This window comes from Cupriavidus pampae, assembly GCF_914271485.1.
Taxonomy (GTDB): Bacteria; Pseudomonadota; Gammaproteobacteria; order Burkholderiales; family Burkholderiaceae; genus Cupriavidus; species Cupriavidus pampae.
Map to the genome: position 1 here is coordinate 1 of NZ_CAJZAG010000018.1, position 57,671 is coordinate 57,671.

50 protein-coding genes and 3 pseudogenes (1 of these 53 running past the window's edge) are annotated in these 57,671 nt (G+C 60.5%); 32 read left to right on the forward strand and 21 right to left on the reverse strand.

From position 1 onward, the window contains the following. Window positions 1–331: 331 nt before the first annotated feature. From LDO41_RS32065 to LDO41_RS32075, 3 genes are all read right to left on the reverse strand, one after another. A complete protein-coding gene (locus LDO41_RS32065) occupies window positions 332–721 on the reverse strand; it encodes a type II toxin-antitoxin system VapC family toxin (protein ID WP_223995572.1) in 390 nt (129 codons plus the stop codon). Then, on the reverse strand, window positions 718–963 hold the full coding sequence (locus tag LDO41_RS32070; protein WP_223995573.1) for a type II toxin-antitoxin system Phd/YefM family antitoxin: 246 nt from the start codon (window positions 961–963) through the stop codon (window positions 718–720). Before LDO41_RS32070 ends, LDO41_RS32065 begins: the two co-directional genes overlap by 4 nt. 168 nt (window positions 964–1,131) lie before the next feature. Beyond that, on the reverse strand, window positions 1,132–1,419 hold the full coding sequence (locus LDO41_RS32075; RefSeq protein WP_377745455.1) for a hypothetical protein: 288 nt from the start codon (window positions 1,417–1,419) through the stop codon (window positions 1,132–1,134). Window positions 1,420–1,701: 282 nt separating this feature from the next. Here LDO41_RS32075 and LDO41_RS32080 point away from each other — a divergent pair, with 282 nt between their 5' ends. From LDO41_RS32080 to LDO41_RS32100, 5 genes are all read left to right on the forward strand, one after another. Next, the gene (locus LDO41_RS32080; protein WP_223995574.1) at window positions 1,702–2,142 is read left to right on the forward strand and encodes an Hsp20/alpha crystallin family protein; all 441 of its coding nucleotides are present in this window, start codon (window positions 1,702–1,704) and stop codon (window positions 2,140–2,142) included. 16 nt (window positions 2,143–2,158) lie between these two features. Further along, on the forward strand, window positions 2,159–2,566 hold the full coding sequence (locus LDO41_RS32085; RefSeq protein ID WP_223995575.1) for an Hsp20/alpha crystallin family protein: 408 nt from the start codon (window positions 2,159–2,161) through the stop codon (window positions 2,564–2,566). 132 nt (window positions 2,567–2,698) lie between these two features. Further along, window positions 2,699–3,082 carry a hypothetical protein gene (locus LDO41_RS32090; protein ID WP_223995576.1) on the forward strand — a complete coding sequence of 128 codons (384 nt, stop codon included), beginning with the start codon at window positions 2,699–2,701 and terminating at the stop codon, window positions 3,080–3,082. 171 nt (window positions 3,083–3,253) lie between these two features. Continuing rightward, window positions 3,254–3,559, forward strand: a complete 306-nt coding sequence (locus LDO41_RS32095; protein ID WP_223995577.1) for an H-NS family nucleoid-associated regulatory protein — start codon at window positions 3,254–3,256, stop codon at window positions 3,557–3,559. A gap of 375 nt (window positions 3,560–3,934) precedes the next feature. Further along, on the forward strand, window positions 3,935–5,785 hold the full coding sequence (locus LDO41_RS32100; RefSeq protein WP_223995578.1) for a hybrid sensor histidine kinase/response regulator: 1,851 nt from the start codon (window positions 3,935–3,937) through the stop codon (window positions 5,783–5,785). A gap of 36 nt (window positions 5,786–5,821) precedes the next feature. Here the strand turns inward: LDO41_RS32100 and LDO41_RS32105 are convergent, their stop codons facing one another. The 3 genes from LDO41_RS32105 to LDO41_RS32115 form a co-directional block, all read right to left on the reverse strand. After that, window positions 5,822–6,682 (reverse strand): amidohydrolase family protein, encoded by an 861-nt coding sequence (locus LDO41_RS32105; RefSeq protein WP_223995579.1) that lies wholly within the window; start codon window positions 6,680–6,682, stop codon window positions 5,822–5,824. A gap of 28 nt (window positions 6,683–6,710) precedes the next feature. Continuing rightward, entirely contained in the window at window positions 6,711–7,670 is a 960-nt protein-coding gene (locus LDO41_RS32110) for a Bug family tripartite tricarboxylate transporter substrate binding protein (RefSeq protein WP_223995580.1), read from the reverse strand. 85 nt (window positions 7,671–7,755) lie between these two features. Next, window positions 7,756–8,397, reverse strand: a complete 642-nt coding sequence (locus LDO41_RS32115) for a 4-carboxy-4-hydroxy-2-oxoadipate aldolase/oxaloacetate decarboxylase (protein WP_223995581.1) — start codon at window positions 8,395–8,397, stop codon at window positions 7,756–7,758. 298 nt (window positions 8,398–8,695) lie between these two features. On the opposite strand from LDO41_RS32115, the gene LDO41_RS32120 reads away from it, so the two are divergent. The 6 genes from LDO41_RS32120 to LDO41_RS34425 all read left to right on the forward strand — a co-directional run bounded on the left by LDO41_RS32120 (window position 8,696) and on the right by LDO41_RS34425 (window position 14,167). After that, complete coding sequence (locus LDO41_RS32120; protein ID WP_223995582.1) at window positions 8,696–9,379, forward strand: GntR family transcriptional regulator; 684 nt, start codon at window positions 8,696–8,698, stop codon at window positions 9,377–9,379. A gap of 139 nt (window positions 9,380–9,518) precedes the next feature. Beyond that, entirely contained in the window at window positions 9,519–10,379 is an 861-nt protein-coding gene (locus tag LDO41_RS32125) for an NAD(P)-dependent oxidoreductase (protein ID WP_223995583.1), read from the forward strand. A 42-nt stretch (window positions 10,380–10,421) separates the two neighbouring features. Then, window positions 10,422–11,393 (forward strand): Bug family tripartite tricarboxylate transporter substrate binding protein, encoded by a 972-nt coding sequence (locus LDO41_RS32130; protein WP_223995584.1) that lies wholly within the window; start codon window positions 10,422–10,424, stop codon window positions 11,391–11,393. A 426-nt stretch (window positions 11,394–11,819) separates the two neighbouring features. Then, on the forward strand, window positions 11,820–12,461 hold the full coding sequence (locus tag LDO41_RS32135) for a hypothetical protein (RefSeq protein WP_223995585.1): 642 nt from the start codon (window positions 11,820–11,822) through the stop codon (window positions 12,459–12,461). A 2-nt stretch (window positions 12,462–12,463) separates the two neighbouring features. After that, complete coding sequence (locus tag LDO41_RS32140) at window positions 12,464–13,570, forward strand: lactonase family protein (protein WP_223995586.1); 1,107 nt, start codon at window positions 12,464–12,466, stop codon at window positions 13,568–13,570. Window positions 13,571–13,795: 225 nt separating this feature from the next. Further along, complete coding sequence (locus tag LDO41_RS34425) at window positions 13,796–14,167, forward strand: DUF4124 domain-containing protein (protein WP_223995587.1); 372 nt, start codon at window positions 13,796–13,798, stop codon at window positions 14,165–14,167. A gap of 143 nt (window positions 14,168–14,310) precedes the next feature. On the opposite strand, the gene LDO41_RS32150 is transcribed toward LDO41_RS34425, so the two are convergent. Continuing rightward, window positions 14,311–15,753, reverse strand: coding sequence for an MFS transporter (locus LDO41_RS32150; RefSeq protein WP_223995588.1), 1,443 nt, complete (start codon window positions 15,751–15,753; stop codon window positions 14,311–14,313). Between the two features lie 50 nt (window positions 15,754–15,803). Continuing rightward, a complete protein-coding gene (locus LDO41_RS32155; protein WP_223995589.1) occupies window positions 15,804–16,847 on the reverse strand; it encodes a succinylglutamate desuccinylase/aspartoacylase family protein in 1,044 nt (347 codons plus the stop codon). Window positions 16,848–17,209: 362 nt separating this feature from the next. On the opposite strand from LDO41_RS32155, the gene LDO41_RS32160 reads away from it, so the two are divergent. Both LDO41_RS32160 and LDO41_RS32165 read left to right on the forward strand, forming a co-directional pair. Continuing rightward, complete coding sequence (locus tag LDO41_RS32160; RefSeq protein ID WP_223995590.1) at window positions 17,210–18,055, forward strand: Bug family tripartite tricarboxylate transporter substrate binding protein; 846 nt, start codon at window positions 17,210–17,212, stop codon at window positions 18,053–18,055. 14 nt (window positions 18,056–18,069) lie between these two features. Continuing rightward, window positions 18,070–19,563 (forward strand): N-acyl-D-amino-acid deacylase family protein, encoded by a 1,494-nt coding sequence (locus tag LDO41_RS32165; protein WP_223995654.1) that lies wholly within the window; start codon window positions 18,070–18,072, stop codon window positions 19,561–19,563. Here LDO41_RS32165 and LDO41_RS32170 read toward each other — a convergent pair. Then, window positions 19,514–20,425, reverse strand: coding sequence for a LysR substrate-binding domain-containing protein (locus tag LDO41_RS32170; protein WP_223992132.1), 912 nt, complete (start codon window positions 20,423–20,425; stop codon window positions 19,514–19,516). The two genes, LDO41_RS32165 and LDO41_RS32170, sit on opposite strands and share 50 nt — an antisense overlap. Before the next feature lie 109 nt (window positions 20,426–20,534). Between LDO41_RS32170 and LDO41_RS32175 the strand changes: the two genes are divergently transcribed. Together LDO41_RS32175 and LDO41_RS32180 are read left to right on the forward strand one after the other, a co-directional pair. Further along, window positions 20,535–21,410 (forward strand): LysR family transcriptional regulator, encoded by an 876-nt coding sequence (locus LDO41_RS32175; protein WP_223995591.1) that lies wholly within the window; start codon window positions 20,535–20,537, stop codon window positions 21,408–21,410. A 110-nt stretch (window positions 21,411–21,520) separates the two neighbouring features. Further along, window positions 21,521–22,410 (forward strand): annotated as a pseudogene (locus LDO41_RS32180) (MBL fold metallo-hydrolase). On the opposite strand, the gene LDO41_RS32185 reads toward LDO41_RS32180, so the two are convergent. Then, window positions 22,386–22,616, reverse strand: a complete 231-nt coding sequence (locus tag LDO41_RS32185; RefSeq protein ID WP_223995592.1) for a tautomerase family protein — start codon at window positions 22,614–22,616, stop codon at window positions 22,386–22,388. The pseudogene LDO41_RS32180 and the gene LDO41_RS32185 overlap by 25 nt on opposite strands. Window positions 22,617–23,122: 506 nt before the next feature. On the opposite strand from LDO41_RS32185, the gene LDO41_RS32190 reads away from it, so the two are divergent. The 3 genes from LDO41_RS32190 (at window position 23,123) to LDO41_RS32200 (ending at window position 25,615) form a co-directional block, all read left to right on the forward strand. Continuing rightward, the gene (locus tag LDO41_RS32190; RefSeq protein WP_223995593.1) at window positions 23,123–23,572 is read left to right on the forward strand and encodes a carboxymuconolactone decarboxylase family protein; all 450 of its coding nucleotides are present in this window, start codon (window positions 23,123–23,125) and stop codon (window positions 23,570–23,572) included. Between the two features lie 134 nt (window positions 23,573–23,706). Next, window positions 23,707–24,027 carry a DMT family transporter gene (locus tag LDO41_RS32195; protein ID WP_223995594.1) on the forward strand — a complete coding sequence of 107 codons (321 nt, stop codon included), beginning with the start codon at window positions 23,707–23,709 and terminating at the stop codon, window positions 24,025–24,027. Window positions 24,028–24,604: 577 nt separating this feature from the next. Continuing rightward, the gene (locus tag LDO41_RS32200) at window positions 24,605–25,615 is read left to right on the forward strand and encodes a GDP-L-fucose synthase family protein (protein ID WP_377745360.1); all 1,011 of its coding nucleotides are present in this window, start codon (window positions 24,605–24,607) and stop codon (window positions 25,613–25,615) included. 348 nt (window positions 25,616–25,963) lie between these two features. Here LDO41_RS32200 and LDO41_RS32205 read toward each other — a convergent pair whose 3' ends face one another. Further along, window positions 25,964–26,854, reverse strand: coding sequence for a LysR substrate-binding domain-containing protein (locus LDO41_RS32205; RefSeq protein WP_223995595.1), 891 nt, complete (start codon window positions 26,852–26,854; stop codon window positions 25,964–25,966). A gap of 89 nt (window positions 26,855–26,943) precedes the next feature. On the opposite strand from LDO41_RS32205, the gene LDO41_RS32210 reads away from it, so the two are divergent. Then, a complete protein-coding gene (locus LDO41_RS32210) occupies window positions 26,944–28,344 on the forward strand; it encodes an MFS transporter (protein WP_223995596.1) in 1,401 nt (466 codons plus the stop codon). Between the two features lie 2,458 nt (window positions 28,345–30,802). Here the strand turns inward: LDO41_RS32210 and LDO41_RS32215 are convergent. Both LDO41_RS32215 and LDO41_RS32220 read right to left on the reverse strand, forming a co-directional pair. Further along, window positions 30,803–31,288 (reverse strand): DUF3597 domain-containing protein, encoded by a 486-nt coding sequence (locus LDO41_RS32215; protein WP_223995597.1) that lies wholly within the window; start codon window positions 31,286–31,288, stop codon window positions 30,803–30,805. A 427-nt stretch (window positions 31,289–31,715) separates the two neighbouring features. Further along, window positions 31,716–32,240, reverse strand: coding sequence for a DUF4142 domain-containing protein (locus tag LDO41_RS32220; RefSeq protein ID WP_223995598.1), 525 nt, complete (start codon window positions 32,238–32,240; stop codon window positions 31,716–31,718). 1,944 nt (window positions 32,241–34,184) lie between these two features. Here LDO41_RS32220 and LDO41_RS32225 point away from each other — a divergent pair. Continuing rightward, window positions 34,185–34,820 (forward strand): BON domain-containing protein, encoded by a 636-nt coding sequence (locus LDO41_RS32225; RefSeq protein ID WP_223995599.1) that lies wholly within the window; start codon window positions 34,185–34,187, stop codon window positions 34,818–34,820. Window positions 34,821–35,204: 384 nt separating this feature from the next. Further along, a complete protein-coding gene (locus LDO41_RS32230; protein WP_223995600.1) occupies window positions 35,205–35,459 on the forward strand; it encodes a hypothetical protein in 255 nt (84 codons plus the stop codon). Between the two features lie 691 nt (window positions 35,460–36,150). Here the strand turns inward: LDO41_RS32230 and floA are convergent. The 3 genes from floA to LDO41_RS32245 all read right to left on the reverse strand — a co-directional run bounded on the left by floA (window position 36,151) and on the right by LDO41_RS32245 (window position 39,813). Further along, window positions 36,151–37,131 (reverse strand): flotillin-like protein FloA, encoded by a 981-nt coding sequence (floA, locus tag LDO41_RS32235; protein ID WP_223995601.1) that lies wholly within the window; start codon window positions 37,129–37,131, stop codon window positions 36,151–36,153. A 2-nt stretch (window positions 37,132–37,133) separates the two neighbouring features. Next, complete coding sequence (locus LDO41_RS32240) at window positions 37,134–38,417, reverse strand: NfeD family protein (protein WP_223995602.1); 1,284 nt, start codon at window positions 38,415–38,417, stop codon at window positions 37,134–37,136. Between the two features lie 1,219 nt (window positions 38,418–39,636). Further along, entirely contained in the window at window positions 39,637–39,813 is a 177-nt protein-coding gene (locus LDO41_RS32245) for a hypothetical protein (protein WP_223995603.1), read from the reverse strand. 826 nt (window positions 39,814–40,639) lie between these two features. On the opposite strand from LDO41_RS32245, the gene LDO41_RS32250 reads away from it, so the two are divergent. Together LDO41_RS32250 and LDO41_RS32255 are read left to right on the forward strand one after the other, a co-directional pair. Next, entirely contained in the window at window positions 40,640–41,080 is a 441-nt protein-coding gene (locus tag LDO41_RS32250) for a helix-turn-helix transcriptional regulator (RefSeq protein WP_223995604.1), read from the forward strand. Then, a complete protein-coding gene (locus LDO41_RS32255; protein WP_223995605.1) occupies window positions 41,077–42,300 on the forward strand; it encodes a type II toxin-antitoxin system HipA family toxin in 1,224 nt (407 codons plus the stop codon). The genes LDO41_RS32250 and LDO41_RS32255 overlap by 4 nt, the downstream gene beginning before the upstream one ends. Window positions 42,301–42,774: 474 nt before the next feature. Here the strand turns inward: LDO41_RS32255 and LDO41_RS32260 are convergent, their stop codons facing one another. Beyond that, window positions 42,775–43,530 (reverse strand): IclR family transcriptional regulator, encoded by a 756-nt coding sequence (locus LDO41_RS32260; RefSeq protein ID WP_223995606.1) that lies wholly within the window; start codon window positions 43,528–43,530, stop codon window positions 42,775–42,777. Between the two features lie 94 nt (window positions 43,531–43,624). Here LDO41_RS32260 and LDO41_RS32265 point away from each other — a divergent pair, with 94 nt between their 5' ends. From LDO41_RS32265 to LDO41_RS32285, 5 genes are all read left to right on the forward strand, one after another. Continuing rightward, the gene (locus LDO41_RS32265) at window positions 43,625–44,599 is read left to right on the forward strand and encodes a Bug family tripartite tricarboxylate transporter substrate binding protein (protein ID WP_223995607.1); all 975 of its coding nucleotides are present in this window, start codon (window positions 43,625–43,627) and stop codon (window positions 44,597–44,599) included. 73 nt (window positions 44,600–44,672) lie between these two features. Further along, window positions 44,673–45,371 carry an RraA family protein gene (locus LDO41_RS32270; protein ID WP_223995608.1) on the forward strand — a complete coding sequence of 233 codons (699 nt, stop codon included), beginning with the start codon at window positions 44,673–44,675 and terminating at the stop codon, window positions 45,369–45,371. Beyond that, window positions 45,368–46,300: an NAD(P)-dependent oxidoreductase gene (locus LDO41_RS32275; RefSeq protein WP_223995609.1), complete on the forward strand. Its 933-nt coding sequence runs from the start codon at window positions 45,368–45,370 to the stop codon at window positions 46,298–46,300. The genes LDO41_RS32270 and LDO41_RS32275 overlap by 4 nt, the downstream gene beginning before the upstream one ends. Window positions 46,301–46,309: 9 nt before the next feature. After that, window positions 46,310–47,389 (forward strand): cyclase family protein, encoded by a 1,080-nt coding sequence (locus tag LDO41_RS32280; RefSeq protein WP_223995610.1) that lies wholly within the window; start codon window positions 46,310–46,312, stop codon window positions 47,387–47,389. Between the two features lie 31 nt (window positions 47,390–47,420). Continuing rightward, window positions 47,421–48,386, forward strand: coding sequence for a tripartite tricarboxylate transporter substrate binding protein (locus LDO41_RS32285; protein ID WP_223995611.1), 966 nt, complete (start codon window positions 47,421–47,423; stop codon window positions 48,384–48,386). 74 nt (window positions 48,387–48,460) lie between these two features. Here the strand turns inward: LDO41_RS32285 and LDO41_RS32290 are convergent, their stop codons facing one another. Beyond that, window positions 48,461–49,360, reverse strand: coding sequence for a LysR family transcriptional regulator (locus tag LDO41_RS32290; protein WP_223995612.1), 900 nt, complete (start codon window positions 49,358–49,360; stop codon window positions 48,461–48,463). A 124-nt stretch (window positions 49,361–49,484) separates the two neighbouring features. On the opposite strand from LDO41_RS32290, the pseudogene LDO41_RS32295 reads away from it, so the two are divergent. The 3 genes and pseudogenes from LDO41_RS32295 to LDO41_RS32305 all read left to right on the forward strand — a co-directional run bounded on the left by LDO41_RS32295 (window position 49,485) and on the right by LDO41_RS32305 (window position 52,409). Further along, window positions 49,485–50,449 (forward strand): annotated as a pseudogene (locus tag LDO41_RS32295) (tripartite tricarboxylate transporter substrate binding protein). 49 nt (window positions 50,450–50,498) lie between these two features. Further along, window positions 50,499–51,317 (forward strand): substrate-binding domain-containing protein, encoded by an 819-nt coding sequence (locus LDO41_RS32300; protein ID WP_223995613.1) that lies wholly within the window; start codon window positions 50,499–50,501, stop codon window positions 51,315–51,317. A 464-nt stretch (window positions 51,318–51,781) separates the two neighbouring features. Then, a pseudogene (locus LDO41_RS32305) lies at window positions 51,782–52,409 on the forward strand (tyrosine-type recombinase/integrase). 380 nt (window positions 52,410–52,789) lie between these two features. Here LDO41_RS32305 and LDO41_RS32310 read toward each other — a convergent pair. Together LDO41_RS32310 and LDO41_RS32315 are read right to left on the reverse strand one after the other, a co-directional pair. After that, a complete protein-coding gene (locus LDO41_RS32310; RefSeq protein ID WP_223995614.1) occupies window positions 52,790–53,914 on the reverse strand; it encodes a DUF4062 domain-containing protein in 1,125 nt (374 codons plus the stop codon). Between the two features lie 168 nt (window positions 53,915–54,082). Beyond that, complete coding sequence (locus tag LDO41_RS32315; RefSeq protein ID WP_223995615.1) at window positions 54,083–54,817, reverse strand: hypothetical protein; 735 nt, start codon at window positions 54,815–54,817, stop codon at window positions 54,083–54,085. A gap of 619 nt (window positions 54,818–55,436) precedes the next feature. On the opposite strand from LDO41_RS32315, the gene LDO41_RS32320 reads away from it, so the two are divergent. Then, window positions 55,437–56,000 (forward strand): hypothetical protein, encoded by a 564-nt coding sequence (locus LDO41_RS32320; protein ID WP_223995616.1) that lies wholly within the window; start codon window positions 55,437–55,439, stop codon window positions 55,998–56,000. A gap of 351 nt (window positions 56,001–56,351) precedes the next feature. On the opposite strand, the gene LDO41_RS32325 is transcribed toward LDO41_RS32320, so the two are convergent. Beyond that, window positions 56,352–57,671: the 3' portion of an amidase gene (locus tag LDO41_RS32325; RefSeq protein ID WP_223995617.1), read on the reverse strand. The gene runs 159 nt beyond the window's last position; only the last 1,320 of its 1,479 coding nucleotides appear in the window; its start codon lies beyond the right edge, outside the window — the gene reads right to left on this strand; the stop codon is at window positions 56,352–56,354.

A 57,671-nucleotide genomic window follows, 5' to 3' on the forward strand; every position in this document is an offset into this window, starting at 1 on the left:
CCAGCAAGGAGAAACGCACTAAGCAGACACCAATCAGTGAAGAGGCATGACCTTGGGGTGGGTCAATTTTCGATGCAACTGGTGGGTCAGTTTTAGGTGCAAATCAACACCAAGCGCATCTGGCGCCCGTATAGCAAGGCCGGACTGAGCGGGCGCCGGCGGAGGCAACGCATTGCTGCTGTCGAGCGAAGCCGCAGCCGGTTGCAACGGGCCCGACCCAAGCTGCCAGCTCATGCTCTCCTGCATCGACCAACCAACATGGCGAGACTACGGGTCCAGCACTGCCGCGGCACAGACCGCAACGCGGAGCGTGGCGCAAATAAATGATCAGTTAGGAGACTAACCGGATTGGACCCGGATACTGCCCCACGGTCGAGTCTTTGGTTAGAAGGATGATGCCTTCGACAGTCGCCTGTGCGATCAGCATCCGGTCGAACGGATCCTTGTGCAGCGGGGGGAGGCTCTCGACAGCGACGGCATGCTCGCTACCAATCGGCAGCTCGTTGTATTCGTTGTCGAGCAATCCGCGTCGCAAAACGCGCGGATCGACGCGAAAGTCGCTCCGACCGAGTCCCCGCTTGATCGCGATTTCCCAAATGCTCGCGGCGCTAAAAAACAGCTCGATTTCTCGCGATTGCATCAGTGCCATTGCCTCGGCCGGCAGCTTCTCTGGCGAACTCGCTGCCCAAATCAGCAGATGGGTATCCAGCAGAACCTTCACGCGTCACCTTCAAATAGGTTCTCGATCTCCTTCTTGCCCATCTCGTCAAAGTCATCGGGAACACTGAACTCGCCGGCGAGAAAACCGAGCCGTTTCACATCCCTGCCGGTAGGCGCGGAAAGAGGCACGACTTTGACCAACGGCTTACCCGCTTTGGCGATGACAAAGGGCTCGCCGTTTGCCGCCTGTTCTACCAGCCTCGACAGATGGGTCTTGGCCTCGTGGATGTTGATGGTTTGCATGGTTAACAAAGTAAACTAAGTCCAATTAGTCTAGTTTTAATAGCCCGTTGTCGCAAGTTGAAAAACGACCGAGAAGCCGACCAAGGCGGTTAATCCGGCCAAAAGTTATTTATTAGGCGCCTTGAAAAGCAGCGATGACAGCCGATGAGCTCGAGTTGCGTGATCGCCCTAGACAGATCGTTCCGAATCATCGCGTTCTCGACGCTGGTCGCGGCTGGCCTCGAGTTCGTGCCAGTGGACGATCGAGCTGCATCGCGTTGCCGAGGTCTTCCAGTCGGCATATTGATCAGGCATGTAAACGGCGCACAGGCGGAAGCTGGCAGCGATAGCAATCGCCTCGTCGAGAAAAAAGGCGCGGTGTTTGATATAGCCTCCGTGGGCAATAGCCCGCAGGCCCGGCAGTCCAGCCGGCCATAGATCCACCCGCCGGGGTGGGCCGCCGAGCATAGCCGGCACGAAGCTTTCGTAGTCTTGCCGTTCTGGACACTAACGTCCAGCTTCTCGGTTCGAACGTGGCTTTCTGCACTCGCCGGCCACACCTTAGGGCGTCCACCCCCGGCATGCAGAGGTGCTTAATTAGGGGCTTGAAATGGATGCTTTCCGTTGCTATTTTTATTTCCGCTCAGGCAGTCGCGACTCGCGCTGCGTGTTTCTGTTTGTTTGCCAGCGGTGAGGGCGGGTGAATGGGAGCGCGTGAAGCCCTTCACTCCTCGCTGCGCTCTACAGGAGGATACGACCATGACTGACGCATTTTTCGGAACCGACCTTCTCAATGACTTCGATCGTCTGCAAAGGCAGATGACAAGCGTATTCGGCGGATTTCCGTCCAGCATCCGCGCCGGGCGCGCCGGCGCATTTCCTGCCATCAACGTTGGGGCAACTGACGACTCGATTGAGATCGTGGCTTTTGCACCCGGACTCAAGCAGGAAGACATCGAAGTCACCATCGACCGTGGGCTGTTGACGATCAGCGGTGAACGACAACCGCCCTGGCAAGACTCCATGCCGGAGTCACGGCATTACGCTCAGGAGCGCTTTGTTGGAGCGTTCCGGAGGGTGATTGAACTGCCGGAGGGCGCAGATCCTGACAAAGTTCAGGCCCGATATGCCAACGGTTGCCTTTTGGTAAGCGTGGGTAGGCGAGAGGCGTCCAAGCCCCGAGCGATCACTGTCCAATAATGTCAAGGAGGCTGCCATGAACGACAACTCCCAACTTGCACAACGTAACGGTGGTGCTGTGGCCCAGCGCCCTGAGGAGAAGGGCGGGCGACGAGTCACCTTGGTCCCGGCTGTGGACATTGTGGAAGACACTAATGGCGTTACGTTGTGGGCTGACCTCCCAGGCGTGAGCCGCGAGAATCTTCAGGTCAGCTTCAACGACGGTGCATTGCACATCGAAGGGCAGGCGGTCGTGCCGACGCCCTCCGGTCTTCGCGTGCAGCATGCGGAAATTCGCCAACCTCACTTTGCGAGGTCGTTCTCGTTGCGACCGGACTTGGATGCCGGGCAAATCGGGGCGCTGCTGCAGGACGGCGTACTAAAACTAACTATCCCTCGACGTGAGGAAGCGAGACCGCGGCGCATTGCGATCAATTCGGCTTAGGCAATCGGCGTCTGCGAGGGGGCGCGTTCCGGGGCGTTCCAGGGCGGCCCCTCGGCGTCGGCCCCCTAGCAGACCGAGCGTATCGGTTTCGACCACGAAAACATGAATTGCTGATTGACTGCTGAGGTCGTCATGGAATTTGATACCGATTGGATGACATTAGGTACTCATCGGATACGGCTACGCTGCGTCCGTGGGTTTCCAACAGAGAAGATGCGCACTATTGCGGAGCTTGCTCGCATTGCAATCGAACACAATATGAGCGCAGCAGCCAGGCTACTGGAAGTGGTTGCGGATCGATCCAATGCATATTGGATAAAAATCGGCACGACATTTCCGAAGGATAAGGATATGGCGCCCGAACTCGAGCTGGCGCTGGCCACCATCCTCGGCCTGAAGGCGGATCAGATCAATTTGGAGGTCACAGTCGTCAGCCAAGCTGAAGTCGACCTGCACTTCGGCGCGTACGAACGTATGCTTGCTGAGAGGATTGGGATCATCCCTCCAATACAGTGATTCAGGGCAAGCCGCGGTGATGAAGCCGGCCCTATTCATGTAGAGAGCGGTTGACATTCAAACGCAATACCTGGCAGTTGCCTCTCAGCCTGGCCCTAGCGGCACGCCCGCGTGACCGGTGCCATGGCTCAACCAGCGCGCCAAGCGGCCCAGCCATGGCAAGATGCCGACATGCGCATTTCGTCCCAATCTAACGCAACGCCGCCATTCGCCGCAGCCAGTCCCGCCGAGCAACTCCGCCGGCGGGCCGAGGCTATTCTGTGGGTCCGAACCCAGATGGCGAAATTCTCCCTCACTCTCGAGGATTTGGTCGCCGCAGGGTGTTTCCCGATCGACGTCGCTTCGTCGGCATCCAAGGTGGTCGCGCGCTATCGCAGCGCCGACGGCCAAAGTTGGAACGGGGAGGGGGCCTTACCTGAATGGCTGCAGCGGGCAGTCAACGCCGGGCAGTCGATGGAACATTTTCGGGTCGGCTAGGTTGGGTTGCCACGAGGGTCGAGACGGGGCATCTTAGTCGTTCAAAACCCCATACGCGGGGTGCTGCTGACGAGCGCTCCGAAGAGGTTGCGCTCACTTATATGAAGAAACGTAGGACGGGCTCGGACTGCGCAACCTGGCGTCCTGTAGTAGCCTTTTTTGGGACTTCTACTTCCAACGCAGGCACTACCCAACGCGGTCATGGACGCACCATCAAAAGGCCTATCGCCAAGTGTTGTCAATCATGACACCACATTGCCGGGCGCTACGTGCCGAAACGAGTTGACCGAGCGCATTGCCAATCACGATTGGACCCGAAGTGTCCTCGGGACCCCGGAGAGCTGGCCTCGTACGTTGCGTACGATGGTGGCGTTGATGGAGAACTCGAAGGTGCCGATGTGGCTTGGTTGGGGGCCGTCTCTATGCATGATTTACAACGCGGCCTACATAGAGTTGCTTGGTAACAAGCATCCTGATGCAATGGGCCAGCCCATTCGCGAGGTCTGGTCAGAAATCTGGCCAGACATTAGCGAGCTCATCGCGACCACAATGTCAGGTGAGGGTATCTGCGCGGACGATATGCCGCTCTTGGTCAAGCGAAAGGACGTCGAGGAGCAAGCATACTTCTCATTCTCGTACTCCCCGGTTCGCGATGAGGGGGACCATATCCAGGGGATGGTTTGCACAGTCTGGGAGACTACGAAGAAGGTCAACTACCGTCGAGAACTGCAGGATAGTCAGGCGCGGTTTCTGGCGCTGACGAAGGCCAGCGCCAACGTCATCTATCGCGCAAGCGCCGATTGGTCAGAGCTAATCGTCGTGGAGGGGCAGGGATTACTGGCCAACGTCGGTGCCCCGAATCGATCGTGGCTTGACGGCTATGTCCCCCTTGAGGATCGGGCGCGGGTCTGGCAGGCAATTCAACGCGCGGTGGCTGACAAATCTACCTACGAGCAAGAACATCGGTTCGTTCGTGTTGATGGTTCGGTGGGCTGGACCATGTCTCGCGCGGTCCCCATGCTCGACGCGGCCGGAGAGGTCGTGGAGTGGTTTGGCACGGCGACCGATGTCACCTCGAGGCACGAAGCGGAGACTGCACTGGCAGAGGCGCAGAAAGGCAAGGATCGTTTCCTCGCCATGCTGGCGCACGAGTTGCGCAATCCTTTGGCTCCGATTCGGAATGGATTGCAGGTTTTGAACTCCCGCCTGGACTCAAGCCAGCCTGGCGGCGTGCTTGCCACGCTCAACAAACAGGTCGACCACCTGGTCCGGTTGGTCGATGACCTCATGGACGTTGCCAGAATCAATACCGGCGTGCTTCAGGTCAAGCCCAGCCGCATCGAACTGGGAAGTGCGATTCAAAGCGCGATCGCACTGAGCAGTCCTGCCATTGAGAGCGGAAAGCATGCTTTAGTTGTCCAATTGCCATCTGATCCGTTGTTCGTCAGGGGAGACGAGGTCCGATTGGCGCAGGCTTTCTCCAATCTTCTGAACAACGCGGCGAGATATACGCCCACCCCGGGGCGGATCGAGGTGTCAGTGCTCTCGGAGATTGGTCATGCAGTAGTGCATGTGGCTGACAACGGCATAGGTATCGAGCTTGAGGATCAAGCGAGATTGTTTGCGCTCTTCGACCGCTTGCACCCGAGGGTCGCATCAGGTCAGGGATTAGGGGTCGGACTTGCACTTACGAAGTTGGTTCTCGACGCGCACGGGGCCACTATTGCGGTCCGAAGCGGTGGCACGGGAAAGGGCAGTTGTTTTACCGTGTCGATTCCACTCTCCACCGAGGTCACCGTCGATGTCGCCGGCAGAACCGAGCCTGCGCCAATCCAAGGGCTCAGAGTGCTGGTCGTCGATGACAACCGCGATGCGGCGGATAGTCTCGGCCTGTTGGTCGATTTGATTGGCTGCAGGTCGACGGTCTTCAATTCCGGCTTCGCTGCTCTGGAGGCACTCGATGCTGTAGCCCCTCAAGTGGCACTGTTGGATGTTGGCATGCCGGAAATGGACGGGTGCGCTCTAGCGCGAGCTATCCGGTCCATCGATAGACACCGCGACGTGGTATTGATTGCGGTGACGGGCTGGGGCCAGCCGCAAGACAGGGCGAGGACGACTGCGGCCGGTTTTGACCACCACTTGGTCAAGCCAATCAGTATCGAGCAGCTCCAGCCAATATTGGCGGGCATAGACAAGCTAGGTGCCACAAAATCCCAACAAGAATAGCCTTAGAGAGATGTCGCCCCGGAGACCGTGGTGACCTCATTGAAGATCATTGAAGCGGTAAAGCAAGGCAGGGTTCGTTGAGAGGATGCTGTCCCGCACGGGCTGCGGGAACCAGCGAGCGAGCAGGTTCGCGAGTGCGGCGTCGTCTGGCTTGACCGACTCCGTGGCATGGGGCCAGTCGGTACCCCATACGAGCCGAGAAGCAAAGCGGTCGCCGAGGTTTGCGACGAAGTCATCAAGCCGATGCAGATCGGGGCTGCCGTGCGGCACCGCCATGTAGGCGCCGGACAGCTTTAGCCACCCGTGGCCGCTGCCGAGCAGCTTGTTGACCGCCCGGATCATTAGTGGGGCTAACGATGGTTCAGTGCAGGCTCGGGCGAAATGATCGACGACGATGTCGACACCGAGCCCCAGCAGGTGATCCACTTCCTGCAGGAAGTCATTGGGCAGCATGTGGACCTGCAGATGCCAGCCAACGTGGCGAAGCCTTGCTGCTAACGGCTTCGCCATCGTGATATCGGTCGCACCCTTTTGAACGAGGTTCAGGCGTGCGCCGACCACGCCGGCAGCCGCAAGCTGGTCCAGTTCCCGATCGGGGGTATGTGGCGTGACCACGGCCACGCCGCGCGCCGACGGACCGAAATACTGCAATGCCGCGAGCGTTACCCGATGGTCGGTGCCATACGACGACGGCTGGACGACCACGTTGCGGCGGGTGCCAAGACGCGTGCGAAGTTTCTCGTATTGCGCGGGCGTGGCGGCACCATGCGTCAGCAATGCGTTCTGCGCAAAGGGCAGCGCCGGGTCGAAGATATGCATGTGACAGTCACATGCGTTGTCAGGCATGACGAACGCCGGTGCGTCGGTACCTGCCGAGTGAGGAACGCTGTCCGTCATTGCGTGACGCTCCTGGGTCGTTGGCGTGTCAGCGTTTGGCTGCCGCCGAGGTGTTCCAGAACCGATAGGTGCGTTCCAGTTCGGATTTGGCCTCAGGAATTGAGGAGGAGTCCACCAGATCTAGCGACATGTCGCTGACCTGTTTCCGTACGTCCGGGTTGGCGAGCGTCTTGCGCAGCGCCGCGTTGAACTTGTCCGCGATCGTCGTGGGCAGGTTCTTCGGCGCGAAGAACGCATTGAAGCTGTTGAGGTTCAGGCCCGGCACACTGGCTTCGGCGAAGGTCGGGACCTCGGGCAGCAGTTGTGAACGCTTGTCGCCCGTGACCGCGAGCGGGCGCACTTTCTTCGCGCGCACCATGGTGACGGCTTCCGGAGAACCGGTCACTCCGGAGGCAAGTTGGCCGCCGATGAGTTGCGGCATCATCAGCGCGGACCCGTTGAAGGGGATGGCTTCGATCGCGACGCCTGACTTATTGCCGACGCTGCTGCCGATGAGATCCGGCATTCCGCCCATCAGCGGTACACCGTAATTGCGTTTGCTTGGGTCGTTCTTCGCAATCTCCATGAACTGCTGAAGGGTCGTAGCGGGGCTGGTGATCGGCACTGAGAGCACCCACTGGAAGCGGGCCACAGTACCGAGAGCCGTGAAGTCCCGCAGGGCGTCATACCCGGCCGTCGGTGTAATCAACGGCACGATCACAACGGAGTGGTCGAGAGCGAGCAGGTACACGGAGCCGTCGGCCGGCGCGTTCTTGACGTAAGCGGTGCCAATCTGGCCACTGGCGCCCGGGCGGTTTTCCACCACCACAGTGTGGCCCAGCTCCTTGGCGAGGCCGGGCGCGAGCAGGCGAGCGAGCGCGTCAGTGGCGCCGCCTGCTGCGAATGGTACGACGATGCGGATGGGGCCGTTGTATTCCGCGGCGTACGCGGCAGTCGATACGGTAGTGCTCAGGGCGAGCGCTACCAGCATGCGCATGAGGATGTGCATGAGTGTCTCCGGATATTTGGGAAAGGCGCTTCTGTGAGCGCTCCAGCGATGCAGGAAGACGCGCCCGTTGCGGGGCGCGTCAACATCAACGGAGGCCGAAGCGCTCCAGGGTTTCGCCGAGCTTAAGCAGTTGGACCATTGTCTGGCCTTCCTTCAGCGCGACGCGCATGGCTTCTTCCTTCGCCTCGCGCTCGATGCTCTTGTTGATGACGCTCTCCACCTCATCGGGCGAGACCACGACCAAACCGTCACGGTCACCGATGATGATGTCGCCCGCATGGATCTGGGCGCCGCCGAAGTGCACCGGCACGTTGACTCTGCCAGGCTGATTCTTGCCGGTGCCCTTGATAGATAGCCCACGGCAGAACACGGGGAAACCCATCTCGATGATGGCGTTGCCATCGCGTACCGAACCGTTCACGACTAGACCCGCGAGTCCCAGCTCAAGCGCGGCGAGGGTCAGGATGTCGCCCCAGGGTCCTGCTTCGAGAAAGCCCTTGGCGTCGACGACGAGTACGTCGCCGGGCTTCGTCTTGGTCAGGGCATAGTGGATCATCAGGTTATCGCCGGGGCGGATGTCCACGGTGACGGCCGGTCCGGCCATGCGTAGAGTCGGATCCAGGGGTTTGAGGCCCGAATCGAGCGCGCCTTTCTGGCCCTGGGCTTCATGGATGGTGGCAGTGCCCAATCCTTTGAGGCGGTTGATGTGTTGTGCGATGGCGGACATATCGTCTCCGTTTTGAGTGATTACTGTGTGTTGCTGGTGTGCGAATAGTACAAAATAAAAACAATAAAGCTCAAGAAGAAGTTAGGCGAATGCGGGTAAACGTGAGAAATTTGCCATTTGATATGAGAATGACACCCGCTTGCCGCAAGGTTTTGTACATAAAAAGTACAACACGGTGGTAAGTGCCCCTTGTTACACAGCGCAGTCGGCTGCATTTGGTAGCATTGCGACGCGGGCCGTTGCATGCGGCCCTGTGGGGAGTGACCCCGAGACTCGCGTCAGGAAAATCAGAAAAGTGATGAAAAAGGGCAGCGAACAGACCTACGAAGTGCTGAAGAAGCGAATCGTGGCGGGGCACTACACGGCTGGCACCCAGCTCAAGGAGGAGCACATCGCCGAGGACATCGGCGTGAGTCGCACGCCAGTGCGCGCCGCTCTCAAGAGACTGATCGACGACGGCCTTGCCGTGCAGGAAACCGGTCGCGGCGTGTTTGTCGCCGGTTTTACGCGCTGGGATATCGAGGACATGTTCCGTCTGCGCATTCGCCTCGAACCCTTTGCCGCGCGGCTGGCCGCGGAGCGGGCCGATGCGTCCACCATCGCGCGTCTGAAGCAGTGCAATCAGGAGATGGCTGGTGCTATCGAAGGTGCACGCGATTCCGAGAGTGGGATTGAGGCGGTGCAGGCAGCGAACAGTCGCTTCCACCGTTTGATGCTCGATGCCGCCGGGTCCCAGCGGCTGAAGACGATCCTCGAGACCATGATCGATATGCCGATCATCACACGCTCGTTCTTCCTCTACGAATATGCAGACCTGCTACGCAGCCTGCAACACCACCGCGATATCGCCATGGCGGTCGAGCTGCATGATGGCGACCTGGCCGAGCAGCTCATGTCAGTTCATCTGCTGGTCTCTAACCAGCGGTTCATGAGCCGGCGGCTGGACAGTTTCGAGTCGCGTACGGATGACGTACAAAAATAGAACAATTTAGCGTCTGCGACGCACTTCAGCCCTTCAGACTATGCAGAAATTTTCCACGTTTACCCTGAAAACCTAGATTTGTCGTTGTTCTGACTGTATTTTTTTTGTACTCTTTGGCTTCATTAGCAAGGAGGCAGTCTTGAACATCGCAATCATCGGCCTGGGCGAAGTCGGCCGCTGCTACGTCAGCGCGCTCGCCACTATTCCGGGCACCACCTTCCAGTTCTGCGACACCCATTTGTCGCAGGCAGGCCGTGAGCTCGTCGCGAGCTTTGACCTGAGTGTTCATGATCAGATCGGTCCCTGGCTTGCTGATGCCGACTGGGTGCTGTCCTGCGTGTTCGGTGCCGTGGCGCTCGACGTGGCAGGCCAATGCTTCGAGCAGATGAAGCTCGGCGCGCGCTATGCCGATCTGACGACGGCTAGCCCCGCGGACAAGCGTGTGGCGGCTGTGCGTGCGAAGGCCAAGGGCATCGGTTACGCGGATGTCGCAGTCATGGGCGCGATCTCGCTGGCGTTGTCGAAGACGCCGCTGCTGTGCGCGGGCGATGCCGCGGACGACTTTGCGGCACTGATCCAGCGTTCGGGCGGCAATGCGCGCGTCGTCGAAGGCGGTGCAGCAGGCGATGCCATCTCGTTGAAGGTTCTGCGCAGCGTGTTCACCAAGGGGATGGAGGCGCTCGCGGTGGAACTGCTGATGGCGGCGGAGAAGCAGGGCGTGCGCGCGAAGCTGTATGGCGTACTGAAGGACATCGATGACAGTCCGCTCGAGGACTTCATCAACATGCTAGTGCGCACGCACACGATTCATGCGCGGCGACGTACGCACGAAGTGGCGGAAGCACAGAAGGAATTGCAGGGGGCGGGACTGACATCACTCGTGCTACCCGGCGTGGAGGCCCGCTTCGCCAGCACCGCCGCCGCGATTGAGGCCGGCCCGGTAGGAGAGAACCCGTCGCTTGAGGACGCACTTCAGTGGCTCCTCCGCCAGGCTGCATAACGACACAAGCATCGCCACGATAAAAAATCTCGGAGACAGGACATGCGTACCCTCTATCTCGCAGCAGCGATTCTTGCAGCGACGTTTGCGCCCCCGGCAGTGTCTGCTGCAGACAAGTACCCCAATAAACCTGTGCGTATGCTGGTGGGCTTTCCGCCCGGTGGTTCAGCGGATATCAACGCCCGCATCGTCGCCCAGGGACTGGCCTCGCAGCTGTCCGGCTCGATCGTCCCGGACAACAAGCCCGGCGCCGGCGGCAATATCGCGGCCACGGAAGCCAAGCGCGCGGCGCCCGATGGTTACACGATCTTCTACAGTACCTCGGCTATCGTGCTTGCGCCGTCGCTGTACCAGAACGTCCAGTTCGATGCGTTCACGGATTTCGTGCCGATCAGCCTGACGGCCAATATTCCGCTGGTCCTCGTCACGACGCCGAACCTGCCCGTGAGCAACGTCAAGGAACTCGTTGCCAACGCGAAGGCCAATCCCGGCAAGCTGAATTACGCATCATCGGGCGCGGGGGCCCTGCTACACCTCGGTGGCGCGCTCTTCGCCAAGGAGATGGGCATCCAAGCTACGCACGTAGCGTACAAGGGCAGCGCGCCCGCCATCACGGACTTGATTGCAGGAGCGACGCAGTTCATGTTCCTTCCGCTCAACGAGGCCACGCCGCATATCAAGACCGGCAAGCTGAAGGCGCTTGCGCTTACCAGCAACAAACGAACGCCGATCCTTCCAGACGTTCCGACAATCAAGGAAGCGACTGGTCTGGACTCGCTGGTAATGGGCGCATGGCAGGGCATTTTGGTACCAAAGGGCACGCCCGATGCCATCGTGACACAGCTGCGCGATGCCACGGCACACGCGTTGCAGAACAAGGCGGTGCGCGCCAAGCTGCAGGACCAAGGCTCCGAAATTCTTGGCGGAACGCCGCAGCAGTACACGGACTACATGAAGAGCGAATCGGTGCGATGGACGCGCGTAATCAAGGAATCCGGCGCGAAGATCGAATAGCCGTACGAGCTAACGAAGCCTGCTTCGCATGCCACGTACCCGCGTACGTGGCCTTTTTACGGTATTTGTCAACGCGTTGCTCCCCGCCCGTCGCGCGTATGTAGTCGATGTCCCATCATGGCGAATCGTCAGCATTCGCAGCGCGTCGAGCACCGATCCCGGCCTAGATCATCTCTTCCTGCCGGCGCACGCGCGTTCGGCATTGCTTTGCTTGCGACTGCGGTACTTGCTGCCTGCGGTTCCGATGACAATGCCACTCCGGCCCAGTCAGCTACGCCGGGCGCCACCAAGGTTGTCGTAGACACAAGCAGGGCTGCGCCGGTAGTAGGCACCACGCAGACGCTGAAGGCGACGGTGTTTGCCGCCGATGGGAATGAGGTGAAAGGAGCAAGCTTTGCTTGGACGTCTTCCGACGAATCGGTTGCCGTGGTCACAGGGGCTTCGGACAAGTCGCCGGCAGGAATCTCGGCTTCGGTTCTGGTCAGCACCTATGCCACGGTGCAGACCCGCAATGCTGGCGTAGCCGATATCACGGCCACAGCGACGCTTGCCGATGGCGGCAGAGCCACCGCGGTTACGCATCTGGTAGTGCAGTCGGCGCCCGCAAAGTCGTACACGCTGACGCTGTCGCCCGCGACCCTGACAGTGACCGCCGGCGCGGCGGCTCAAACCGTGACCGCCGCCGTACGGCGTTCGGATGGCGTCGATGGTATCGCCGACCTGACCAACTGGTCGTGGAGCACCGGCGATATCAGTTTCCCCGTGACCGCCGCGGTGGACGGCCATTCAGCACAGATCAGCAGTCCATCATCTGCCACGCTGGGTGGCTCCGCCGTGCTCGCCGCCTGCGCGGATACACCCACAGGAGCCCGCCTGTGCGGCAACGCCGCGCTAGCCCGCCCGACGACCGTGCCGCTGCCGACTTACACGGTGGGCGGTACGGTGTCCGGTCTGGCCGCGGGGAAGAGCCTGATGCTGGCCGGGGCCAACGGCGATACGGCGGTCGTCAGCGCCGGCGGAGCGTTTTCATTCCCCACCGACTTGTCGCCGGGACGCTGTATGGCGTGACGGTGTCTGGCCAGCCTGCCGGCCAGACCTGCACTGTGCAGAACGGCAGCGGCACCATCGCCGGCACCAACGTTACCGATGTGACGATCAACTGCGTGCAGGCCCAGTTCGTGGTCGTGCCCAACAGCGTGGATTTTATGATTTCGGTCTATCGGATCGACCCGCGCAACGGAACGCTTGCCGCAGTGCCTGGCAGCCCGTTCGCCACAACGAGAAAGGTGACTGACATCGCCTTCCTGCCGTCGGGGCTGGTGGGCTACGCGATCATGCGCGACGACGACGCGGTGGAGGCATACCAGCTGGATCCAGCCACTGGCGCCCTGAGCGTTATCTCTGGCACGAGCGCGCCGACCTCCCCGATGCCGGAGATTATCTCCGTGCATCCCACGGGCAAGTGGTTAATTATTGGCGCAGGGCGCACTGTCCTCGCATTCAGCATCAACCCCATCACCAACACGGCGACGGCTACTGGACAAGGGTACTGGAGCGGTGACTTGAGCGGTCGTACATCAGGTGTCGCCGTGTCGCCGAATGGTCGGTTTATCTATTCGGTGAACACCACAACGGACGAGGTGTGGTCCATGGCCTTTGATCCGTTGCTCGGCACAGTCAATTTGCCAGACACGACGCCACCCACTGGCTCCTGCGCGCGTAGCGCTGTGGTGTCTGCCGATGGCCGGATGCTGTACTCCCTGAACATGTCCAGCAACACGATCGGCGTCGGCGCTATCGACCACGTTAGGGGTGCCGTGACCGCGATTGACGTTTTCCCGACCATGCTTTCGCCCACCGACATCGTGCTCGCCCCGTCGGGTCCGTTTGCCTATGTCCTGACTGGGGGGCAGACTGCAAATGGGATTCAGGTGGTGCGGCGCGATCTGACGACGGGTTTGTTCGATCAGAACCTGGGGAGCACGCCCACCGGCTTCAACGCGCAACGCCTGCGCGTCGATTCGAGCGGGCGCTTCCTGTCTTCGCCATCCTTCCTCGGCGAGCTCTACGGCTTCGCAATCAATTCAACCACCGGTGCGCTGACACCGGTGCCTGGCAGTCCATTCCCCACGGGCAATGGCAATCTCGGCATGGCGATTGTCGAGCCGCTGCCATAGAGAGTCGGACGCAACGGTCCGCGACAGACACCTCGCACCATCCAATGGAAAACTTCAGCGGCACCCGATGGGCTGTCGATACAAACGTAGGACGGACAGAATAGATCGGGCATGTATGGTTGCATTGGCAACTCAGAATGCCGCTACAGCATACCCCTTCGGGAGAATCCTCATGGGGACACGTGTCCGATACAGTGCGAGGCTATCTAATAGCGGGGATCCGGCGTGCGGACAATCTTTGTCCTGTTGTGCTTATGGTCTACGGCCAGCAATGCGGCGACAATCTACCAGTGTCGAGATCCTCGCGGCCAAGTAGTGTTGCAGGATCGTCCCTGCGCGGAAGGCGCACCGGAGCGTGTTGTGCGCAGTGGCCAGGATATCGCCCGTGAGCGTTACCTCGCTGCGGATGGTGACGGATCGCAAGCGTACGCCCGGGGGCTCCTTTATGGGATCTCGTGCCGTACCGCGTTCGATGGGTATAACGCGGCCCGGAGATCCCAAGACGTCGCGGCAAAAAGCGATGACCTTCGTCGATTGCGTGAGACCAACGAGGCGGTCGCTAGAGCTGGTCGGCACTTATCCGAACTGGGCTGCTAATTTCTCCTCATTGGGGGATCCGTCTCCTTCTGACAGCAGTTGGTCGCACTATTGATGCCTGGTGGGGCGGGACGCTACGTCGCGAGGGGGGAATGATCCGCGCAGCACGACGGGTGTGACCGCGATGTTGATACGCGTGGGGATCATTGTCGGCTGCGATCTCGTTCTGCTTCAGAATTTTGTTTTTTGCGTTCCCATGCTGGCGGACTGGCGTCGCCCTGAATCAACGGCGCACATGACACGCCTGCGTGCACCTCAACTTCGACGCGCGGCGCATTCCGCGTGGCAATCCAGTAGAGCATCGAGCTCAATGCGGCAGCGGCCGTGCCGACGACGGCGAGCGATGTGGACAGGCCGTTCTGCGGATCGGCCAGCCGCTCATTAATCCAACCCACCGCGAACGGACCCACTCCACCGCTGATGGCATTGGTCAGAAATACGAGCAACGCGATGGAGCGGCCGCGCATCCGGTTGGGAATGGCAATCTGCAGCGGCACCGGCGCGAGCGCCATCACGATACTGGCGGCGAACGCGCAGACCCCGTACATGGCAAGAGCAAGCATCGCCGACGGGGCCAGCGGCGCGATGCACGCGGCCGGAACGAGCGCGGTGGCCGCGCACGCGGCGATACGCAACACCTTGCGTAGGGCGCCGCGGTCGGTGACTTTTCCCACGAGCAGCGTGGCAGTAATCACGCCCGCCATCCCGCCAAGCATATACATCGGCCCGGCAAGCTTTCCCACTTCGCTCGCACTGAGTCCGAACCGTCGAATGACCATCGTGGGAAACCACGCGGCGTGCGAATAGAACAGCAGGATCAGCGCCACATACCCGAAGAAGTAGGGTAGGCAGAAGCGGTTGCGCACGAATAGTTCCCTTAGCACCTCACGTAGCGGCGGCGCATCGCCGGCACTCTCCGCATTGCGGGTGCCCTGTCGAGCGGGCTCCTTGATCGTCAGGGCCACCAGCGCGGCGAGTGCGATGCCTGGAAGTCCCACAGTGAAAAAAACCATCTCCCAGGGGTGGAGGTCATGCGCTGACAGCCACGCTGCCATTGCAGGTTGCTCCAGCCATCCAAGCAACGCTCCGCCGCCGAGTAGCGCGACGCCGCCGCCTGCATACGGGCCCAGCATGAACGCGCCGCTCGCGCGCGCAACCTTGCGAGGAGGGAAGAGGTCGCTGAAAATCGACAACGCGGCAGGACTCAGCGCTGCCTCGGCGATGGCCGTTCCCGCGCGCCAGAGCAGCAGTTCCCAGAACGTCGTGGCGGTACCGCACATCGCGGTCGAGATGGCCCAGATGGCCACGCAGACGGCACTGAGCAAGACGCGATTGGACCGGTCGACGAGCCGCGCCACGAAGACGCCCGCCGTCGCGTAGCACATCGTGAAGGTGATGCCTTGCAGCAGACCGATCTGCATATCGCTTAGCGAGAGCGACGCCTTGAGGGGCTGAACCAGAATGCTGACCACCTGGCGGTCGATGTACGAGAACGCGAAGCACAGAAAAAACATCCCGACGATGTATGCATGGGAAAACGCGCCATACGCCGTGGCCTCGGAGGAAGGGGGTTGGTTGTTCGGCATGTCGTTTGCAGGGAGATGGGTAACGTCAATGGGCAACAATCGGCTGCGAGCTATTGCCAGCGCGCATTGGCCGCCAGCAAGGCGATGCAGTCGCCCGGTTCCACGCGAGCAAACGTACGCGTGCAGACCACCATGCCATCGCCGGCGAAATGCAGTTCGCGCGGAGCCTCCCACGGCGCGTGTGGATCGAACAGCCGACCCGCCAGTTGGCCCGCCGTCACCGTCTCGCCCCGTCGGAAGCACGGCTCGAACACGCCATGCCTCGGCGCGAAGAGATAGTGACGGGCGCCGTCGACCCGGATCAGCGTGGTAGGGCGCTTCGCCGCCGCAGGCCGGTCGTGGCGCGTGAGCCCCGTTGCATGAAGGAACCGGCGCAGCCCGTCCTCGACGATTTTCACGCCATCGACGTTGCAGGCCGCGCCACCGCCAAACTCGCCACACAAAAACAGCGTGCCATGGCGCTCCGCCGCCGCTCCATAGGTGCGGTCCTCACCGAGCAGATCCATGATCATCGTGTGCGGCGCCGCGAACGCGTCCACCAGCTTGAGGTATTCCGCATGCCGTTCGGCGTTGCCGGGCAGCGCGGCGAGCAGCGTAGGCATATGGTCGAACGATGCGCCCCCTGCGTGCAGATCGAACACGATGTCCGCTCGGGGAAAGAGCTCCGTATCGACATAGTGCGCAATCATCGCCGTCAGCGATCCGTTGCGATCGCCAGGAAACATGCGATTCAGATTCCCGCGGTCGATTGGCGAGGTTCGCGAGCCATTGAGGAAGGCGGGGAAGTTCAGCGCGGGAATGACGATCAGGCGACCGTCGATGTGCATCGACGGCATGCGTTGCAGCAGCTTCATCAACGCCACCGGCCCCTCGTACTCGTCGCCGTGATTGCCGCCCGTCAGCAGGACCGTGGGGCCGTCGCCGTGCTTGAGCACGGCAATGGGCGTAGGTATATGTCCGTAGGCTGAGCGATCATGCGAATAGGGAATGCGTAACGTGCCCGTCTGAAAACCCTCGCGGTCATAGTCGATGTCCGTGGAGATCAGTGATTTCTGCGAAAGCGTAGGGGTGGAAGTGGATGACTGTCCGGGCATATTGTGTCTCCTTGAGGCGGGAACGGGTATGCACAAACTATTGACGATTTGATGAACGCGGACAATTGCCGTTGATTGCGGCTGCCGATGCCTTTCAGGCATCGCGTTCGACCTCCCGCAACTATTCCGTGCCGGAAATCATCATCGACGAAACTTCACTAGGATCGGGGGGCGCGCTGTGGCGATACTCATCGTCGTGACACCAAGGATCGAGGAGAGTGAGAGATGAAGCGTCCGACAAGAAACCTGCTGGCTGCCATGGCAATCGGCCTGATGGGGCCAGCGCTGTCAGGAATGAGCGTCGTCCATGCCGCGTGGCCGGAGAAGCCGGTCCGGTTGATCGTGCCAACCGCGCCTGGCGGGTGCCAGACATCGTCGCGAGGCTGTTCGGGGAAGCGCTTTCGCGGCGACTGGGGCAACCCGTGGTGGTCGAGAATCGGCCGGGAGCGGGCGGCAACATCGGCATTCAGGCGCTGCTGGCCGCGCCGGCCGATGGCTATACGGTGGCCTACGGTAACAACGCCACGCTGGCCACGAATCGCTTTCTGTATAGCAAGCTGCCTTACGACCCCGACAAGCTGCTGCCCATCGTCGGGCTCGTGACGACCTTCAGCATTCTCGCCGTCAATCCGTCGCTGCCAGTCAAGTCGGTTCAGGAGCTGGTGAGCTATGCGCGCGCGAATCCCGGCAAGTTGTCGATGGGATCGGCGGGCAACGGCACCACGAGCCATCTGGGCGGGGAATTGTTCAAGGTCATGACGCAGGTCGACGTCACGCATGTCCCGTACAAGGGAAGCACGCCAGCCTTGCAGGATCTCGTCGGCAACAGCGTTCAGCTGATGTTCGATAACGTGCCCTCGATCGGCCCCTATGTGTCGTCGCATCGGGTGCGTGCGCTGGCCGTGACGTCGCGCAATCGCTCGCCCCGTTATCCCGATCTTCCGACGCTGTCGGAAGCGGGGCTCAAGGGCTATGAGGTGACCGCGTGGGCCGGGTTGGTCGCGTCACCGGGCACGCCTCCGGAAGCGGTAGAGCGGCTGAACAAGGAGGTCAACACGATCCTGCGCGATCCGGAATTCCGCGCGCAGCTGGACCGGTTGTCGTTCGAGCCGCTGGGCGGAACCGCGCGCGACTTTCAGGCGCTCATCGCCGCCGAAACCGTGAAATTCGGCGAACTCGTGCGCAAGAGCGGCGCCAAAGTGGATTGAGGCACAGTATGACCATTCAATTCGACACGATCATTCGCAATGGCGACCTCATCGACGGTACGGGCGCGCCGCGGCGATCCGCCGACGTTGCAATCCGCGATGGAGAAATCGTCGCGATCGGCGACCTGCGCGATGCACGGGCTGTCACCGATATCGATGCTACCGGGCTGGCCGTAGCGCCCGGCTTCATCGATACGCACACGCACGACGACTTCCTGGTGTTCCAGTCGCCCGAGATGCTGCCGAAGGTAACGCAGGGCGTGACTACAATCATCGCGGGCAATTGCGGCATCAGCCTGTTCCCGCTCGTGACAGACACGATCCCACCGGCGCCGCTCGATATCCTGCGCGGCGGCTACCGGTTCGAATCCGTGCAGGCCTACCGGGACACGTTCGCCGCGAGTCCCGCAGCGGTCAACGTGGCGGTGCTGGTCGGGCAATCCACGCTGCGCGCGCGGCATGTCGGCCAACTAGGCGAGGCTGCGAGCGACGCGGAGATCGAACGCATGCGGGAGGATGTGGAAGCCGCGTTGCGGCAGGGCGCCATCGGCGTGTCGACGGGCACGTTCTATCCGCCATCCGCCGCCGCGCCCGAGGACGAGATCGTCCGCATGTGCGAACCGATGCGGCGGCTCGGCGGGGTACTGGTGTCGCACATGCGGGACGAGAGCGATCGTGTGCGCGAGTCGATCGACGAAACGGCGCGTATCGGCAAGGCGCTGGGCGTGTCCACGGTCATCTCGCACCACAAGCTCGTGGGCAAGCAGAACCATGGCCGTAGCCGCGAAACGCTGGCGCAGGTGAACGCGCTTGCGCAGACCATGCCGCTGTGCATGGACTGCTATCCGTACGCGGCCTCGTCGACGATGCTGCGTCCCGAGCGCGTAGACCAGTGCGACCGCATCCTGATCACCTGGTCGGCCACGCACCCCGATGTGGCCGGCCGCTATCTGGAAGAGATTGCCGAGTCATGGGGACGCACGCGCCGCGAGGTGGCGGAGTCGCTGGTGCCCGGTGGCGCGGTGTACTTCATCATGGACGAGGGCGATGTTCGCGACATTCTTGCCTATCCGGGCACGATGGTGGGCTCCGACGGCATTCCTTCGGACGAGACGCCACACCCGCGTCTGTGGGGAACGTTTCCGCGCGTGCTCGGTTTGTACTCGCGGGATCTGGGCCTGTTTCCGCTGGAGCGCGCTGTCCACAAGATGACGGGGCTCGCCGCGCTGCGCTTCGGACTGGAACGTCGCGGGGAACTGCGCGTGGGGCACGTGGCTGACATCACCGTGTTCGACCCCGCGACGATCCAGGATCGCGCCACGTTCGACGATCCGGTGCAGCCGTCCGTTGGCGTTACCCATGTGCTCGTCGCCGGCGAGGCGACGTTGCGCGATGGCGCGCCCACGGGGAATCGCCCCGGACGCTTCGTCGGATCGACGCTCGTGAAGAGCGATGCGGTCAAGGTGCCGACAACTCCTCGGAACGTTGTTCGCGCAGCCATGCAATGAATGTATGCATCGCGGGGTGGGTCAGCTTCTCTTCGAGGCAGACGAAGTAGTACGACTTCGGCGACACGTAAGCGGTGGTCGACAGGCGAATCAATCGTCCCGCGCGAATATCCTCGCCCGTCACGAAGTCGGGCAACAGCGCGACGCCCATGCCGCCCAGCGCAGCCTGCAGGCCCATGGTCAGCAGGCCGTAGCGTGGTCCGTCGCGCTCGGGTTGCCGGATGCCTTGCTGCTTCAGGTAGGATGGCCAGGCTTCGAGTGCCGCCATCTGATGCAACAGCGGCAGGCGCTTCTTCGTGGCCGTCGCCAGCGTCGCCTCGGCAGGTAGCAACTCCGGCGCGCAGACCGGAAAGAGCTCGAGCGGCATGACCTTCATCGAGTAATGATGCGGCGGCGGGGCAGAGCAGTACATGATCGCGGCATCCTGCTGGGCGTTCTCCAGATCGATGGGTCCGACCTTCGTCGTCACGTTGAGTTGGATCTGCGGCTGTTCTTTTGCGAACCGGAGCAGTCGCGGCAGCAGCCAGATGTTGCCGAGCGATACTGGCACGGAGATATCGAGCCTCCCTCCGGCGGCCCATCCCGATTGCACCTCGCGGGTAGCCTCCTCCAGCATCGCCAACGCCTTGCGCACGGTTTTCAGGTACTCCTCGCCGATTTGTGTGGCGGCCATTGCGCCCTTGCGGCGATTCAGCAATCGCGCGCCGAGGAAGTCCTCGAGCTCCGTGATCTGCTTGCTGACGGCGCCTTGCGTCAGGCAAAGCTCCTCGGACGCGCCCGTCACGCTGCCCAGGCGGGCAGTGGTCTCCAGGGCGACGAGATTGGCCAGCGCGGGCAGGTGGCGTCCAGTAGTGCTTTTCATGGGGGTCGAGTGGCGGCAGTCGCTTTGGCGGGAAGATACAACGTTTCTGCCTGCTTGCACCATGGCGTGACGGTATCATCGCCAGACGATCGCTCCGTTCGGGAACATCATGGAACTTCGGCATCTTCGTTATTTCAGCGCCGTCGCGGAACTGCGCAGCGTGCGCGCTGCATCAGAACAGCTGCACGTGACGCAGCCCGCAATCTCGCGGCAGATCCAGGATCTCGAAGAGTCGATAGGCGCTGCGCTGTTCGAGCGCACGCCGCGCGGCCTCAAGCTGACGCCGGCGGGTCAGGCGTACCTCGAGGAAACGCGAGACATCCTTGCGCGCGTCGATGCGGCCAACCGCCTCGCACGCAGGATCGCGGAAGGCGTGGAGGGCCATCTGCGTATCGGCTTCGTCGAGAACGCGGCCTGGAGCGGCATCGTTTCGGACGCGCTTCATGCCTTCGAGCAAGCGGCGCCACATATCGCCCTCGAGCTCATGCCGATGAACACGCCGGAACAGCTGGAGGCGATTTCAGCCGGACGCCTCGATGGAGGCTTCTGCTATCGCTTCGGTACGCTGCCGGAAGGCATCGCGAGCGTTCGCATCCTCGAGCAAAACGTCGTGCTGGCAGTGCCGGCGGCGTGGCCGCTCGCGAGCCTGGAGTCTGTCGCGGCAGCCGAACTGGCGGGGAAACCCTTCATCATTTTCCCGCGGCGCGTCTATCCCGCGTATTACGACCATCTGCTTTCCGCGTGCGCGGCAGCCGGCCTCACACTCGATATCCGCCAGGAAGCGTCGACGGAGACCGCGATCCTGTCACTCGTGTCGGCTGGGATGGGCGCCGCCATCGTCAATGCCGCGAATCGTGATCGTCCGCCAGCGCGCGTGCGCTTTGTGGCGTTGCGCGATCTGTCGGTGCCGTTGCCGCTCGAATTCTGCTTCGCCGCTGCAGAGACAAACGCCGCGCTGAAACGCTTCGCCGCGCAGTTTGGCTAGCCTGAAAGGCATCACCGTCCTACCTGAAAGGCATTGGTAGCGAGCGGCGTCTTGCCCGATAGTGGACGCATGTTTTTTGCTGCCGAGACGCCGCGAGCGTCCGTATGTCCATGATGACCCTTCCACATGTCCACCGAGTGGGCGCCGCAACCATTACCCGCATTGACGAGACGGTCTTTCCGCTGGCCCCTGAACGCCTGTTCCCGGCATGGACCGAGGACCACGGACGCGCGCTGGCGGAGCGCTTCGCCGCAGAAAGCCTCGACCTCACCCTTCGACGCGTACCGCTGAAAACGCACCTGTGGCTCGTCGAGCTAGATGGGCACACCATCGTTGTGGATACTGGCATCGGGAATGGCAAGTCGCGGCCTTTCAGCGCGCTATTCGACTGCTCGATAACCCGGTGCTCGAGCGCCTCGAGGCGGCGGGCTTTCATACAGAGCAGGTCGATTACGTGTTGCTGACCCATCTGCATGTCGATCATGTGGGTTGGAATACGCATCGGCGGGAGGGCAGGTGGGTGCCGCTGTTTGAGAATGCCACCTATGTCTTCGGCGAACGTGAGCGTGACTTCTTTGCGACGCCGGAAGGCGCCCCGCGCCGCATGGTGTTCGAGGACAGCGTTGCCCCGGTCATCGGAGCAGGGCAGGCGCGCACCGTGCCCGATGCGGGCGCGGAAGTTCTGGACGGCATCCGGTTCATCCCGACGTTCGGGCACAGTGCCGGGCACATGGCCATCGAGATTCGCTCACGCGGCGAAACGGCGCTGTTTTCGGGAGACGTCATGCACAGCGCGGTGCAGGTGCACCATCCTCATTGGAACTCGATGTTCTGCCAGCATCCGGAGCAGGCCCGCGCTTCTCGCCTCGCTTTGCTCGAGCGTGCGGCGGAAACGGGGGCCACGGTGTTCGCCGCGCATTTCGCGGAGACGTCGGCCGGCGTTATCACGCGAGCCGGCGACGGGTTCGAGTGGACCTACGCTCGACCTGTTCCGGCCTGAGCCGCGAGTCCCATCTTCTCCAGCGTCAACGTCTCGTCGGCGCGCCCCCAGCCGCCGTCCGCGACTTCCTCGATGAGCACCATTGAGTGAGGGCGGGCGCCTTCACCGAAGTACTCGACAAACATGGCGGTCGTGCGGTGGATGATTTCCTCCTTGCGAGCATGATCGAGGGTTCCTTCCGGGAATTTGAAGTTGGCGAATGGCATGGCAATACTCCTATGTGGTTGCATCGTTGGTGTGAGAAGTATTGACGATCCTGTCCAAGCGATAAATCTCGTACGCTGCCAACAGCTTCCGGCATACGCTAACAATCGAGGGCAGCCCGCCATAGCGCGATAAACCGCGCGGATAATCTGCCGCGGCCGTTCGCGTGCGGCATGCCTTTAGATCCGCGTGGTGAAGATACCAGCATGGCACAGCAGGAGTTGCACCACGCGCAGGTCCGCACGTGGTTGAGTAGATGCGTGGCAATGGCGTGCGCAGCGTGTCGGGCGATAGCAAGGCATGGATGCCTGCCCGTGCTATCAGAGCCCGCCCTGTGTATCGCTATCGCGGCCTCTAAAGCCTAGGGGTCAAGTATCGGGATATTGCTGTGAAGCATGGTCTGGACAAAGGATGTCTATGGCCCAGTCCATATCTCTCATCATGGCCCTTCATCGATGGTCTATCAGGATTCAACATTGACTCCTCAATCAACCCCATCGAGATCCTCATGACCCAACGAATCGACTACACCAAGGCCTCTCCCGAGGGATACAAGGCTTTCGGAAACGTGTACGTGACGCTTCAGAAAAGCGGGCTTCCGAAGCAGCTCGTCGACCTTGTCTATCTGCGGATTTCGCAGATCAATGGCTGTGCGTACTGTATCGACATGCATTCCCGCGATCTGCTGAAATCGGGACTTCATGTGGAGAAGCTGGTCCTTGTACCCGTATGGGCCGAGGCCGGCAAGGTTTTCAGCACTCGTGAACGCGCCGCGCTGGCTTGGGCGGAAAGTGTGACGCGGGTTTCGGAGACTGGCGTCCCAGACGCCGACTACCAGGCCGCAGCCGCCGAGTTCGGTGAAAAGGAGCTCGCCGATCTAACGTATGCCATTGCCTTGATGAACGCCTTCAACCGTTTTGGCGTTGCATTCCGTGCGACCCCTGCTGCCGCAGCCTGACGAGCCAAACGGTTCATGCAGGAGAAGGGTGTCCGAGCGTCGGATGTAACGGCGTAACGCACCGATCGGCGTAATACCTGTCGGTGCGGTGAGCAGGCGCCTCTTAGTTTTCAACTCACACTGGAATTACTGAAATGGCATGGATACTGCTTGGCATAGCGGGGGTGCTGGAAATCGCCTTCGCCTTCTTTATGAAGGCGTCCGAGGGCTTCTCGCGGCCGGTACCGGCTGTGCTCACCGTCCTCACTGGCGTGACGAGCGTCGTGCTTCTTTCCAGCGCCCTCCGTACCGTACCTGTCGGGACTGGATACGCGGTCTGGACCGGAATAGGTGCCGCGGGGACGGCGATCATGGGTATCGCCATACTCGGAGACTCTGCGGCACTCCCCAGAGTCGGGTGCATTGCAATGATTCTGGCCGGGGTTATCGGCCTGAAGCTCGTCTCCACGACCTAGGGTTCGCGCCGCCCCTGCGATGGCGCTGTTCTAGGCGCTACATTCATTGACAGTGCGACGTTGACACCGTCGCCAGCGGTATCGGCCAGCGCGGTCTGCAATAGTGTTGCCCCTTTCATCAAGGATGAATTAAAGCGCACTAAGCCAATTGTGGAAAGGCTTCAAATATAGGTCGATTGAAAGGGGTGGGAATGAAAAGCGGGCCTGCGTGGCCGGATAAGCGGGGCTATTGGCTGCACCTGTGTGGGCTAACAGACAGTACACGTCCCTGCATCGCCCCTAAAGTTCTTTCGTCAACTTGGCCCATCGGGCCACGGGGGAGCTATCGACGGAGTAGTCCTTGGCCCCCGGTACGCTGGAGTTTGCGGTGTGCATCATCGAACGCGTCGTGCAACGGCGATCGCTGATCACCGGTGTCACGAGCGACGCAAGCCGGCGGCGGTGTCATAGTCAGCGCGCGAGCGCATGGGCTGGACGCCGCGCACCACCCTTACAGAACTAATATAAGAAATGATAGGCGCGGACGTCGTATCCGCTCGACACGACACCCTGATCAAAACGGCCGGTTTCAGGCCCTATGACCATTATGAATAAAAGCCGAAGACGTGTCTTCGTCGCGGGTCATCGCGGTATGGTTGGCGCCGCCATTACGCGCGCGCTATCGCACCGCGCGGATGTCGATCTCGTGTGCCGCACCCGTGCAGAACTGGACCTGACCGATCAGCGGAAAGTGCGCGACTTCTTCGCCGCCGAGCGGATCGATGAGGTATATCTTGCGGCCGCGCGTGTGGGCGGGATCCATGCCAATAACAACTACCCCGCGGAATTCATCCAGCAGAACCTCGCCATCGCGGTCAATGTCATTCACGAAGGATGGCGTCATGGCGTGACCCGCTTGCTATTTCTGGGCTCGAGCTGCATCTACCCACGCCTGGCGCCGCAGCCGATACATGAGAGCGCGCTGCTGACCGGAGAACTGGAGGCAACAAACGAGCCCTACGCGATTGCCAAGATCGCTGGGATAAAACTGTGCGAGAGCTACAACCGGCAGTACGGCGTTGACTACCGCAGTGTTATGCCAACCAACCTCTATGGGCCCGGCGATAACTATCACCCGGAGAACAGCCACGTTATTCCGGCACTTATCCGCCGCTTCCACGAAGCGCGGGTGACACACGCGCCGACCGTCGCGATTTGGGGCTCGGGCACGCCGATGCGAGAGTTCCTTTTCGCAGACGACCTGGCGCGGGCATGCGTGCGTGTGATGGAATTGGCCGCCGAGGACTACCGGGCCTTTAGCGCCCCGACCGGCTTCTTCAACGTCGGTACCGGCATCGAGATCTCAATTCGCAACCTTGCAGTGTTAATCGCGAAGGTGGTCGGGTATCGCGGCGAGATTGTGTTCGACTCCACGCGCCCCGACGGAACGCCACGCAAGGTTCTCGCCTGCAGCGCCATTGCGGCCACAGGCTGGGTTCCATTGGTTGAATTCGAGGCCGGGTTGCAACTGGCCTACTGCGATGCACTGGCCACTGGCCGCTTGGCCGCCAGTCTTGATACGCCTCGGGCATTGGAAAAATCTGTCTAGCCGAATCGCTTTGCGTCTTCGCCGAGCCACGTCTCTGTATCGCGCCGTTTCAACTTGGCAAGTGCTCGATAAAATTCGCCGTGAGCTGAAGGGAGCCATGGAGTCGGCCCGGCTATTGCAGCCATGGCAGTGCAGAACCTCGCGCGAGCCTTGGTTAGCTTTCGGCAACGGGTAAAGTTGGCGCGCAGATCGAAACTTCGGCTTGGCGGAGTAGCTCGTGTGGTATCGGAAATCCGGTCGGCCTCCCGCTGGTAGGCTGCTGTGAAATTACCTATCCGCCAGCCGCCTGGCATTGGGCCGCGGGGAGAGCCTTGATAAGGCAAAAAGCAGCGGCGGCGCAACTGATTGTCAGGTGCCCGCCAGCTCGCGAAACGCCAGTTCCTGCTCGGACACAACCCCTGTACGAAACACCATCCACATCGCCGACTTCGCTCCCTTGTCGCGCAACTTGCGGTAGGCGACGCCGGTTGCCGCGACGCGTCCGAACGATGCCGGCACCAGCGCGATGCCGAGTCCCGCCGCGACGAGCCCGACGATGGTTACCGCGGTTAGCGCTTCCTGTACCACGCGCGGCGCAAAGCCCGACAAGCGACATAGCGAAAGAATTTGCACGAGCACACTGGTGCCGCTATCCCGGGGGAACATCACGAACTCCTCGTTTGCGAGCGCGCTTACGGGTAGCGGACCTTTGGCCTTTGCTAGTGGGTGTTTGGAGGGGAGCGCTACCACCAAGGCGTCCTCGAACAATCGGATCGTCCCGAGCGTGGGCGGCAGGTCGGGCGTCTCGACGCTGCGCACGAACGCCACGTCGATTCGTCTTTCAAGCATCGCCGCGAGCTGCTCCTGCGTGGTGAGCTCCGCGATGCGTACCTGCACGCCCGGACGCCGCTGCCGATACGCGAGGATCAGGCGTGGAATGACGCCGGTGAGCGCCGCCCCGCTGGTGAATCCCACACGCAATTCGCCCAGGTCTCCTCGCTGGACGCGCGCGGCGATGGCACTGGCTCGCTCTGCCTGGGCGAGCAATGCCTGGGCTTCCGGCAGCAACGCCTTGCCGGCGGGCGTCAGTTCGACGCGGCGGTTCGTGCGTTCGAACAGCTTCGCACTCAACTCCTCCTCCAGTACCTTGATCTGATGACTCAGGGGTGGCTGGGCAATATTGAGGCGTTCGGCGGCGCGGCTGAAGTGAAGCGTTTCGGCGAGGACGACAAAGTAGCGGAGGCGGCGGAGATCCATCATACGAACTATGTATCAATAGTCATCGAAACAATATTGGACGTAGATGTTACTCCGGACGGATGATCAGTCCAAGGAGGCCTCCAGAGATCATGACCCCGTCCGACACGCTTGCCGCTGCATTGCCCGTCCCCACGAACGAGCGCCGCCTGGCGATGGCCGCATTGATGTGCGCATCCATCCTGGCCTCGCTGGACACTACGATTGCCAACACTGCCTTGCCGCAGATCGCGGAGAGTCTCCGCACCAGCGAGGCTGCTGTGATCTGGGTCGCGAATGCCTATCAGATCTCGATGATCGCGATGCTGCTGCCGTTTGCCTCGCTGGGCGAGCGGGTCGGCTACAAGGCGGTCTTTGCGTGCGGCGTCGCGCTGTTCGCGCTCGCATCCGCGCTTTGTGGCGGCGCGTCAGCGTTCTGGGTGCTGATCCTCGGGCGTGCGCTACAGGGTATTGGTGCTGCAGCGATGTCGAGTGTCGCCGCAGCAGTTGTTAGGCATATCTATCCCCCGCACATGCTTGGACGAGGGCTAGGGGCGCATGCGCTGGTGGTCGCCATCGGATTCACGCTTGGACCGGTGGTTGCCTCGGCCGTGTTGTCCGTCGCCAGCTGGCACTGGTTGTTCCTGATCAACGTGCCGCTCGCTGCGCCATCCATCGCGCTGGCACTGCGCTACCTGCCGCGGGGCGTTCACGCGCCTCGGCCCTTCGAACCGACGCCGGCGGTGCTCTGCACGGCCTTACTTGGGCTGCTGACATTGGGGATATGCCTCCTCGAGAATGGCAACACGCCGAACATCGCGCTATCGCTTGTCGCTGTGGCGACAGTCTTGTTCTTCGTGCTCCTGCGGTTGCAGCGCGGCCATCCCGCGCCGATGCTGGCGATTGATCTGCTCGCCATGCGCTCGATCGGCTTTTCCTCGCTGACGTCGATCTGCGCATTTGCCACGCAGTCGCTAGCTCTGGTTTCGTTGCCTTTCCTCCTGCAGAGCACGCTGGGCATCACGGTGGTCCGCACGGGATTCGTGCTCGCGGCATGGCCGCTCGTCGTCGCGGTCATGGCAGCGGTAGTCTCGCCATTGAGTGACAACGGCCGGGTCTCGCTCGCGGTGCTGTGCAGCGCGGGACTGGCCATCCTCGCAATCGGCATGTGGGCGCTGGCGCTGATGCCCGCGCATGTCAGCGAAGCGGGCATTGCGCTCCGGCTGGCCCTGTGCGGCGTAGGGTTCGGGCTGTTCCAAGCGCCCAATATGCGCGAGATTATGAGCAGCGCGCCGGCAGGGCGCAGCGGTGGTGCCAGCGGCATCATCGCCATTTCGCGGCTCATGGGCCAGACCATGGGTGCGGCGCTCGTGGCGCAGTGCTTCCACACGTGGTCGGCGGCTGGGCCGGCCATGGCCCTGTGGATCGGTGGAGCCACCGCGCTGCTGGGCGGCTGCTTCAGCGCGCTGCGGTTGCAGCGTTTCCAGCGTGTATCTGAAGTGCCAACGGCATAGAGTTTCCGGCAGTTCCGGGCCACACCGGCCTGCTATAGGCCGCCGGGTGGCCGGATCGAATCGGTGAAGCGTCCGAGGTTAGCCTAGCTCAAGGAACTAGCTTAGCTGCGCAAATAGCTTATAGCTTGCTTCAAGCGCGAATAACATTTAGATGTGTTCATACAACCCACTTTCGTGGGGAATACGGACGCAGATTTGCGTCTTCATAGTACGGGCATCGTTAATCCCTAACGATTTCTCTATTGCCCGCATGACCTTGGGTTACGCGGGCTTTTCTTTTTCTCGCTTGCTAACCATGAGGCGAAGTCCGAAAGCGCGCGGGGCATTGGACGCTTGACCATCGCCAGGATCCACAGATGCGGGCGCTGGGAGGGCCACTGCTGTGCGCCCCCGGGATGCCTCTGCCAAAGTCAGTTCAGTCAGTGCCCAGCTCGCGAGACGCACTACTCGCCGCGCGAGGGGTCGGCATCGGGCAGGCCTACTTGCCGAGCTGGTTCTTCAATGAAGCATTGCAGACGGATACTGTGGGACCGGTCCGTTCGCCGGCATCCTCAATGAAAAAGTCAATCCAACTGATCCGGTTAGCGCGAGCGCCCTGGTCCCAGCGTCACGGCGACAGGGCCTAAGGCGTAATTAGCGACATCCACCTCATTGAATTTGGATTAGAGCATGTCCTTACACAAACGCCATGCCGGGCATCAGCTCTTGGCCGTAGGATTCGGCCCTTGTTCCACGCCGTCTTCAATCCATCTGACATTCATCGCTGCATGGGCGATGCAAGGCCATCGACCTGCGGGTCAGTCTGGATTAACCAAAAGCACGATTTCGTGGGCCGTTGACATGTCGTTGGTGTCTAAGCGAACGAGACGAGTGGCAAGAAGCTTGTGGATGCGCCACATAGGTATAACCTCGACGGCCTCCTGCGCCTGAGCGGATAGAAGTTCGCAGTAGACAGGGGATTGACTCAGGACAGAACGGACAATGCGGAGGTGAAAACCTGCTTTCAAACGACGAACAAGGCGGTGTTGTTGTCCAGACAATGACATAGGGCACGAATGACAAAGAGGGCGCCGCGTTCGCCTGTAAATTTTTTTTGTTTGCAGAGTGTCGTTCTACCTTCCTAAAAGATACCACCGCATCGTGGGGTTCCATCGCACGGCGCGATGAGTGTCGCTACATGAAGAACTGGCGGGGGCCATTCGGACGAACCTCCATGAAGGTCTTGCAAAGGCTGACGGTCAACCGGATGCCGAACGAAACTCGATTGGAAGGTGCCGTAATGTTCGCGACCAACGTAGCAGATACTAGATGTAAAAGGGATTTAAAAGTCATTTATACCTCTCGTATGGCTACCAGCGAGAGCATTAGTACGGACGCGAGAACCGCGGTGGTCAAACTCCCTCAACTTGTCCCGCTCTTTAGAGGGGGATGCTTAAGGCATCACAAAGGATGCAAAATGTCACTCGTCGTGCGTTGACCCCTGCGACTCTTCCCGTCCCCTAGGAGCCTTCTCCAGGGGCTTTTTTTTGCGCGCGCTTCCACCGCTGCGGTTCAGGGGCGGCTAGAAGGGCCTTGTGGCGTTGTTTTGGCGAGGATATCGGCTCGAACAAGGTGGCGGCCGGACACAGGAGTTGAGCGCCTCCCCGTCCACATTCGATGCATTTCGGACGGCCCGGATTGATGGGGTTTAACGTAGCATCGGGCTTCGTCGATAAAGCGCGCCAGCCGAACGACGAAAATCAGAAGTTGAACACGATTCATCCGTCCTGCGAGGCGGATTTTTTTTGTTCACCTGAAATGCGAGGGTATCGCCAGGAGGGCGTGAGTGCGTGTGCAGAGGCTAGTCGTTGGCGCTCAGACGTACGCCAGCGCCGTCGTCGGCATGCCGCTCGCAACCCGCCGACTTATCTCTCGAATGACGCAAAAGATCCGCCCCGGGGGGCGGGGCGGATAACAGGAACCTACATTCTTATTCGTCGTGGGCCCTGGCGCACCGCACGGCGAAGTAAATAGTAGAGGGGATCGCAAGACGCGAATCTGTCCAAAATAGCAGGGGTTCGGACACCAGTAGTTTCCGCTAGCGGCGAACGCGCCTGACCCATCCGCATTGCTTGCGATGTCATCACCTTCCTCCAATCGCGGTGCCTCGACCACGCGGGTGGGCAAACACACGGCAGAACTGTTTCCCGTTTCGCTACTTGCTTGCATGCTCTTCTTGTTGGAGGCGAAGCAAGCCGCGCTCGATGCCGCTACTCTCGCACTCCTCAGAAAAACCTGCGGCGAAGTCTCGCCTACGTGCTTGACGCCCTCGACTTCCCACGCATAGAAGTCGATGCCACTATTTGATTTGATGGACGCGTCATGCTGGGCGAAAGGTGGTGCTGGCAGGACAGTATCGACTTGAGTTCCACTGGTATGGCGCGAATGGCCCATCTGGCACGCGAACTCTGGGCGTCAATTATTCCGTCAGTCCTTTCGGTAGTTTGCCGCCGTTTCTTGCCAACTCCTGCATCACGCGCTTGTGTAGCCAGGTGTTCATGGCGGCGGAGTCGTTCGTGTCACCCGAGTAATTCAGTTCCTTCGCCAGCGCTTTACGATGCTCAAGGCTGCTATCAATACCGAGTGCCTTGAGTGTATCGACGATCGACGTGCGCCAGTTAAGCGTCTCCCCGGCTTCCTTCACAGCGCTGTCCATCACGCCTTCGACGTCCACTTGCGCTAGCGCGGTCGGCAAGGGCGCGCCTGAAGCTCCCGACGCTGCGCCTGTCGTTGGCTGTGCTTCGGCAGCCTTACTGCCGAGGGCAGGCTGGCCGCCTGAGGTTGTGCCGGAGAGAGGCGCGCCGGTGTCGCCAGCTGGCGCGCCCGTTGCCACTCCCGTAGTGGCTTGCGCCTGCTGGTCGCCGCGGTGCAATAGCTTATTAAGAATATCCTTGAAAATACTCATGGCCTATCTCCTTTAATTTGAAAGGCGTGTCAATCGCCGCAAGTTTCGTTCCGGTCAGCGCCCTCGAGGCACAAGCGCTGGGAGGGGCCATAGCGCCCGTGGGCCTGACGTATTCACTTGGCACAATGCAAGACCGGATATCCGAGGGTTTTGTTCTGCCTGTGTGTCAAAAGGAATCGCGCTGGCAATTGCTGCGTCTCGCACGTCTGCCCCGCGCGTCCCCTTACGACTTCACCGGGCACCGCCTGGCGTCGATTCTCGACGGCTCGACGACACTAAGCGCGCCCTGCAAGAGCCCATAAGGCTCCATTCTCAACTGGCCAAGGTAGCCTTCCGGTCGATCGGGCTAAGGTCAATGGCGCTTGAACAACTGGCAATGATTGGATGAGGCGAGAGCAAGGCCGCCGCTCAAAAATAACGACATTGGTCATTGGCCCATGCCAACCTCGCGCGCGAGCTTGTGCGCCATCCCGAGATGATGCGTGACGGTCGGTAGCGTCTTCTTTGCGAAGGCACTGATCCTGTCGTTCTTGGCATTGTCGGAAGCCTTCCGGAACATCGCAACAGCATCCTGATGCCCATCGATGCCTACATTCTGCACATAGGCCTTGTCAAACGCGGCGCCATTCAGCCGCTCCAATTGGTTGATCTCTTGCATCTTCTCGGCAGACGGCGACGCGGGGAGCTTGACACCGACCTGCTGCGCCAGAAGCATTAAATCCTTATCTGCGGCCTCGTGATCTCTAATCATTTGCGAGGCGAACGTCTTGACTGCCAAAGTGGAAGCTTTGCTCAGCGCAACCTTGCTCGCTTCGATCTCATATGCGCCCGCTTCCGCAGCCTTGCGCATGAAGATCACATCGCTGTCAGCGGGGCGCACGACTTGAGGCGAATCGGTCAGCGGCGCAGCTTGTATCGCTGGACTGAAGAAGAGGACCAGCGTCACGATCATTGAGCTCAAGCCGTGTTTTGTGGATGACATAGGCCACCTCATCGAGTTTGGTTAAACGACGTCCATATGTATACGCCATGCCGGGTATCCGGGTGCCAGTCAGCACGCAATGAAGGCGACATGTCCGGGGCTTGAGCCAGGCGAAATGGTTGACCCCAGACAGGAGACCGAGAGAACGTGAGGGCGCGTATCAATCGTCGTCTCTGCGTCGTCTATCCTGCGGCTGAGGCCTAGGATTCGGAGTGTCCGCGACCTGATCATGTGCCGTTAGGTCGCTGCCCTCGCCAAGCTTGTCCGCACGGCGGGGCCGGTCGCTTCGTCCGCGCGAAGGACCCGTTCCTCCTATATCGGGCTTCCATCCCGGCCAGGGACTGTACTCATCCTTGCGGGCGTCTGGCATGTCATTAGGCCTGCGTTTATTTGTCATAGTTGACTTCGTCATCCTGAAGCTGAGAGCGCTTCACCCTTTCGCGGCGAGCTGCCGAATAGCACCATTTTTTTGCAAGCACCACCGTAGCCGGGGGGGCGGGCGCAAAATTTACCGAGTACCACGCGTCGGACGAGCATCCTCGCAGCCCCACCCGGGTGAAGCACAGCCGATCTCATCCCAGCATTTCGTGCTCGGATGTGGCGTTCGGTGCGGGCCATGCAGCGAGCCAGGCGGATCAATAGCTGCTATCCGCCACTTGCTTGCTGGAACGAGACCGAAAACCGGAAAGTAGGTTGAATGCGCAGTTCCCTAGGCCTAGCATGGTTAGACGTGTGGCATTAGTCCGACCCCCATTGAGTCCGCCCCGGGATCTCGTTGGGAAATGATGCGACGCAATGGGCCAGCCTTCGGGCTGGCTTTTCTTTACCTACGCCGCCACAGGGGGAGTGCGACGCACGCGGAGGAGGGTGCCCACGGGGGCCGCTGCTTTCGGCATGTTGCCCGGCGCATTACGCTTCCAATCTCTCTGGTCACGAGCGGTGCTGAATTGGTGAGCCATCCCCATCGCGGCACCTGGGGAAATAGGATCGCTCGCCGGGAATGTCATCTCCAAAGAGGCATCCAAAGCGGCTTGGTAGCTGTTCCCGTCATCCGGGCATTGTTCAATTACGGCAATGGATTTGGGCATGGTTCGTCCGGAGCTTTTTGGTGGAGTGTTCGAGACAGAGTGCCATGCTTGCCCGCTGGCGTCAGTACGGCACCGGACCGAACCGGTAGGGACCGCGCGACCAACGTGTGATTCACCCAAGGTGTGGTCAGTAATTCTGGGTCCAAATATGAGGTTTTTTGGACAAACCGCGCTTGGACAATTCCACATACCATTAGGCTTCGTCGTAGGCGAAAGCCAGCCGACGTACCTGTTTATCCGTCCCTCACAGGACGGATTTTTTTGGGGTTTGGAAGCTCGCACGGACGCCTGATTGCATAGCGCCGCGCGCCTACGTGGTGTCGGTCAGGCAATTCTTCCTCTGCTGTGCACTATCGCGGAAACTGCCATGACGGATCTCCACTGCATGGCGCAGAAATCGTGAGCCTTTCCACCACGATCCACAGGTTGGCTACGCGGGCCGTCACGCTACGCAAACGCTTCTCATCCGGATCCCGCAGCATCAGTGCAAGAAGGCGAGAGCAGCCTTTCCTCTGCGCAGAGCGTCTTCACCGCGGCAGACTGTCTGTCCGAGGATGATCGCGAGATTTGGGCTCGCCCACATCCCACTCGGGTTGCAATTTGCTTGGACGAAAGCACCGGCAATTCCTTCGTGAAATTGTCGTGCGGAAGAGCGGCCCCTTTGCGTCGACAAAATGCTGACGACGCACGCATCATGAATCCCTCACGCGGTTTCCTAAGGCCCCGGGGCTACAAGAGGCATGCCTCGGCCACGTCCCCGGAGATCTGTTCCCGGGGGCACGGATATTGCGGATGACTACTCGAAGCATGTAACAAGGAGAACACCATGTTCGAATTCCTGAGAAAACTCATCGCTAACGAACCACGCAATGAGCCCAGCTATACGCGCGATGAAAAAATTCCCGACAGCGGTACACACAGAAAACTAACCGAAGACCCCGCTCAGCAGCCCGAGCAGCGAGCGACGGACGTACCGCTTCTGGATGATCCACAGGAGCGTAAGGAACGGCAGCATGCTGAGGAGCCAAGATATGGGGGTATGGGATACTTCGGAAATAGTGATAGTGGCGGTCAGTCATTCAATGGCGCGCAGCGGCTGAATCCTGGCGACCCTGGTTTTCGGGCGCATCCCACGCGGGAAGTGCATTCCCCTCGCATTGGCATGGCCGCTCGTATGCCGAAAAACTACGTACGGACCGATGAGCGCGTCTTGGGCGACGTATGCGAGAGGCTGGCAATGCATCCTGAGATCGACGTATCCGACGTGACCGTGCACATAGAGGCCGGCGTCATCAGACTCGGGGGCACAGTTGAAGATCGTTATGAGCGTCGTCTAGTCGAGGAAATTACCGAAGGTGTCATGGGCGTGCGCGATATCGAGAATGGTGTTCGCGTCCGCGACCGCTGCCAGAACGAGGGCTTCGAGGGCGTGTCGCCGGAGCGAACGCTGAATCTCAGCTGATCACGTGGAGCTGCGGAGTCTCGCCGGCACTTTCAACTTTGGCGTAGGCGACGCTACGGGTATTCGCTGAACTTGCACTATTTGCTCGGCACTCAACGCCGCGACGTTAAAGCGTCAGGCGGCCAGCGTGCCCTCCAATGATTAGCGCCGCTTTACGAGATCAAGTCAGCAGGGCTTCCGCACCCGAAGTCGTCGTCAACGATGAGGTCCGCGCGTGTGAAGGTTGGTACGTCACCGGACCGACTCGGTGTGGGCCTGTCGCACAGAGTGAGGCCACGGGAGCGTGCGAACAGTGAGTCGCACAACTCCGTCTGATGCTGAGGGGCTAGCCCACAGTTCATGGCCATAGAGGCTTGGTTTCCATTGATAAAGAGGAAGTCAGTCATGTCGAAAAAGGTGCTTACCGTAGAACAAATTCTTTCCGAGATCGTCAAGCGAATGCAGAAGGATCAACCGCCTGATGAACTGGCCGAGGCGGTCGTGCTGTCGATGCCAATAATCCACCCATTGGACGTAAAAGGACGCAATTGGGACATCGCCGAGACGAGGAAGGACACTGCTCATAACAGTCATGTCCGCCGCGTTGTGGAGGAGGCAAGGTTCGAGTTCTATCTGTCAAGGCCGCTCGCCACGAGTTGAGACCTAGTGCGCGGCGCCCATTAGCTACGCTGTCGATGGACAGCTGCACGTCATCTCTTCCCGCGTTAGCCTCGCATCTCGCAGCGCACCTTGGCTTAGGTCGAAATCCACGCTACGTGGATCAAGGTTTCCCTCTACGCTCCGTGTAGGATTCGTTCAATGCAACGATCAAGCTCAAACACCCAACCGCTCGGTTCTTTGGGTTGCCGAGCGCCAGGTGCAAACTTCGCAGCAATAGGACGGCTCACGTTCCAGTCGCGCAACGGGCGATCGATCGCCTCGGTGTGGTCATTCTGATGCGCGCATGCATTCTTATTTCAATCGGCATCATACGGACGGTGAGCAAGACACGGCCTTAGAATCGTGGCAGCAACGATACCGTCCTGTACCGCCCGCCGGCCGTCGAGGAGGCCGTGACGCAAGACGCCACGCGAGTGGCGGTCTACGATTATCGGTCCCGCATGGCCGGCGCCAGGGTCCGCCACCCTTACGGACTGCACTCGCGGCTCGTCCTGGGGAACTGGCGACAGGACGAGATCCGTCAATATCGGGATGGCGGCATTCTCGCCCTTGATCCGCCGTGGTCGTCGCATCTTACGCAACCACCTGAGCGTGAGGTCCGTTAGCACCATTAAGGCAAATAGCACCGTGAGAATGAGTTCTACAGAAGTTCCCTTCATGATTTCTACCCTTACTTTCGTTGTCCTGCCATCGGAGCGTCGCTGCCATTAGCGATCTCCTGGCGCATTGATGTGTCTGCCATCATGTTCTTCATGCGGTAGTAGTCCATGATGCCTAAGTTCCCCTTGCGAAAAGCATCGGCCATGGCGCGTGGCACATCTGCCTCTGCTTCGACCACGTGGGCACGCATTTCTTGTTCCAGAGCCACTGCCATCGCACGGCGCTCCTCGGCCTTGGCCTGCGCGATCTGCTTGTCGGCGTTAGCCTGATCGATCTGTAGCTTGGCTCCGATGTTGTCGCCCACGCCCACGTCGGCAATATCGATGGAGAGGATCTCGTAGGCGGTGCCCGCATCCAGCCCCTTGGAGAGGATGTGTTTGGAGATGTGATCGGGATTCTCGAGCACATGTTTATGGCTCACGGCCGAACCGATGGTGCTGACCATTCCTTCCCCGACGCGCGCCATGATTGTTTCCTCTCCAGCGCCCCCTACCAGCCGGTCAATATTGGTGCGAACTGTCACCCGAGATACGGCAATAAGCTGAATGCCGTCCTTTGCCACTGCTGCGATCCTCGGCGTTTCGATGACCTTAGGGATGACCGACATCTGCACCGCTTCCAATACGTCACGGCCGGCGAGATCGATCGCCGCAGCGCGCTGAAAGGGCAGAGGGATGTTCGCCTTGTCGGCCGAGATCATTGCGTTGACGACTCGCGTGACATTGCCGCCGGCGAGGTAATGCGCCTCGAGGTCGTTGACGGATAGTTCGATGCCGGCCTTCACCGCACTGATGCGCGCAATCACGATGGTGGCTGGTGGAACCCGCCGCAAGCGCATGGCGACGAGGGTAAAGAGTCCCACATAGGCCCCCGAGGCCCAGGCCGAGATCCAGAGAGAAACGGGCACGAGATAAAGAATGATGGCGAGCGCGGCGAGTACTGCGATTAGCACTCCAATACTTCCCGCGAATCCGAAGAAAAGTTGGTTCATGATCATTCCCTCTGGTGAGTATGCGGAACGCCACCCGGCATCCGCCGCACAACGATTCGATTGCCGTCGACGTGTGTCACCTCGATAGGCGTACCGGGTTCGATCAGCACTCCGTCGGAAACGACGTCGACGCGTTCGCCATCGATTTCGGCTATGCCCGCCGGGCGAAGTACCGAAGAAGCTCGGCCGTGTTTGCCCAACCAGTGCAGATCGGATGCCGGCGTGGATCCGTGCGTGGGACCAGATCCCAGATTTGCATTCAGAATCATTCGGCGAGCGAACGGCAGACGCGGCATAAATCTCATCAGAGCCACGGCACTCACCACAGCGATCAGCAAGGCAATGACAACCCGCCATGCGGTCGCAAGGACAACCGCACTGGTATCACCGGCGCCGATCATGCTTAGGACCAACGCCCCCAACATGGCCGCGGCGCCAAGCGCCCCGATCACGCCGAATCCAGGGATGACAAGAATCTCCAGCGCGAGCAGTACCACTCCGACGCCCGCCAGAAGCAACTCTTCCCACCCGGCTAGCTGCACAAGCCAGTGGCCCCAAAAGAACAGTGCGAGGCTGCCAATCCCGAAGGCACCAGCGATGCCCAATCCGGGAGTACGCAATTCGATCACAATGCCCAGCATTCCAAGGCCGATTAGCAATGAGCTCACCAATGGATTAGTCAGAAAGCGGACCAGTTGCTCTGCCCAGTGGGGCGACGCGTGGCGAACTTCTGCAGTCTGAAGTCCCAACTGAAGGAGTACGCCTTCGAGCGTTTCGGCGCGGAAATCAGCGACTTTGTGTTGGAGGGCTTCATCGGTGGTAAGGGTCAGTAGCTTGCCCTTTTCCACTATGCCGGGGACACCTATGTCACTGTCAACCATGGCCTCAGCCAGGAGTGGTGGGCGTTTTCTGGCTTCCGCGGTGGCGCGGAATTCCTTGCGGACGTATGACACTGTCTTTTCGTTCGCGGGTTGAGCTTCAGCACCCGGCGCGCCCGAAAGTACTGGCGCGGCTGCGCCGATCGTGCTGCCCGTAGCCATCACTAGCGTCTCGGCAGAGAGTCCGATCAGAGCACCGGCGGAGATGGCGCGCTTGTTGACGAATGCCACCGTTCGCACCTCGGCGTTCAATAGGGCGTCGCGTATTTGTACGCCGGCATCTACCCGTCCACCGAAGGTATCGATGTCTAAGATTACCGCTGCGGCGCCTGCCTGGGTGGCTTCCGCGAGAATGCGCTTCACGAAGGGCGCTAGCCCGAGGTCAATCACCCCCTCGATTTTCACCACATAGACAATCGGCCGTTGAGGCTCAGGCTGCGCGGCGGTGAACGGTACCAATAGTCCCAGAGCAACAAGGGAGAGGCTCGCTAACCAGATTGATATGCATCTACGCATGGCATTTCAGCAAGCTTTGACGCCCCTCTTTCCCTGCGGAAGATCGCCGAACCGCAGCAGATCCTTGACGGAAAAAAAGCGACCGCTGACGAGGCCTATGTTTGGCCGCTTTGAGCGCACATGCCGTCCGGGGCAGAGCGAGTCCCGTAGCCTTACTAGGAGGGCCAGCTCGCGGTAAGTTCTCTGCATGCGTAGATCGACACGCTGCTACGGGGCTTACCGCATGCTGGGGTATAGCCCTGGTCATGGCTGCTCCTGTGTTGATCCACGGTGTGAGGGCACGCACGCGTTCAGTAGCGTCCCCGCCGACGTCCACTAGTGAAAGATGAGCGGCGGTAGAGGGTCCGCGCGCGCAGCCCAGTTAAGCGAAGGATGACGCCAAACAACAGGAAAGTCGGTACGCTGGCCGACAACTGGTCGGAATCGACAAGAGAGCGGGAGAAAGCCGGGCAACCTGTTGGTCTCGATCCCTACCGGGCTAGCGGGAACTGAAGAAGAATCCGTACAGCGAGACCGTATCGTCGGTCGAAACGGGTGCGCAAATGGGTCCTGATCGCGAGGATCACTAGGCCGTCCAACGTCACAGTGCCAGACTGCACGCCGGGCTCTGGTTGGCCGCCGCGCAAATAAACACGGGACGCGGCGAACTAGAAGCAATATCGAGAAATTCTATAGTCTCGCCAGATTGGAAATCCTCGAATTGCCGACACTTCTCGTTGAGGAGGTGATCACCAAAGAAGCGGGCCACAGAGATAAGATTCGGCAGTGTGCCCATACGCGGTAGCAACATCGCGGCAATCGCGACGACTGTCGCTCTCAGCCAGCAAGATCACGGCTACGATCAAGACCAACACGACGAACACAACTGCGGCGACGCGGCCGCTCGATAGCAGATGGTCAATAGTCATGGCTCAGGCGTTGAGAGGTTATAGAACGCGGTGCTGTGGACGTCGAGACTGATGCATCGACTCCCGGGAGCCCGCGAGTGTGGCCGACGTTGTAATCCACGGCGGCAAGGCGTGCCGCCGCGACCATGGGCCTACCAGGCGACTACTACAAATCCACGTCCATCGGACGCGATCAAAAAAGCCCAAGAAATCCGGGGCTTTTCTCATCGTACGGCACACGCATTGATCCAGCCTTTATCGACACGCTCTTTGCATATTTCAGCGCGCCGCAACTCGTTCACATTGCGGTCGCGAATGTAGGCGACAGCGAGCAGTGCCAGCAGAATCGCGACCAAAATCGGCGCGCTAACTCGACGATAGAGGAATGCGATGAGTTTCATGGCTTAGGCCCGCATGAGTTGCACATCAATGATAGGACACGGTGCGGGTGCGGGAATCGGAGAGAAGCCCGGACGCGGAAGCATCGTTGGGAACCGGATCACCACGCCGCGGACGATGCCAAGACGCGTAACGCGTGTGCGTATTCCATTTGGCGTCCCATGTCCTCTCGCTCTATCTTGTCGAGCCGCAGAACTTGGACGCCCACCACCACTGCGCGGGCTGCTGGCCTGACTGCCAGGCACGCGCAATGGCCAGACTACGGGCAAGCGCGTCCACTGGCAGGCCGACAGCGTTATACGAAAGCTCGTCGAAGCTGGCATGCTTTCCAACCATTCTGGATCCCTAAAAAAACCCCGGTCTGCGCCGGGGTACGGGAAGAATGGCTAGGATTTCGTCCGGTTTACATCGCCGCGCGAGAGGGATGGCGGCATCAGGAACCCGCGCTAGCTAAGGTGGTCCCGCCGATGAGTATTATTTAACATAATGATCATTATCATCCCAAATGTGTGTTACGGCCAAACCAGAATGTCCGCTTTGGGGGTGCGGATAGTTTCTTGGACTGGTTCAGGTGGGTAACCTATTGTGCTTATCGATGCCCCAGCTTCCAGACGGCACTGGCCGGAGGCCTACCGCAAAGGATGCCCGACGTCTGCCGTGTCAACACTAGGCCGCCCCTTCGTCGAATTGCGAAGTCAGTTCCGGAAGTCAAAAAAACTTGACATCTACTATAATGTCAATGATTGTTGACATCGGGTTTGCTGAATCCAACCCGGTTAAGGGGGTCAAATGGACCATCGACGAGAGCTACACGAAAAAGCGGACGCAATGCGCCGCAAACTCGGGGAAGCCTTGCGCTCCGCGCGCGAGCGACAAGGTAGCAAGCAATCCGACGTTGCCCAGAAAGTGGGCGTGTCTCGCGCAACCGTCATTGCAATCGAGAGCGGCCAAAGCGTCTCGACGTTGAATCTGCTCCTGATGGCGGCTGCGGTCGGCGTAAACCTTAACCCTCAATCAGACCCGGCGATCGTCACGCCAACACGTCGCCCCCTGCTCAGGGAAATGATGCGAGCGGAGCGGGAGCGCCAGGCAATGCTCCAGGCGAAATTACCCAGCCGGCAGCGCGTGGGATCGGTGTCCTTTACCGCCCCAGTTTCCTACCCGGAAAGCAACGTAAGGCGTCGCCCCACGCTCAGGGAAATGATGCGAGCGGAGCGGGAGCGCCAGGCAATGCTCCAGACGAATCTCTTGCACAAAGTATCTCAATGAGTAGCGAACTCGAGGTTTTTGTTTCGGACTATCCTGTCGGCTTGCTCAGTGAAGACATTGAGACAGGCCTGATTGATTTCCGTTACCTTCCGGATGTCCCGGACCAAATGGCAGTCTCGCTACTGATGCCGCCGAGCGCGCCAGCAGAAGAGTATCTTGGTTACAACGGGGTGCCCCCACCCTTTCAGGTATCCCTGCCCGAAGGCATCGTGCTGGAAGCCATTAGGACCCGCTTCGCCAAGCATATCGACGTTGATAACGATATGTCACTGCTCCGTCTTGTCGGTCGTCACACCATCGGCCGCACTACGTTCGGCGGCCCGCTGGACCTAGACGCCACACTTCAACAAAACATTCTAGATGCCGCCAGAACTGAGGGTGCGGCACAGCGGCTGATCGAAATTCTGAAGACATCTCCGGAGATGTTTGGCGTGTCTGGCGTCATGCCCAAGATGTCGACATTCCAGACGGAAAAGACTCGCCCCGGGACTGTCGCCGCGCACGGCTCCATCGTTAAATTCGACTCGCCCCATTATGTTGGCGCGAGTTTGGTTGAGTATGCATGCTTGAAAGCATGCTCGGCAGCGGGACTAGACGTTCCTGCGATTGAATTAAGCCCCGATCGCACGTCGCTGACAATGAGCCGATTTGATATCGCCCCTGACGGATCACGTCGCGGATTCGAAGATGCATGTGCGCTGTCGGGCTTGTTTCGTAGTGGGAAATATAACGGATCGATTGAACACCTGTTTGAGATGATCCGCTTCTTCGTACATCCAGACGACCAGGCGACAGATCGCCTGGCCATGCTGAAACTGGTCATGATGAACGACGCACTACGCAACGGCGATGCACATCTAAAAAACTTTGGTTTGGTCTATGACGATGTCATGCGCCCGCGGCTCTCCCCCGTGTACGACGTACTCACCACCCAGGTATGGTTTCCCCAAGAGGTGCCCGCGCTGGCGATGCAAAAGACCGACCCGAGGGGTACGGAAAAATGGCTGGATCAGCTTGATCTGGAGCGCCTCGCCTCTCTCAGTCATTGCCACGATGTTGACGTCGTTCAAATGCAAGCACAGTGTCGCGAGATCGCATTGCAGAGCATGGCGACGACCTTGGATGAGTGCCCAAAATGCCCGCCGCGCAAAGCGCTTGAGCACGCCTTGAAGATCATCGAGGGGGCGCTGCCTGTGCCATCAGCATCTGCTAAAAAATAGTTGAAATATAATGGTTTAAGCGACGGTGTTGCTTCGACTCCTAGCTCAATAAAAGCGTCACTTCGACTCATCCCGTATTAAATCTAACGCTTTGCGTCACCGCAGGCCTTGCCGGAATTTCAGCGGCTTGATCAGCAAGAGTGCAGTTTCGTCGAAGGGCGCGGCTACATCGCTGATACCCGTTAGCGGCAGGGCCGCGCTCTTTCGGCAAGATCGTCGCATGCATGCCGCTATCAGTGGCCGCTCTCGGGCGGTACGTCAGGCACCAGCCGGCCACAAACAGCCAGTGTAGGAAAGGACGGCGATGGCCGTTCAGGGGGCGGAGGCGGTCGCCTGATGCGGCGCGACCGTCGACGATCGGCCACTATCCGTCGTTCACTAATAGAAGCCCAACGATCAGAATGCGCCGGACTTCAAACCGGTCAGCATCCATCGCGCCACCGACAGTTGAATTAGATAGATGTCCCGCAGAGATCAGGGATGCCAGGTCGTAGGCCGAACAGTCTGATCGCGAGAGCCAGAGATGGCATAGGACACCTCTTTGCCGGCGGACAGCATCAGATCCACGTGCATCGCCAGCTTTTCGCGCGTCAGCCGACTGATTGGGCCGGATATGCAAAGCGCGCCGGCCAATGTCCAGTTGATCCCGAAGACCGGCACGGCGAGGCTGGATACCTCGGGTTCGCGTTCGCCCATCGAGATGTAGAAGCCATCTTTGCGAATCGCCTCGTAGGGCGCGCCGGCTTCGCCTGCGAAGGCGCGTAGGACCCTTCCAGGCGCGCCGGAGAGAGACAGCCTTTCTCCCACCCGAACGTGGTGCCGCACCGCGCCCGGTCCTTCCACGCGCACGAGACACGCTCGCGTGTCTCCCTCGCGGACATAGAAGGCCGCGCTTTCGCGTGTCTCGTCGCTGACGCGCCTCAGCACGGGTTCCACCGTTTCGTTGACGCGAAACGCAGCCTGATAGCGCGCGCCGAGCCATCCCGCCGCCGCGCCGAGCCGCCATTGGCCGTCTTCACGCTGGACGAGGTACTCGCTCCGCGCGAGCGTTCGCGCCGTCCGTAACACCGTGGATTTCCCCATCCCGACCCGGCGGCTCAACTCCGACAGGGTCAGCGAGGTGTCGTCTGCAGAGAAGGCCTCGAGAATCTGCAGCGCTCGCGTGACGGCAATGATGGTGTCTTTATCCGCACGTTCAATCTCCGATGCGGCTTCCACGTTCCGTTTCATGGCACATGTTCCGTTATGGACAACGCGATTGTATAGCACGGAACGAAATTCTATAGTCCTGCCACAAATACAAGCATTTCGATTGGAGACATCCGTGAATCTCGTTTTTCGCGTTGCGACCGCGTGCGCCTTCGCCGCACTCCCTTGCCTTCCCGCCCATGCCGCGGACAGCTATCCGACCAAACCTATTCGCCTGATCGTTCCTTTCCCGCCCGGCGGTGCGCCGGATACTTTCTCGCGCGAAATCGGACAGCAACTGAGCAGGGATCTCAAGTGGACCATCATCGTCGATAACAAGCCTGGCGCGGGGGGCAACCTCGGCGCCGATGCCGGCGCCAAGGCGACGCCCGACGGCTACACGCTGGTGTTCGGACAGACCAGCAATCTTGCGATCAACCCTTCGTTGTACAAGAAACTGCCGTACGACCCGACCAAGGATCTGACGCCGATTGCATTGATCGCGTCCGCGCCGCTCGCGATCGTGGCGAACAACAATTCGCCCTACAAGAACCTGTCCGACGTGATTGCCGCGGCGAAGGCGAAGCCCGGCACGGTAACGTTCGGAACGCCAGGAAATGGGACGGTCGCACACCTTGCGATGGAGCTGCTGCAGAAGCAGGCCGGCGTCACGTTGCAGCACATTCCCTACAAGGGCGCCTCGCAGGCTCTCACCGATGTCCTGAGTGGCCAGGTGGAAATCTATATCGGCTCCGTGCCCACGGTGATGGGCCAGATCAAGACCGGCAAGTTGCGCGGTATCGCCGTGACATCCGCAAAGCGTTCGGCGCAACTGCCCAACACGCCGACCGTCGCCGAAGCGGGAGTGAAGCAATTCGAGGCAGATACCTGGTTTGGCCTGCTCGCTCCGGCTGGCACGCCCGCGCCCATCGTGGCCAAGCTCAACGCTGAATTGAATCGCGCACTACAGGCTCCGGCCGTTCGTTCGAAGATCGAAGCAGAAGGCGGACAGGTGCTGGGCGGCACCCCAGAAGCATTCGCCAGTCTCTTGCAGAAGGATCTTGCGCGCTGGCGTGTCGTGGTCAGAGATTCGGGCGCGACCATCGATTGATACCACGGCGGACGACCGTCCGCCGGATTCTCGTCTGCATTTCTTGCTATTTCAACTGAACACAGGAGCCACCATGTCGGCAACCCAGCAACTCCCCGATGTCATCCGCGATATCGATCGCGTTTCGACCGAAGTCGTCAAGCAGGCGTCCCAGTACGCGTCGTCCATCTTCGCCGATGTGGCCGGCCGGCGCGGTGGCCTCCACGGGCGGATCGCGCCGCTCAGTCAGAAGAGCAAGTTCTGCGGGCCGGCAATCACCGTGGAAGTCCGCCCTGGCGATAACCTCATGATTCACGCCGCGATGGCACTGGCGAAACCCGGCGACGTCATCATCGTCGATGGCAAAGGCGATCAAAACAGCGCGCTGATGGGCGCGATCATGGTCAATCAATGCATCGCCCTCGGTGTGGCCGCAGTCGTCCTCGACGCCGCTGCGCGCGACGCCGAAGAGATTATCGAGACCGGCTTCCCGATGTATTCGGTTGGCCTGAATCCCAATGGTCCGACCAAATTCGTGCCCGGCCGCGTGAATCATCCGATCCAATGCGGCGGCGTTACGGTCTGCCCCGGAGACCTCGTCATCGGCGATGCGGACGGCGTCGTCGTGATCGAGCGCGAGAAGGCGCCGGCGTTGATCGAAGAGGCGGGAAAGAAGGTGGCGGCAGAGCGCAAGCGCATCGAAGGCATCAAGTCAGGCGAAGCGCTCCGCCCATCGTGGCTCGATGACGCCTTGCGTGCAGCCGGTGTCCTGAAGATGGGAGAAGCGCTGTGAGCACCGCGGCAAAGCCCGTTATCGTCGTAACGGCGGCAAACATCGCGCCACAGGCGGTCGCGCTGCTATCCGATTTCGAATTGGTTTATGCAGGCAAGGCAGCGACCGAAGAAGAGACGGCGGCGCTCTGCCGACGTCACGCGCCCCTCGCCGTCATCGTTCGCACTAGCAAGGTCGGCGCCATGGTGCTCGATGCGGCGCCGTCGATTCGCGTCCTGTCGAAGCACGGAAGCGGCATCGATAATATCGACCAGGAAGCCGCGAAGGCGCGAGGTGTCAAGGTGGTGGCCGCGGCAGGGGCCAATGCCGCGGCGGTTGCCGAGCAAGCGCTGGCGCTGATGCTCGCCTGCGCCAAATCGGTGGTGACCCTGGACCAGCGCACGCGCGCCGGCCATTGGGACAAGTCGACGCACCAGAGCCTCGAACTTCAGGGGCGCACGCTGGGTCTCGTCGGGCTGGGTGCGATCGGCCGGCGCTTCGCGCGTATCGCCAGCGCGATGGACATGAAGGTCATCGGATATGACCCTTATGCGACCGATCTGCCAGCGAGCATCGAGCCAGTCAGCCTCGAGTCCGTCTGGCAAAACTCGGACGTCATCTCGTTCCACTGCCCACTAACCGCCGAGAACCGCGGACTGCTCGATGCGGAAGCGCTGGCCCAATGCAGGGACGGCGTGATTGTCGTCAATACCGCGCGCGGCGGTCTCATCGAGGAAGATGCGCTTCTGGCAGCGGTGGAAAGCGGCAAAGTGGCCGCCGCGGGCCTGGATTCGTTGCAGCAGGAGCCGCCACCCGCCGATCATCCGTTCTTCAGGAACGGCAAGTTCATCATCAGTCCGCATATCGGCGGCGTCACCAGTGATGCCTTCGTCAACATGGGTGTCGCCGCCGCGAAGAACGTGATGGCAGAACTGGCGAAGCTGCGGTAAGGAGGCCTTATGAACGAATCGAATGAAGCATCGCGGCGGTGGCAACGCAAGCCCGACGGCAGCAACTGGGGAGAGTTTGGCGCGAACGATCAACGCGGGCGCATGAACCTCGTGGATCGCGCTAAGGTACTGCAAGGCGTCGCCGAGGTGCGAGAAGGTATGACGTTCTGCCTGTCGCTTCCGCTGGACTACCCCGGTGGGCAAACCATGAACGTGCGACGTCAGCCGCCGCGTCGCTTCGCCGTTCTTCGCGATGGAAAGAGCGCCGGGCAGCAGGGTTTCTGCTGGTCGTACCGCTCAGAGGATCCCGATCTGACGGACGTGGTCAATGACGATGTCGTCCTCATGAGCCTGCAGTACTCCACGCAGTGGGACAGCCTGGCCCATGTGGGCAGCCATTTTGATGCCGATGGCGACGGCAGCGACGAGGCCGTCTTTTATAACGGCTTTCGGGCCGGCGAGGACATCAGGGCAGGCGTCGAGACCGAGGCGGCCGAGCCGTGGGCAAGATACGAGAACCCTGAAGCTGGCGCGTTGAGCATCGCGGTCCTCGCCGAGCACGGTGCGCAGGGCCGCGGTGTCATGATAGACATTGAACGCCACATTGGCCGCAAGCGGCAGGCCGTCGGCTACGACCAGCTCATGCGTATTCTCGACGCGGACAGGGTCACTGTGGAAGCCGGAGACATGGTCTGTCTCCATACCGGCTTCGCCGACACATTGCTGTCGATGAACAAGTCGCCCGATCTCAAAGTCCTTCACGAATCGGGCACCGGACTGGATGGCCATGACGCGAAGCTGCTGAACTGGATTACCGACTCGCGCTTGGCATGCCTGCTGGCGGACAACCCTGCCGTGGAGCTGGTGGTGCCGAAACCCCTGACCCCCGCTCCCATTCGCGGGCCACGCCTGCCGCTGCATGAGCATTGTCTGTTCAAGAACGGCATTCACCTTGGCGAGCTTTGGTATTTGACGCCATTGGCTCACTGGCTGCGCGAGAACGACCGTAGCCGCTTCCTGCTGACCGCGCCGCCGCTGCGCCTTCCCGGCGCGGTGGGTTCGCCGGCGACGCCGATCGCCACGGTCTAGGACAAAACTACAACTTTCTGGAGACAAGACAATGTTTAAGTCCATCACCCGCGGGCTCGCCGGGCTCGCACTACTTTGCGGTGCCACATGCGCCAGCGCCGCCTATCCGGATCGTCCCATCCGCCTCGTCGTGCCCTATCCCGCAGGCGGAGCGGCCGACACGGTCGCCCGCATCATCGCGGCGCCACTCGGTATCAAGCTGGGCCAGACCATCGTTGTCGACAACCGCCCCGGGGCGAGCGGTGTCATTGGTGCGGGCGCTGTCGCAAAGGCCGCGCCGGACGGCTATACCTTGCTGCTCGACGCTACCGCTCACTCGGTCAATCCCAGCCTGCAACCAAAGCTTCCTTACGATACGGCAAAGGACTTCGCGCCGATCTCGCTCGTGGTGCTCGTGCCGAACCTGCTGGTGGTGCCGCCGAATTCTCCGTTCAACTCGCCCAAGGATATCGTGGCGCATGCGAAGGCCACGCCCGGCAAGCTAACCTATGCGTCCGCGGGCTCGGGCACCGCACAGCACCTGGCAGCGGAACTCTTCCGTCAGCAGTCGGGCCTGAACATGCTTCACGTCCCTTACAAGGGCGGTGCGCCGGCATTGAGCGACCTGATGGGCGGCCAGGTGGATATGATGTTCAGCAATATGGCTGCTTCCTATCCGCTCGTTTCCGGCAAGAAGCTCAAGGTGCTGGCGACAACCGGCACGAAACGGTCCGCCGCGCTGCCGGATATCCCGACCATCGCCGAATCCGGGCTGCCCGGGTACCAGGTGTACGAGTGGAACGGCTTGTTTGCGCCCGCCGGCACGTCTGCGGAAATCATCGCGGCGATCAACAAGGCGACCATCGAGGTAATGAGTCAGCCTGCCGTCAAGGAACGTCTCGCGGCTATAGGAGCAGAGGCATCAGCTAACAAGCCTGAAGAGTTTCGAAAATTCCTCGACACGGAGCGCGCGAAATGGGCGACTGTTATCAAGCAGGGAAATATTCGCCCGGAATGATGTCACGCGTGAAGAACGTACTCCGCGGAAAATCGATGGCCACGACGTAAAAAATAGTCATATCAACTGGACAATCAAATACTCGCCACTTCCAATGTGATTGTTTCATACAGCGCCTCCGCAGCAGGCCGCAACGGCCTGTCTCGGCGGCGTATCAATGCAAGGACGCGGTCCACATCAGGTTTGATCAAAGGGATTGCGCAAAGCCGGGAATGATCGCGCGGCACCGCGATGCCTGGAAGCACGGCAACACCCAGACCAGCGTCAACCAGCGCCAGGACCCCGACGACGTGGTTGGCTTCGTAATGAATCGTAGGGCGTCGCTCGAGGTGGGCGATGGCGCCTTCGATCACGGCGCGATTGCCGCTTTGCTTCGACACGCTGACCATTCGTTGTCCCGCTAACTCTTCCCAAGACACGTAGTCCCGCTCGGCCCACTCATGGTCTTTCCGTAACACCAGTCGATAGGGCTCGGCGCGGATCGCTTGAAACTCGATGCTAGGCTCCAGCGCGCCCATGAAGTTGAGCCCGAAATCCGATTCTCCCGATATAACGCTTGTCAGTACGGCGTTTGCGCTTTCGTCAATCACACGCACGCGCACGCCCGGATGTCTTTCGGCAAAAGAGTTGATCGCATGAGGCAGCAGATACAGCGCGGCGGAGGGTATTGCAGCCACGGTCACGAGGCCGCGGCGAAGCGTAGTCTCGTCGCCTAGCCGAAATACCGCGTGATCGAGGATATCCAAGGCAGCTCGCGCTTCCTCGGGGAACTGGCGGCCAACATTCGTCGTCTCCACACGGCGCGTCGTCCGGTCCAGCAGCCGGGAGCCGAGCGTCTTTTCCAACTTTTCGATTCGCCGGCTGAGCGCTGGCTGTGAAATGTGAAGTGCCTCGGCGGCGATCCGGAAGCTTCCCTTTTCGGCGATCGCTACTAAGGCCTGTAGATCTTCCAGTGCGAAATTAATGTGTGACATGCATCGAATCATCAGAATATTGCAATTCACAGATTAGTCTCCGCGGAATAAGCTTGCAATGCCTGCGTGGGACCTAGCGACGTTCCGTGAGGCGCACAAAAAGACAGCATTCGGAGACAGTACCTTGAGACCTATCGTTCGCCATCTCGCACTCGCCCTTGCGCTGGGTGCGTGCGCCTTCCACGCACTGGCTGACGACTGGCCTGCAAAGCCGGTGAAATTCGTCGTACCGTTTGGCCCTGGCGGCGCCAATGATCTGGTCGCCCGTGCTGTGGCCGAGGCCGCATCGAAACAGCTCGGGCAACCCATCATAAGTCGAGAACAAGCCTGGCGCCGGCTCGGTATTGGGCGCCGACTATGTGGCCAAGTCCGCTCCGGACGGCTACACGTTCCTCGCCCCGGCGGCCGGCGTGCTCACCAACGCGATGATCAAGACCCGCCTGCCTTACAAGGAGGAGGATCTGGTCCCTGTCGCCCTGCTGGCCGTCAGCCCATCTGTCATCGTTGTGCCCGCCGACTCACCAGTCAAGGACCTCAAAGAGCCTGGTTGCGAGCGGCAAAGGCGGAAAGAGCCTGAATTTCGCCACGGCCGGCACCGGTAGCACGCCGCACTTCGTCGCGGAGATGCTGAAGCTGGCGACCGGCGTAAAACTTGAGATCATTCCCTACAAGAGCGGTTCCGAAGGCATGGTCGCCGTTGTCGGGAAACAGGTAGACGCGACGTCTGAGGCCAGCGTCGTGGTGCTGCCACAGGTCAAGGGCGGCAAGCTGCGAGCGATCGCGTCCACCTGGGATACGCGCATTGCCGCGATGCCGGACTTGCCCACCGCCAAGGAACTCGGCTATCCCGGCATATTTATCGGACACTGGTCCGGCGTCTTCGCCCCGCGCGGTACCCCTGATGCGATCCTGGAGAAGTTGAACAACGCCATCGACACTGCGCTCAAGTCACCGGAGTTGCGCGCCAGACTGATCCCGCAAGGGATCCAGCCGGTCGGCGGGACGCGGTCCGGCTTTATCAAGTTCCTGTCGGACGAGAAGGCGCGCCTCGGCCCGATCGCGCGCGCGGCCAATATGAAGGAAGACTGACGGGCGCCGGCGTGTACAGAACCACCTTGACCCATGCTGCAGAATCGAGATGAAACGAATCCTCCCGCCCCTTCCCGACCGCGCTCGCATTGCCTCCCGCATTGCCGGCACCACGATCACCGCGCTCGCACTATTACTGCCCACCCTCGGACACGCGAGCGACCTTCTTGCCGTCACGTCCGGAGGATTCGCCGAGGCGTCGAAGCAGCTTACGAGTCTTTACAACAAAGCAAACCCTTCTGCTCCCGTTACCCTCACCTTCGGGCCGTCCATGGGCAAGACTGACAATGCAATTCCGGCCCGTTTGGCACGTCAGGAACCGATTGACGTTGTCATCATGGTGGGTGGCGCGTTAGATCAGCTCATGGATAGCGGCAAGCTGGAGCCCGGCAGCAAAGTCATTCTCGCCAACTCGAAGATTGCCTGTGCTGTGCCCGCCGGCAAACCTCATCCCGACCTGCACACCGTTGCATCCGTGCGTCGGGCCTTTCTCGACGCGCCCTCCATTGCATGGTCCGATAGTGCAAGCGGTGAGTACATTCAAGGCGAGCTATTGGCTCGCCTCGGCATCGAGACGGAAGTGAAAAAGAAAGGCAAGCAGATCCCGGCAACGCCCGTCGGAGAGATACGGGCAAAAGGCGAAGCTGCATTCGGATGCCAACAGCACAGTGAGCTGCAGCCGGTACGTGGTATCGACATCGTCGCGGAACTACCGGACGAACTTCAGCGCATCACACCGTACGCAGCCGCGATTGTGAAAGGCAGCCCGCATCGCGCCGCGGCCAAGGCATTCATCCAATATTTGGCGGCGCCGCCAAATGGCAAGATTATCAAGGCAACCGGCTTGACACCACTGAGCGAAAAATGAACCACACTTTCGAGTCGTATCTCCGACGTCAGCGACATCATCCGCTGCATCGATAGGCAACCGACGGTGCGCAATCAATGCGATGAATGCCATACGTCCTAGATGACGAGTGGCCGTTTTGTAGAGCATAGCGGACAAAGTAATTCGTGAGGTCAACGACTGAGATGGGTCGGACAGCGTCCATCGGCGGCGACGGAGTCAAGCCCCGGGTAGCAAAGAAAGAAAACCGCCGCACGCCCGTGAGCGCGCACGGCGGTCGAAGTACTGCAGGGATGACGCGATCAGTATCAATCCCCGCGTCTCCGGTTTCAATTCGAATCTGACGCACCAGAATCTCACGCGCGGTGCAGCGCTCGGCGATTCCGCCTAGTCACGCCACGACGCGGGCGAAGGCCTCACACACGCTTCGGGGAGAGTCGCCGCCGGCGCAAACTTGATCTCCCTTCATTTGAACGGAGATCATCATGGACACGCCAAATTCTCAATCGAGCCAACATGTTCCCTGGAACAAGGGGAAGCTGCACCGGGCAGAAGCCGCCGCTCAAGCTTTGCGAGATCTGGGCGATTCGCACGCGACTGCAGATATCGTCAAACCTACGCGAGCTAGCGCTGTTCAATCTCGCGATCGACAGCAAACTCCGGGCGTGCGATCTCACTAGGTTGCTCGTACGTGATGTCTGCCACGGTACCCGCGTCAGTGCTCGGGCAACAGTTGTCCAACAGAAGACCCATAGACCGGTCCAGTTTGAGATCACAGAACAGACTAGGGCGAGCCTTGAAGCATGGATAGCTGCCCGAGGATTGAGCTCGTCGGATGCGTTATTCCCGAGTCGCATACAGACTTCGGCCCACCTTTCTACCCGGCAGTACGCCCGATTGGTACACAGATGGGTCGCCTCGATTGGCCTCGATGACACCGCCTATGGCACGCACACCATGCGTCGAACCAAAGCATCGTTGATCTACCGTCGAACCAAGAACCTCCGAGCCGTGCAACTACTGCTCGGCCACACGAAGCTCGAAAGTACTGTGCGCTACCTTGGCATAGAAGTCGACGATGCGCTGGAGATGGCTGAGCAGACTGAAGTCTAGTAGGTTCCATGGCCGGCGAGCGGTCACTCACCGGCCATGAACCGACTTTCGTTCGCACTGAAGATCGATAGTTCGAACGTCGGTTCGACGCTAACAATCGGACATTGAATCTGTGGCGCTTCGCTAGCGGGGAGATTTCGGGCGCCTTCGTTATCTGATGGGTTAATCCCAAAAATATCGGCATTGGGTCGCCCCGAGACTGCTGGACATGGCGGCCGGACCCAATAGGCAAAGCCCGGCGAAGGCGGTCGAGGGGCAGTTGCCCGAATCTGTCACGCGCGCTCGCCGCTTATGTCGAGCGCGCGGGTGGAGGCGTAGGTACGTGAGATAGGTGACGCGCGGTCGCGCTGCTCAAATCAGGGGCACCGTCGGCGGGGCCCCTACCGCGACTTGCGCTGTCGCCTAAGCGGAACCATCAGGTCCTCAGCAAGACTGGCAGTGTCAAAGCGCAGAGCGGCCCGTGGGCGGTCAACTGTGACCGGAGACCTTTCCTCGCCGTTGCCAAAACCCATGGTTCCGGAGTTAGGGCTTGCGTCGTCCTCGGCCTGAGTCCGCCATCCCAAATGCTCGCTTGCATCGATGCGCGCGGCCAGCGAGACGTGGGTCAGCTTTTGGGTCGGGTCAATTAGTTCTAAAGCCCAATCGGCGTAGGTAATGCCTGCCGTCAATTGCCGCAAGACGATTTCCTCAATCAATGCGAAGCTGGCGCTGAAGCCACCGTGATTATGCGGACCGGGGCGTTCGAGCGACAAGCGCAGCACCAACGCGCCTTGCTCATTAAGCTGAATCCTGGCACCGCCGTCCTGTTCGAGATAGAGGGCCGCGCCTTCGATGTCCGAATTCATGCCCTTGCTGCTGTCGAACAGCCTGGGGTCGCCGAACAACGCGCGCTGGTGCAGATCGGTGAGCAGTTTCGGATGTTCCAGTGCGGCAGGCCGCAAGATGCGCTGAAGGGGGCCACCCACGATCGCCAGGTCCAGCATTGGCGACTGGGTCGAATGACCGTTTCGGCTGCGGGGCAGCACGCTAATCGCGGACTGCGTGAGCATATTTACATCAAGCGGAGCGGTGGCATGCGCGAGCTGATAGTCGTGAATTGCCCGCGTCACCAAATCCTTTAGCTCTTCTGGCGTCTTGAAGCCGCCCCGGAAATAGCCCTGCTGCCAGCCCTGTACGTCGGACACAAACTTGGCCTGTTGCGTGTCGCGCGTCACTCCCTCCTGAACGAAAGCCAGGATCGGTTTGGTGTCACGTGCTTCCAGGAATTCTTCGTGGGTCGGCGAAACGCCGGACGTCCCCTGCACGTAGCCGTACTGCTCGCCGAGAACCAGCACCACGAGGTCCGCCGAGCGCAGACCCTGCATGCAGGCGATTTGCGGTGAGCTCGGCTGCGCGCCGAAATCTTCCGCCATGACGGGCTCGTGCCGAAGTGTTGTGACAGCGGAGCGGGCGGCCTCGCGGAATGGCTCGAACCCGCGGATCAGGGAACTGACAAAAACCTTCATCTTGTCTCTCACGTCGCTGGGAATCAATCGTGCAGCAAGGATATAGCATGGTTGCGACCCAAGACCCAAAAGGAGCGCCGAGCCTCCCAGCCCTGTGACTGCGTCCGAGATCCGGTAGATTCACGCAGACGATCTTGAGAGGTCTTCCACCGGAGCCCCGTCAATGCCTTAGTCCTCGAAGTCGCTGTCGGTGAACGCCGGATAGAGCAGGCTGTCGCGGCTCGGGTTGTAGCGCGCGCCATCGCGTGCGCCATTCCCTAGCGACTGGCGCTCCCAGCCTTGTGCGACAAGGTGGTCGATCAAACCAGGCGTCAGATCTTCCGCGCCGTCCTGCCCGAAGATCGTGTTTGCCCTCTTGTCAAACGACTGCGCCTTGTCGATGGCTTGGCGCAACTCGTGAATCGGGTAGCCGAGGATGGCGCGCGTTCCGATCAATGGATGTTCGGTATCTACCAGGAATGCGTCGCCGTCGAGCGCAAAGCGCCCCTCCCATTCGATCTCGATATTCCTTCCGGCGTCCTTGATGTTGCGTGGCAACACCTCGCCGTGCCAGATCAGGCAGATTGCTAGCTCCTCGTCGACATCCAGCATCCATGCGTCGCCCTGGCTCGTGAACAGCACGAGCGGCACCATCATCGTTTCCGGGCCGGTGATGACGATCCTTGTTTCGCCCGCCTGGGCGGAACTGACGATGAGGTCCAGCTCAGCGTTGAGTTTGCCGAAGCCCGCCCGGTCCTCGAATTCTTTGAGGCAGAGCGTGACGTGGTGCCAATGGTCGTACCCTGCATTGCGCGCGACACGGTTCAGCAGGTCGGCGTGTTTTCCGCCGCCTTTGCGTTGGAGCTTCTTGGCTTGCTTCTTGAGGTCGTCAACCTTCGCGGCGGACGTGGGGATGTAGCGCATGACAGATTCCTTGTCTGTGATGCGAATCGACGGTGCCCACTGCCGGGATTCGCCACAGGTTGGGAATCGGCCATAATTAGTTTCTTCGTCATCCCGTGAGGGTCTGCAATTGTGGACAGCAGGCGATGACGGATCGCCTGCGTGCATTCTACAGTACCCGGGTTCTGTCGGGAATCCACTCTTCGTTTCGCCAGGTGCCGCGCCGAGTCTCCTGGCTCATTGCGCGGAGTTCGGCCAAACGGAAACTGCAACATCTCTGAGGATCGGCCGAGCGGCTGATGTCGTAGATTGTGCGTCCTCACCAAGTCAGGCCGATCAGCCGCCAGGGGTCGGGGACAGCCAATTAGGTCGATCCGAGTCGTCGGTCACCGGCCAGCTCCGTCACTAATCGGCCGGTCATCAGCAAGCCTCGCGGAGAATCGCACTGCATCCAAGCGAATCAACGGCCGTCCGGTTTCTGATGGGCGGGTCCGACGCAGAAATCCATGTAAAAAGGAGGGCAGGTAGACTGTCAACTCCCGGCTCGGCGAACATCTAACATAGTCCCCCCCCAAATTGAGGGAATCCCTGAGTATCCAAACCGCCTACAGTAGGCTGATCGTTACGATTTCCTACCAACATGCTCATCGCACTCATTGCCGCAATTGGATCGGCAAGCGTAGCGGCCGATACGCTCGTCGATGGACCTGCCATGCACTATCAGCAGCCTGCCTTACTCCGTCCAACTTTTGCGGATACCGGCGATTTGATTCACTCCACGAAAGCCAATATCGATGATGATCAAACCGGGAGACCTGGAGTTAGATCGAAAGACTTTACAGACACAGTGAATGGAATTGACCGTGATGAGGATGGCGTTCGCGATGACATTCAACAGTACATCATCGCAAACTACACGAACAGCCGAGAGGCCAAAGGACTGTTGCAACATGCCCGCGCAGCCCAACGCTACTATTTGAACTCACCTGACATCGCGGAGGTCCAGCTCAACTGGACCAACTTCGATCGATCCGCCCAATGCCTGCGCGATCTCTTTGGACCGGGCCACTGGACGAGGCATGCCCAAGAGATACGCGTCCAGATGTTGAATACCGCGCTGCGTGTTAAGACATACATTGCAATGAGCAAGATCGCTGCCGGACACATCTATCCAATTGATTTTTCTCCGGGCGCATGTGAGTAGCAAAATCAGCGCACGCTGTCTCGTTTCGACAATGAAAGATCAACTTCTCCGAGCTCGCGGGTTCGGAAAACGCGAAAAACCGCCCAGGGTCCGGTGACAGTTGCCTGACTCAGTACGGGCCGGCAGTGATCGGCCAGAACCGGTCATCGCGTCACCCATGGTGCGCTTTCATTTCAGCGAGGTTGAAGCCACGCTGCTTCAGTAAAGCTTCACAACGTCAATTCGCACTAGCCCGGTGCTGATGTCAGTTGTGGTAGTAGTCGTAAGCTCCTTACACCCAACTGTGAGATGGATGTACCGGCTTCCGTACCAAAAAGCCACTCCGTATGGGCCACATACTCAGAGGCTGCTTCAATCCAGTGCGCCAGCCCATACCTTCGGCAACTGTCCACGCCAAGGGTAGGCCGCTTCCAGTTGCCCGGCCAGACGAAACAGCAAATCTTCACGTCCGAAGCCGGCCATGAAGTGCGAACCGATCGGCAGGCCGGCTTGCGGATCGATCGACAGCGGCACGGACATGGCTGGCGTGCCGGAGACATTCGACAATGCTGTGAACGGCGACTGGCTGAACACGTGGGCAATCCAGCCGAGTCCATCGACCGATGTCTCCACACGGTTGTATTCGCCGATACGCGGCGGGAGTGCTGGCAACGTTGGCGTCAGGAGCAGATCGTATCCGGCAAAGAAACGGCCGAGCGCGCGTGTGACGGTGTTGCGCACCTGTAGCGCAGATAACAACTCGACCGCACCGAGCTCGCGGCCATACCGATAGACGGCAAGCGTCGCGGGTTCGAGATACTCCACATCGGCAGCACGGCCGGTGGTCGCCACAATTGCATCTACGCGCATCGCGGCGTTGGCCGCCCAGATGCGCGCATTGCATAGTACGAAGGCGTCCCAGCTTGCACCGAGATTTGGTGCCGCCTCGTCTACGTGATGCCCGAGCGCCAACAGCCGCTTTGCCACATCGTCGAGCGCGTCAGCCACCGCCGGGGCCGTGCAAGTGTCATTGAATGGATGCGGCATGTAGGCGATCTTCAGCGTGTGCGGTGCGTGCCGAGTCTCCGCCAGATAGCTGGCGCGGGGCGGTGCGATTTCGTACGGCTCGCCGATGGCACCACCATTGACGGCATCGAGCAAGGCAGCGCTATCGCGCACCGACCGGCTGATGGCAAAATGCGTGCCCAGGCCATTCCATACCTCGTCTACAAACGGGGCGTTGGACACGCGGCCACGGCTCGGCTTCAGACCGAACAGCCCCGTGCATGACGCCGGCACGCGGATTGAACCACCTCCGTCCGTGGCATGGGCGATCGGCACGATGCCCGCCGCCACGGCCGCCGCCGCCCCGCCGCTCGACCCACCCGCGCCATGCTCGAGGTGCCACGGATTGCGCGTGGGGCCATGCATGCGGGACTCCGTTGTGGTGCTAACCGCAAACTCCGGAGTGGTCGTGCGGCCGAGCGTGACCAGCCCAGCCTCGCGAAAGCGCGTCATCAAGAACGAGTCCTCACTGGCCGTGGACCCCGTCGCGAGACGGCTACACATCTCGGTCTTGCGTCCGCGCATGGCAATGCCAAGATCCTTGAGCAGGAAAGGCACACCAGCGAGCGGACGTTGTGCGACATGCGCGGCGCGCGCCGTGTCCGCTGCCAGCGCCTGGGCAATGGC

Coding starts and splice junctions, on each gene's coding strand:
- LDO41_RS32070 (WP_223995573.1), bottom strand. CDS start 963: ATGCAAACCATCAACATCCACGAGGCCAAGACCCATCTGTCGAGGCTG.
- LDO41_RS32080 (WP_223995574.1), top strand. CDS start 1,702: ATGACTGACGCATTTTTCGGAACCGACCTTCTCAATGACTTCGATCGT.
- LDO41_RS32085 (WP_223995575.1), top strand. CDS start 2,159: ATGAACGACAACTCCCAACTTGCACAACGTAACGGTGGTGCTGTGGCC.
- LDO41_RS32090 (WP_223995576.1), top strand. CDS start 2,699: ATGGAATTTGATACCGATTGGATGACATTAGGTACTCATCGGATACGG.
- LDO41_RS32095 (WP_223995577.1), top strand. CDS start 3,254: ATGCGCATTTCGTCCCAATCTAACGCAACGCCGCCATTCGCCGCAGCC.
- LDO41_RS32100 (WP_223995578.1), top strand. CDS start 3,935: ATGGAGAACTCGAAGGTGCCGATGTGGCTTGGTTGGGGGCCGTCTCTA.
- LDO41_RS32105 (WP_223995579.1), bottom strand. CDS start 6,682: ATGACGGACAGCGTTCCTCACTCGGCAGGTACCGACGCACCGGCGTTC.
- LDO41_RS32110 (WP_223995580.1), bottom strand. CDS start 7,670: ATGCACATCCTCATGCGCATGCTGGTAGCGCTCGCCCTGAGCACTACC.
- LDO41_RS32115 (WP_223995581.1), bottom strand. CDS start 8,397: ATGTCCGCCATCGCACAACACATCAACCGCCTCAAAGGATTGGGCACT.
- LDO41_RS32120 (WP_223995582.1), top strand. CDS start 8,696: ATGAAAAAGGGCAGCGAACAGACCTACGAAGTGCTGAAGAAGCGAATC.
- LDO41_RS32130 (WP_223995584.1), top strand. CDS start 10,422: ATGCGTACCCTCTATCTCGCAGCAGCGATTCTTGCAGCGACGTTTGCG.
- LDO41_RS32150 (WP_223995588.1), bottom strand. CDS start 15,753: ATGCCGAACAACCAACCCCCTTCCTCCGAGGCCACGGCGTATGGCGCG.
- LDO41_RS32155 (WP_223995589.1), bottom strand. CDS start 16,847: ATGCCCGGACAGTCATCCACTTCCACCCCTACGCTTTCGCAGAAATCA.
- LDO41_RS32170 (WP_223992132.1), bottom strand. CDS start 20,425: ATGAAAAGCACTACTGGACGCCACCTGCCCGCGCTGGCCAATCTCGTC.
- LDO41_RS32175 (WP_223995591.1), top strand. CDS start 20,535: ATGGAACTTCGGCATCTTCGTTATTTCAGCGCCGTCGCGGAACTGCGC.
- LDO41_RS32185 (WP_223995592.1), bottom strand. CDS start 22,616: ATGCCATTCGCCAACTTCAAATTCCCGGAAGGAACCCTCGATCATGCT.
- LDO41_RS32190 (WP_223995593.1), top strand. CDS start 23,123: ATGACCCAACGAATCGACTACACCAAGGCCTCTCCCGAGGGATACAAG.
- LDO41_RS32195 (WP_223995594.1), top strand. CDS start 23,707: ATGGCATGGATACTGCTTGGCATAGCGGGGGTGCTGGAAATCGCCTTC.
- LDO41_RS32200 (WP_377745360.1), top strand. CDS start 24,605: ATGACCATTATGAATAAAAGCCGAAGACGTGTCTTCGTCGCGGGTCAT.
- LDO41_RS32205 (WP_223995595.1), bottom strand. CDS start 26,854: ATGATGGATCTCCGCCGCCTCCGCTACTTTGTCGTCCTCGCCGAAACG.
- LDO41_RS32210 (WP_223995596.1), top strand. CDS start 26,944: ATGACCCCGTCCGACACGCTTGCCGCTGCATTGCCCGTCCCCACGAAC.
- LDO41_RS32215 (WP_223995597.1), bottom strand. CDS start 31,288: ATGAGTATTTTCAAGGATATTCTTAATAAGCTATTGCACCGCGGCGAC.
- LDO41_RS32220 (WP_223995598.1), bottom strand. CDS start 32,240: ATGATCGTGACGCTGGTCCTCTTCTTCAGTCCAGCGATACAAGCTGCG.
- LDO41_RS32225 (WP_223995599.1), top strand. CDS start 34,185: ATGTTCGAATTCCTGAGAAAACTCATCGCTAACGAACCACGCAATGAG.
- LDO41_RS32230 (WP_223995600.1), top strand. CDS start 35,205: ATGTCGAAAAAGGTGCTTACCGTAGAACAAATTCTTTCCGAGATCGTC.
- floA (WP_223995601.1), bottom strand. CDS start 37,131: ATGAACCAACTTTTCTTCGGATTCGCGGGAAGTATTGGAGTGCTAATC.
- LDO41_RS32245 (WP_223995603.1), bottom strand. CDS start 39,813: ATGAAACTCATCGCATTCCTCTATCGTCGAGTTAGCGCGCCGATTTTG.
- LDO41_RS32250 (WP_223995604.1), top strand. CDS start 40,640: ATGCGCCGCAAACTCGGGGAAGCCTTGCGCTCCGCGCGCGAGCGACAA.
- LDO41_RS32255 (WP_223995605.1), top strand. CDS start 41,077: ATGAGTAGCGAACTCGAGGTTTTTGTTTCGGACTATCCTGTCGGCTTG.
- LDO41_RS32260 (WP_223995606.1), bottom strand. CDS start 43,530: ATGAAACGGAACGTGGAAGCCGCATCGGAGATTGAACGTGCGGATAAA.
- LDO41_RS32270 (WP_223995608.1), top strand. CDS start 44,673: ATGTCGGCAACCCAGCAACTCCCCGATGTCATCCGCGATATCGATCGC.
- LDO41_RS32280 (WP_223995610.1), top strand. CDS start 46,310: ATGAACGAATCGAATGAAGCATCGCGGCGGTGGCAACGCAAGCCCGAC.
- LDO41_RS32285 (WP_223995611.1), top strand. CDS start 47,421: ATGTTTAAGTCCATCACCCGCGGGCTCGCCGGGCTCGCACTACTTTGC.
- LDO41_RS32290 (WP_223995612.1), bottom strand. CDS start 49,360: ATGTCACACATTAATTTCGCACTGGAAGATCTACAGGCCTTAGTAGCG.
- LDO41_RS32300 (WP_223995613.1), top strand. CDS start 50,499: ATGAAACGAATCCTCCCGCCCCTTCCCGACCGCGCTCGCATTGCCTCC.
- LDO41_RS32310 (WP_223995614.1), bottom strand. CDS start 53,914: ATGAAGGTTTTTGTCAGTTCCCTGATCCGCGGGTTCGAGCCATTCCGC.
- LDO41_RS32315 (WP_223995615.1), bottom strand. CDS start 54,817: ATGCGCTACATCCCCACGTCCGCCGCGAAGGTTGACGACCTCAAGAAG.
- LDO41_RS32320 (WP_223995616.1), top strand. CDS start 55,437: ATGCTCATCGCACTCATTGCCGCAATTGGATCGGCAAGCGTAGCGGCC.